Raw genomic sequence first — 57,671 nt, 5'->3', positions numbered from 1 at the left:
TCCTTCAATTTCAGAAAATTCTCAGATTGCACTGATCTTAAAAATTTTATCAGGTTTTAGCATTGCTGAGATAGCCAATGCTTTCTTTTCCAACGAACAAACCATAAATAAACGACTGGTACGTGGGAGAAAACAAATGCGTAAAGTTTCCATTGATATTAATTCAAAAAACATTGTTGAAGAACGTTTAGAAGCAGTACTCAAGACTATTTATTTGATTTTTACCGAGGGGTATTTTCCTTCTCGTAAAAACAACGTTGTTCGCTTTGACCTTTGCTTAGAGGCAATTCGTTTGGTGAAATTATTAGCGGATAGCGACAATATTTTAAACAAAACAGAATGCTACGCTCTGTTGGCTTTGATGTATTTCAATATATCCAGATTTAATTCTCGCATTTCAGATGAGGGAGAAATCATCGATTTGAAGCAACAAGACCGATCAAAGTGGGACTCCAATCTTATTCAGACAGGAACTCAATACTTAGATAGAATCACAGAAGGGAATACCATAAGTAAATACAGCATTTTAGCAACTATATCTGCAAACCATTGTATTTCTTATGCTTATGAAAAAACCAATTGGGCGCAAATACTATCTCTATATGATCAACTATTGCTATTGGAAGACTCCCCTATTGTACATCTGAACCGAATCGTAGCTTTTTCGGAGGTTGAGGGAAATGAAAAGGCCATTGACGAGTTGTTTCAATTAGCGGCTAGGTCTGACATTGCCAATTATTACCTCTATCATTTTACCCTAGCAGAATTGTATAAAAAAAGCTCTCAGTTTAAAAAAGCGGAAATGCATTATAAACAAGCTTTGAGTTTGGCCAATAATGAAAGGGACAAAGAACTTTTACAAAAAAAAATTAACGCCCTTGTCCTTATTCCTCCATCTCAATTGTCTTAGGGACAAACTTTATATTTAAAACAAAAGATTATGAGAGAATTTCTATTACTTATCAGGAGTGAGGAAGAACCAAAGGCCAGTTTATCACCAGAACAAATGCAACAGCATATCGAAAAAATTGGAGGGTATCTAAAAAGACTTACGGAAGAAGGCAGGATGAAATCCGCTCAACCATTGGAAATGGAGGGAACCATGTTGTCTTATAAAAATGGTCAAATTGTTGATGGCCCTTACAATGAGACCAAAGAAATCATTTCTGGGTATTACCATTTATTGGCAAAAGATTTGGATGAAGCAATAGCCATCGCCAAACAGGACCCTAGGTTTGAAGAAGGTATTTGGCGTATGGAAGTTAGGCCAATAAAGCATGTAGAAGGCATTAATTAAAAAGGGGGTCAAAATAAAACGGCTTGGTTACCCCAAGCCGTTTTTTATTACTAAACCAAGAAGCTAAATCTATAATTTAACTCCTACACCAAAACCAATAATCCAAGGGTTGATGTCCACATCAGCACCTACTGTTGCATCAAGTGCTGAAGTTGCATCTATGGTTGCATCTGTACTTAAGAAAAGTTTTTTAACGTCTATGTTTAAAAACCATTTATCGTTGAGCATATAATCAAATCCACCCTGAAGAGCGTATCCAATAGAAGTATCATAATCAACATCATCAGCTACAGGGCCTTCATCTACCCCGTAGAATATTGTTAAGTTTAATCCAGCTCCTAAATATGGCACGAAATCTCCTCCGGTAAAATGGTACTGCCCTGTTAACGTTGGTGGAAGTAACCAAACATGACCCAAATCTATATCGCCAGCTGCCGTTCCTACGGCTTCAACATCATGCTTTGCTGTGGCCAAAATCAACTCCAATGACCAGTTTTCATTAAAGAAATAAGAAATGTCCAATTCTGGCACAAAAGCCGTTGAAATTGATGCATCACCACCTATAGTTTCTATATCTGCACTTTCATCTGGTGTAACAACAATCCCTCTTAGCCTAAATTGCCATTTACTTCCGTTGTCATTCGTTTGTTGGTCCTGCGCTATTACCAAGTTCATAGAGCACAAAAGCGCTACCATTAAAGAAATCCCTATTTTTTTCATCGTTGAGTGTTTAAAATTTAGCCAAAACTAGTCCACCCAACTATCAAAGAATATGATCTTTATCATTGTTCAAAAAAATGCTTCTCTGGTTTTTCTTTTGAACCGTTTATGAATTGAAAAGCTTTTAAATAACAAATTATAAATAGGTAATTTGCACCATCCTAAATTATCAAATAATAATGCTGGACATTACATCGTACAAAACCCAAATCCTAATTACGGTAATCCTATTGATTATCATTTTGATCTTGAACTCTCTGAGCAAAAGAGCGATAAGGAGATTTGGTAAAATCAGCTCCATAGACATGAACAATAGGAAAATTATTTTCTATTTGAGCAATTTGTTTTTCTATGGATTGGCCATAGTGGTAATCACTATAATATGGGGGGTTAACCTACAAGAATTCTCGGTTTTTATCTCTTCTGTACTAGCAATAGTTGGTATTGGCTTTGTTGCGCAATGGTCCATACTTTCAAATTTGACGGCAAGTGTTATTTTATTTTTTAGTCATCCTTTGCGTCTTGGTGATCGTGTAAGAGTCCTGGACAAAGATTTTGACTGGACAGGAAAAGTCGAGGATATAAGTGGCTTTTACCTTTTTATGAGAACTGATGATGGAAGAAAAATCTCTATTCCTACCAATCTCGTTATTCAAAAAGGAATTGAAATTCTTCATCATGATGAAAAAACGGGTGCAATTGATGAAGAATAAACCCACCATGGAAAACCATGGCGGGTCTAAAAAACAACATACAACCTAACAACTGTCTTTGCACTTTGTTATGACATAATAAAACTTAAACCATCCCTGTCCTTAAAAAACATACCTAAGTCCTGTTCTTACTGAAAATGGAGTACCTGGAGTAAAATGAATTTCCTCCACCGGTCTTTCTTCATTAGCTAGTCTTGAGTTTGTTACAAATTGTGCTTCTTTCCACTTAGTATTGAACAGATTTTCTATTCCAAAGGTCAGTGAGACGTTATTGTTCACGGCATAATTGAAATTCATATCTGTAATAAAATACCCTTCAGCCGTAATTGAATAATCCTCATTGGCTGGGCGGTCGCCAAGGTACCTAAAGGTCAACCCGCCTGAAAAATCCTTGAGTTTTGAAAATTGTAATCCTCCGGTCAAAGTAAATCGTGGAGCCAAGGGAATATTGTCCATGCCCTCTTCTGCTTCCACACTTCTTGCGTGGCTATAGGTAGCATCAGCATACATAAAAAAGTGTTCGTTTACCTGTGAACGTATTCCCAAATCCAATCCATAACGGGCAGACGCTCCATTGGGCTCTACCACACCTTCATCCCCAACATAAACAAACTCCTCCTCCGAGTGCAAAGTCCATAATGCCGCATTAAACAACAGGCCCTCAGCTGGCTTCCAAATGGTTCCAAAGTCTGCTCCATAAGATTTTGGAAGTTTTTGATTTGCGCGCTGTAAAATGGTCCTAGTATCATTGCTATGAAACCCCACACCAGATTTTAAATAGAATTGAAATTTGCTGTCTGGAGTGTAAACCACATTAAATTTGGGAGTAAAAAGTACATCTGCAGTCTTTTCGTTAGTGGTCAAATTTTGTAGAAAATCTGAATATTCAAACGTGAATCTATCCAGTCTAAGGCCAAGATTTAACAACCAACGGTCCAAGTTGATTTTGCCAGATAAAAATGCATAGGCATTTCTTTCACTAACATTGCCCAACTGTATATTTTGAAGAGTCGTATTTCTATTAAGAGTGCTTGATAGCTCATTGTCCTTGATACGGTCATTGCGAAGACCTGCTCCCGTTGTTATAGTAAGTGGCTTATCTTCTAGGTAAAAAGTCTTGCTAAGATTTAAATTAAGCCCAGAGACAAAACGATTTTCCTCTTGTCTTATTTGGTCGCCATTAACTGGGTCATTCAAGAAAAATGTAAAATTGGAAAATAGCTGAAAGTGATTCCTGCTCGCAAATGCGTTCAACTTTAATGCAATATTATCTTTAAAGACTTTTCTAAAATCCAGATTTATGGATGAACGCGAAGTTGTACCTCCTTCGGTGTCGTCTATACTGCCAAACCTACCTATCAACCCATTGGCCACCGCTCTTTCTGGAATTTGACCTGAAGCATTCCAAGTACTTTGAAAATGGCTTGCTGCAAGTATTAACCTGCTGTTATCCGCGAATAAATGGTTGTATTTGCCAAAGAGATTAATTCTTTCAAAATCTTGCGGAGACTCAAAATAGCCTTCAGAAGCAATAACCTCTGAGGCCAGATAAGCTTTGTCCTTGTTCGTATTCAAAACATTGAACATTCCCAGGCCTCTTTTTAATCCAAAACTACCCAGTTGTATTTCTGCCAGGTTTTTATTTAAAATGTTTTTGGTTTCAAAATCTACATAACCCGCAGTATTAAAATTACCTTTTTCAGCATAATAAGGCCCTTTACCAAAATTCATGCTCTCAATGCTTTCCGGTATTAAAAAATGAAGGTCCGCATATCCTTGGCCATGTGCATGAGAGACCATATTCACAGGTATTCCGTCCACATTTATGCTGATATCCGTGCCGTGATCCAAATCAAAGCCCCTCAGGAACATTTGTTCTGCCTTCCCCCCTCCTGCATGCTGACCAATAAATAAACCCGGGACCTTTCTTAGAATTTCCTGTGATGACTTAATGGGTGCCAATGCCAAGTCCACATCCACCACCTCGTTTAACGTGTTAAGGGTTGGCCGCACAATAACTTCTTTAAGTTGATATGCATCTTCCATCATAATAATTCTGAAATCATCGTGTGAAGCTTCCTGCACTACTAGAACCTGTTCCTTTTTAAACCCTAAGGCACCTATTTCAAGAGAGTCTCCAATTTTGGTGCCTTCTAGTTTAAACTTCCCACCTTCATCTGAATAACCAAATGTTTTTCCAGTTTTGTTAATTACATACGCCTCTGAAATTGGTTTGCCCAAATTATCAACGATTTTTCCTGAAAAACTGGTCTGGCCAAACATGTGGCAAGTGCATAGAAGTAACATCTGCATTAAGAATGCTCGTTTTATTAATACTCTTATGTTTTCCATTGATCAAACAGTCTATAAACCCAGAATTTCATCCTCCTTGTTCGGTCCTAACTCATAAATAGCACCTAGAAGTTCTTGTTTTAGCTCTTCCACCTTTGTTCTGATTCCATTGGCCTTATAGATTTCAGCAGCATGTTGTAAAATGACCGGCTCAAAGGTTTTACCAATGATTTGGTTTTCAACAAGTTTCAAAGCTTTTTCCTTTTCTCCCCTTTTCAAAAAACTGTAAGCCAACAAATCGTATGATTCTGGGGTTGGTCTATTTGCTACTTCTTTTTTGGCCAACTCCAAGGCTTTATCGTTAGCTAATAACTCGTTTAAGTAAAAATCTATGTTGTAGCTATTGTACATATCAGCATATGCCTTATTCTGCACCATAGTATAATAACTATCATATGCCTTCATTTTAAGTCGTTCATCACCGATGAATTCTGCAATTTCCGCTTTCAATAAATAGTAATCAGGTGACTTATGGGTTTCTAAAACCGCATCTAAAATGCGAAGGGCCTCTTCTCCATTTCTTTCATGGGAGAATACAATCCAAGCAATCCCTTTTTTTGCGTATGCATTTTGATTGTCAATCTCTAATGCCTTTAAATAATTTTTGTATGAATCTTGTATGCGCCCAGCATGTCCATAATAATCCGCTAAATTGGTATATGACCATATCAACAATCCTCTATTTTTTGACGACTCTGCCTTCCCAACTGCATCTTCCATGAAACGGATCGTGGTTTCCAAATCCCCCATATGGTCATTCCATTTTGCCAATCTTATTAGGTATCCAAAGTCCGACATGTTCCGAATGTCATTCAGGTATTTCTCCGCTTCTTTGTAATTGCCCAACTCTAAATGAACATCAAATAGTAAGCTTTTGGATTCGTTTAGACCACTACCCAATTTGAATGCGGATTGGGCCAGTTCCAACGCTTCTTTAAACCTATGTTGCGAAATGTAGTTACGAGCCAGCGCCCTTTTATATCCTGCTTTGCCAATAGCCGCTATCTCTACAGCCTTTGTTAGTGCTTGCTCCGCTTTTTTTAGATATTGGATGTCTCCTGTACCTTGAAAAAAACGATTGTACTCGTTGGCAACATTGCCGAAACTCAATAATTGCAGGCTGTCCTGCTTGATTTTAGAGTTCCATAGGTCAAAATATTTTGAAGTCGTTTTTACTGGTTCAACCACCAAGTAACGGTCGTAATCTTTTTTGTTTGTTTTAAAGTTTGATTCTTGCTGGCAAGAGACTAAAAGTATCGTTGCCAAAAACAATAGTGCATATTTCATTTTTGTATGTTTTGTTGTAGTTGTTGTTTTAATTAAGGGAGAGGACCAGGTCCTCTCCCCTTCCCTTTCATAGCAATTACTCGGGATTTCCCAGATAAGGGAAAGTTGTAGAGATATCAGCAGTTAAACCTACCCCATCCGATGTTAATCTAGGCAGGTCTGACATTCCGTCATTATCTAGGTCTTGTCCACTAAATCGATTTCCTTCTGCCCCTCCAAAAAATAGTATTAGAGAAACATCAATAATATCGTCACTGGGGGTTCTTCCTGTTAGCGCCACCTCATCACCATCTGGAACCAAAATGCGTCCATCGTTATCAAAATCAGTACCTGGATTAAAATAAGTGGTTGGCAAATCTGGAGCTACTTCCAATACATCCGCAGCCAAAACTGTGGTGAGTGTAGTGATGTCCAGTCCAAGAATATTATTTTCATAGTTTACCGCATTTGGATCCAAGCCCAATTTATTGGCATACACATCATGGTATTGCTCCAATCTGTTTTCAAAACCAGCTTGAAAGATACCAACCATTTCTGACGGGATAGACACATTATGGGCATCCTTTACACTTGGTTGACCATCCAGGTCAAAGCTCAGGGTAGTGTTGATTCCTGGTCTACCCATAAAATCTACTTGTGCAAAGGTTCCAGAAAAATCAATCCCCATCATATCATCTCCCCCCATCATATCATCATCCATCATCATGTCATCATCCATCGCCATATCATCCGGCGCCATTACATCATCATCATTATTACAGGCCACTACCAAACTCAATATAAATAGTGATGCCGCTATATTCTTAATCTGTTTTAGTCTCATGTTTTTTTATTTAAAATTTTCGATTATTGTTTTTTGTTCGTTGTTACCCAAGTTTTGTAGACATTAAGTCCCAATGCATTTGTGGCAGTAGGGGTTCCTAGCATACTGTTGGGGATTTCGATTGCAATTGATAATGTATTGGCTCCATCAAATGCATCAGATGCTTCTTCTGGTGCAAAAAAACCACCGGGGGCAGAATCCACTGCTGGAGAGATTACCGCATTGAACTGGAAAAAGTCAAAGAAAAAAGGGTCCTGTCTTGGTCCAGCAAACAGGGAAACACCATCAGAGGTAGTTTCTACAATAGCCGCAGATCCAGATATCTCCACATTTCCAAGAGGGGCATCTGTTAATATCTGACTGCTTAATCCAGTTGTGGATGGCGCAGCTGGTCCAAAGAAATACATTCTACCATCTCTTGCTATTGTCTGAATAACTTGATCTTCCACCAAATCACCATCCAAATCAATGTTGATCTCCGTTAGAATGTCCTCGTCAAAGTTTCCGTAAGCAAGTTCCGGTAAAACATCAGATTGAAGGTCCACAATAAAAACGGTGTTATCTGAACCTTCAGTCGGTTCAAATGCAAAAAAATCAGCAACATCGGCGGTTGTGCCCCTAGAGGAAGGCGCATCTATATGATCCGCGGCCACCAATGCTATTGCTGTAAGGGCCAAAGCCCCAATGCCTGTTAAATACTTAGTTGTTTTTCTCATTTTAAATTTACTTTTTATGTTTATTACGTTCCTACCTACGGAACCTTTAAGAGGAGGGTTTGGTTTTTATGTGTTAAAAAAAACTTAATGCATTTTAGACCAAAAGAATAGTGGTTCTTGCCATTAAATCTTTTAATTTGTATTATTTTGAAGTATAAACTTTAACCTAATGAACCCCTCTTCTTCCGGATGGATTAATAAATTTGGACATCTTGTCCAAAAAGAAGAAACAACCCTTTCTGATTTTGAAAGCTTGTACCAAGAATTGAAAAAGAATGGGTTTGTCTATGGCATTCATTTGGACATACCTTCATTTATTGCTGTAGAACATAGGTTAACGGAAGATGAAATTGCCAAGATCAATTTACTCACTGCCCTTTACTTTACATTCCGATTTGAAAAAGGGGAAACCGACTTTGAGCTCTTTGTAAATACCGTTTTTGAGTATTATCAATCCTTAGAAGTGAGCAAAATTTCTTTTCTGAACAAGATATTGACCGGAAAACAAACTGAATCCCAGTTAGAAAAACTCATAGACACTAGAATCTATTTAGAGGGAAATGCATTTAATAGGGCATTTGGCAATAGTCTCACCAATTCATTGTTATATGTAGACATATTGATTTTTAGGATTTATCTACAAGGTTATGGTTCTATTATAGAACATGCACAGTTATTGGAATATGTAACTATCAACATTGCCTACCATGCGCTAAATTCTAAGGAAACAAATAAGGCCGATGATAAACTTATTCAACTTTTGGCCTCTTCCTTAACATTTGTAAACCTGGATGAAGCAAAAATTGATGGTACGTATAGAGATTTATTGAAGCAAAATTTCACAACTTGTGAAAAGGATTATTTTATGGATATGGCCTGTTTAACCATATGGGAAGATAAGTCTTTGGACTATACAGAATCCGATTATATTTTAGGTCTTGGAATAGACTTGGAAAAGTCTGAAAAAGAGGTTAGATCTGCGCTAAATTTCGTTAAGGATTTTTTTAAAAAAAATAGCAGCAAAATAAGCTATCTAAATGATAAAAATTTGGCCCTGCAATTTTATGATGGAATGTCCAAAAACGTAAGCAAATTAATTTTAAGAAATAGTAAAAGATTAAAAAAAGAGCTTACGGAAAGTAAAGAACTTGTTACCCTTTTATCCAAATCCGCAGTTAAGGAATTGAACAAAGAAGAAAAGAAAAAAGTCCAAAATCAATTGTTGGATATTTTTAAAACAATTCCTTCGTTGGCTATTTTTATGTTACCTGGAGGAGCGGTTTTATTACCTATTTTCATCAAATTAATTCCTAAATTGCTTCCCTCTGCTTTTGATGACAATAGGGTTCAAGAAAATTAGGCTTTTTCTACAATAAAGCTACTATAAGGAAAATTTATAATTGCTATTAAATAGGTGTAAAAATCTAAATATCAATTTTTTAACAAACATTACTCTAACCATAACTTAAAGTCTCTTACTCTCTCTCTACTTACAATGATTTCTTGCTCATTAAAATGATTTAACTTGATTTGAAGTCTTGAATTGGTGTAAGATATGATGTCTTTTATATGATTTATGTTCACATAAAATTTTCTGCTGACCCTAAAGAAAATTTTTGGTGACAACTCCCCCTCCAACTGTTCCAAAGTTGTATCCAACAAATAATTCCTACCATCAGATGTTGCGGCATATGTACCTTTGTTCTCACTATAAAAACACTCCACCTCATCCGCATTAATAATTTTTAGATGCTGTCCTACCTTGACCGTAAATCGTTTTTTATATTCTCGCTCAAGGGGGTTGACCAACAAGCTTTTTATATCATTAAAATCAACAGAAATTCTTTGGCTTTCAGGCTTAAAATCCTGGTACTTTTTTACGGCACTTTCAAGCTCTTCGTCGTCTATTGGTTTAAGCAAATAATCAATGCTATTTAACTTGAACGCTTGAAGTGCATATTCATCAAAAGCGGTAGTGAAAATGATGGCACTTTTTACTTCAATAATATCAAATATTTCAAAGGAAAGTCCATCTGATAATTGAATGTCCAGAAAAATTAAATCTGGGTGTGGATTTTCTTGAAACCACTCAATTGATTCTTCAACTGAATGAAGCATGGTAGAAACTTCAACATTTAATTCTGCTAGCAGACGATTTAATCTTCTAGCTGCTGGTTTTTCATCTTCAATGATGATTACGTTCATTTCTTTGATTTAAAATGATTAGAATTTAGGAATGTCGTTTTCTTCCCTTTCAATATATTTTTGAATCTGTCTTTCTTCCCACTTATTAACCAAAGGGTGGCTAAACACTTTTGCAGCATGTATAGCAAGAAATATTCCCCAGATAACAGGTGTAGATATCATATTCCATACTATCCATTTGGACAAATTAATATGTTCTGTGCTACTACCGTCAAAAAAGTCCATAAAATATGCCTTAATACCAAATAACAGAATGTTCACTATAATGTATATGGATAAATGATTGTAAAATTTCTTTAGACGTGCCACTCTTTTCTTGGCACTTTCCATACTTGTTGGTACTGTTTTCATATTATTCGTATTTCTTCGTCTCATTTTTATTTTCCTCCCACTTTTTAAGGAATGGCAACTAATGTCGAAATAAGATTAAAGGTTTTTATGCGATTGTATAACAATTTTAGGTCTTTAACCCTTTTTTTGACCATGCTCCAGTCTTGTGGCCATTTTTTATACCTTACTTATATTTATCCATTTCCTTTTTATCCTTATCAATATATTTTTGAATTTGCCTTTTTTCCCAATTCTTCCCAAAAAACGGATTGTAATCAAACACCTTGGAAGCATGAAAGAAAATACCAATTCCCCAAGCAAAGAGTGTTACAAAGTGTGGCCATTGCCAAAAATCGTCTGTTTTCAGGTAAATGTTTATGAGAATGAACGTATTCACGATAATGTAAATGGTAAAATGAATGTAGAACCCTTTTAATTCTTCAATCTGCTTTTTAGCTCTTTTAAGCTTATCTTTTTCAAAACCTTCCATGATTACTTCCATTTTTTTGAATTCTCATCCTCATCCATAAATTGCTTGATTTTTCGTTCTTCCCAACTCTTTCCAAAAAATGGATTAAGATTGAAAGTCCCTATAGCATGAAAAATGACTCCTATGCCCCATCCAAAAGCTGCCCACAGAAACCACATATAGCTAAACCCATTGGTTAGATAGTTGATTAAGGCCAATGCCGAAATTACCATTATGTATGTCCAAAGATTGGCATAGAATTTTTTAAGAACGTCTACTCTTTCTTTTGCCTTAATATATCTATTTTCTTTACTTGAATTTTCCATGTTACTGTTTTATTATATCCACACTTAAATATACTGATTCATTAGAATTCGTCACGATTCATGAACTCTCTTATTTTACGTTCTTCCCAATCTTTGCCCAATATAGGATTATAGCCATGAGCATTCGTCCAATGACATATAAGTCCTATGCCCCAACCAAAAGCTGGAAAAATGACCCATGGGAAACTTGTTGTTCTATAATTGATGAATGCCAAAATTGGAATTACTATACAGTAACTCAATAAACTGGAATAAAAGGATTTAATGTTCTCTACCTTCTCTTTTGCCCGTGTATACTTGTGTTCAGTGAAATTTTCCATAACTATATCTTGATTGATTTCTTGTTTATTAATTACATATCAAACTTCGTAAAATGGTACGATTTCAAGAAAACTAGATTCGTGAACTGTTGATTTTGTAGGATGAGTTGATTTTTTATTTACAATAGCGGACAAGTCGTTAAAATCCAACAGGGGTTAAACAAAAAAAAGCGGTCTAAGACCGCTTTTTTTTTATACTAAATTGCACGCTAGAAGTCATCTTTGTCCATGAGTTCCTGCATTTTACGTTCTTCCCAACGCTTACCCCAAAACGGATTATACCCATGTGCCTCCATGCCATGAGCTATAACTCCAAACCCCCATCCAATGGTCGGAAACAACGCCCACATGAAATCCGTGGTCTTTAAATTAATCCACCACAGAAACGGAATTACCAAACAATACGTGAACAAATTACTATAGAAATCCTTAACGGCTTTCATTTTTTCTTTGGCCTTTATATAGCGTTTCTCGGCAATATGGGTCTCCTGCGTCTCCTGTACAGACAACTGTATGGTCAGCATAGGTATGGCTACACTAAAATCCGAAGCTGTTTTGGTAATGTCCACTTCTCTATCCGTTAAAATCTCATAACGCTGTTTTATATTTTGAAGCCCAACCCCGCTACTCTTCTTGACCACCTGTTTTTCCTGAAGGTTATTGCTGACAATAAGCATTCCCCCCTCTTCGGTCACTTTTATGTGCAAAGGCTTGGACGGTGTAACTACATTGTGTTTTACTGCATTTTCAAGCAATAGTTGAAGAGACAGGGGTACTATTTTTGCCTCGGGTATACTGGATTTATCCGGAATATCAAAAACAATACTGTCCTCAAAACGCATTTTAAGCAGTCTCACGTAAGTTCTGGCAAAATTGAGTTCTTCATCAACGGTCACCAAGTCCTTATTTTTCTGTTCTAAGACATATCGATAGACTTTTGATAATGAAGTAGTGAATTTTTGTGCCTGATTTGGATCCTCTTCTATAAGACTGGTCAACACATTTAAGCTATTAAAGAGGAAGTGCGGATCCAATTGATTCTTAAGCGCATCAAAGCGAGCAGAAGCTGTACCTGCAATAATTTTTTGCTTTTTAACCTCTTTCTTTTGTAATGCACGATAAAAATAGAAGGCATGCGTAAACAGTGAAGCAATTAAGGTAATTACCAACGCAATAATGTAAGAATCCAATTCCTCTTTCTCGTTCTCAATGAATTGGATAATTGTATTCCCAGTGTAATAGAAATAGATCAAAAACCGTAAAAACCCAAAAACAACAAGTGTAAGCACAAGAGAACCAAAAGCTCCAATCCACAAACGTTTTTGTGGTTTAATTTCCCATTTGTAACGAGCATTTAAAAAGTCGTGGAAATAAGAATTGACAGCAGTCAGTCCAAATGAAAAGATAAAACTTATCACTATTTGTTGCGTGATACTTTCAAAAGAAAAATTGCCATTTCCAAAAACAAAAATGCTGAGAATGGCAATAAATATTGTGATTAACAGCGAAAGTTTTATAACCTTCAAAAAGCTACCCATATTCTATGATTTACATTGCTTCAAGACTTGCTCGGCTCTTTCTTTTCCCCATCCTGGGTAGAATGGTGTTTCAGACTTAAAGGTAGCAAAAAGTTCCAAAGCTCTTTCTACATCTTCACAGTAAGGCGATGTATCCTTACCAAAGTATCTTGCGCTTCCCATATCCCACTCAGCTTTAGAGAAAACTACTCGAGGGTTTTCCGGGGCGATGGCCAAGGCTTGTTGATATAGTTGTACGTTTTTTCCAGACAAAGTCATTCCGTAAGTTGCCCCGTCAAATGCAATCCAGGCAGTATTTATCATCGCTTCCTGTATTAATATCTCTGGGTTTTCTGGTGAGATTGCTCTCGCCAAATCTAAAAATTCTTTTGCCTTTTCCAATTGTTTGGATAATTTATCTAAATCCTTTTCTCCAAATGATACAATTGTATTTATCTGTGCCACGTAATAATGTGGCAACCAATTGTCTTGCTCTGCCATTGCAATACGCTCAAAAAGATTAGAAGCCTCAATGGGTTTCTGATTTTGCCATAGCTCAAAAGCTTTTTTCATTCCATTGGTATACTGGTCCTGTGCGTTAAGAACCCCTATAAATAATAATATTAAAATTTTTGCCAGTGTTTGCATAACCGTTCGTTTTTTGATTATTGTTTCAGCAAAATTGCACTAAGGGGAGAGGTTAAAACAGAAAGAATTACCGAACTGTAGTTTTTCCGGGATGGGGTGTATTGTCTTAACAAAAAAGCCCAGCAACCTGTTTATGGCTGCTGGGCTTACACTACGCTACTAAACAAATTAATTACTCACTGTAATCTTTATAAATGGCTTCTTCAAATGCCTCCCAATGTGCTTGGGTCATTCTACCGGGAGTAAACAAGCATATTCCCTTGGCGCCGTTGTTCATGGATGCCCTAATGGCATCTCCAATTTCTTCTGGTAAGAGGCCATGGTTTTCCGGGTCTTTTTCGCTTCCTTTCTTTTCAGGGTTGGGACAAATAAACAATCCACTGTATACGGGAACTCCGTTTTTTGCGGCTGCAACTTCTTCCTTTGTCATTTCACCTACCCATTCAGGGCCTTTAAGGTAAAAATCATTATAGTTCATGGGATAAACAGCATCCAAGTTCCACTTGCCCCAATCCTGTCTTACCAGTTTTTTTGAAATGGTAGGGCCGGGAAAAACCGCTGCGTTTATATTTTTGTTCTTTGAATGTGCCACATCAGATAAGCGATTAACCATTGTAGTAATCAAATCATATCTAAACTGCTTCCATTCTTCAACTTGAGAAGGGTCTTCCACTTCCTTAATGTCGATTCCTGATTTTGTCTTAAAATCCGAAGTGCAATCATCACAATAGCAATAATCAAATTGAGGATGCTCTCTGTCCATTACTAGCCCATATTTATCCCAAAGCCCCCTTGCCAATATAACATCAGGAAAACGTATGTAATCTAAGTGTACGCCATCAACCTCATCCAGTTCGGCAATGCTTCCGTAAAGGTTGGATAAAAAATCATATACCCCTTCCTTGCTTGGGCAGAGAAATGTGTAGTGGGGAACATAAGCTGGCTTTTCTAGAGCGGATTCTCCAAGACCGTTAACAGCATACCATTCTTCTTTTATCTTAGGGGTTTTTCCTTGCACCATTGTTGGAATCCAAGTATGAAATTCCATTCCAGCTTTTTTTATCAATTTCCCTACCCTTTTATAGGTTTCTGGGTCATGGCCCCCATTGTACATCAATCCATCTATGCCTTTTTTCTTAAGATCAGCAAATTCCGCTGCCAATTCTTTATCTGTCGCATTACCAGGACCTCCCATCCAAGCATATACGGGAATTTTATTCTTTTCAGTACATGCAGCCAATGAGAAAATGACCGCCATTAGTATTAGAATTCTATTCATTCTGACCGTTTTTGGTGTTATCAGATTTGAATTTAATTAATCTTTTTCAGCCAACATCTTATTCTTAGCTAAACGACATTTCAGCTCACATGAACGCCTAATCTACAATGTCATTGTCTTTTAAGTTCATGAAAACAAAGCTGAATTTAAATTCCAACAGCTATATGCCCATTTTTCTTTTTGATTAGATGCAACCCTTGCTTTTTTCAGATGTCATTAGGTGGAACAAATCAAAGAACGATTTGATTCCAATTCATAAATCAAAAAACAAAAACAAATGAAGAAAAAAAGGCAACGTTACAGATCCATGCAAATAGTAGCTGGTTTGTGCCTTCTGCTTGGTTCTGCTCTAACCCACGCGCAGAACAATTTTACCATTAGCGGAAATGTGACCGACAAAATGAACGGGGAAACCCTTTTTGGGACTTCCATTTTCCTTAAAGGAACAACCATTGGTGCCATTACCAATGAATACGGGTTTTATTCCATTAGTGCACCGCAAGGACCTTACACTTTGGTTTTTTCGCACATGGGCTATAAGGAGATAACCATGGAAGTGGTTTTAGATCGAAATCAAAAAATTGATGTTGAAATTGAAGAATTTTCAACGCAGCTGGATGAAGTCGAAGTTACCGCTGAAGAACCGGAACGTGCAATTCTTAGAAAACCAGAAATGAGCGTCTCTAAACTGAACATCAAAACAGTTAAGCAGATGCCTGTTGTTTTAGGAGAGGTAGATGTTATAAAATCTTTGCAGATTTTGCCAGGGGTGACCAATAATGGTGAAGGATCAAGTGGATTTCACGTAAGAGGTGGAGCAGTGGATCAAAACTTGGTCCTACTGGATGAAGCTATTATCTATAATACATCTCATATGTTAGGGTTTTTCTCTGTGTTTAATGCAGATGCCGTAAAAGATCTAAAACTCTACAAAGGAGGCATCCCTGCAAAATTTGGAGGTCGTGTTTCATCTGTATTGGATGTAAGACAAAAAGACGGAAACAGCAAAAACTTTGCATTAACAGGTGGTGTTGGTGTAATATCCAGTAGGCTTGCGGCAGAAGGGCCAATGTTCAATGATAGGGGGTCTTTTCTAGTTGCCGGCAGAGGGTCTTACGCACATTTGTTCTTAAAGCTGGCAGGTGAGAAGAATAGTGTTAGTTTTTATGATCTTAATTTAAAAACCAACTACAACCTTAACAAAAACAACAAACTATATCTTTCTGGATATTTTGGGCGTGACGTTTTCAACTTTGACGGATCCTTTAGCAGTAGTTACGGAAATGCCTCTGGTAACCTAAGATGGAATCATATTTTTAATGATAGGCTATTTTCCAATCTCTCTCTAATCTATAGTAAGTATGACTATGAATTGGGTATTGAAGACTTTGACTTTGATTGGATTTCATCCATCAAAAACTACAACGCCAAATACGATTTAAAATACTATTTCAGTGATGCATTTAAATTGGATTTTGGCATCAGCACCATAAAATATGAATTTGATCCAGGACAAATTAAACCTACAGGGCCGGATTCTGCCATCAATGAACTACAGTTAGATAAGAAAAGAGCGCTCGAAAGCGCTGCATACATCAACGCCGAGCATAAACTAACAGATAATTTAACCGCTCAATACGGCATAAGGTTCAGTCATTTTAACAGAATGGGCGGTCAGCCTTTATCTGAATATGCCAATGACCAACCTTTGGTATACAACAACACCTTACAGTTTTACCAAAGAACAGATCCTATTGGAGAGACCAATTTTAAGAAAGGTGAGAGCATTAAAACGTTTAGCAATTTTGAACCACGATTGGCTTTGGCATATCAAATCAATGACTACTCTTCGATTAAGTTGGGCTATTCAAGAGCGGCGCAATACATCCATTTGTTGTCAAATACATCATCCGTTACCCCGCTCGATGTTTGGACACCCAGTGGAAAATATATAAAACCACAGCTTTCTGATCAATATGCATTGGGTTACTTCAGGAATTTCAAGGATAAAATGTATTCACTAGAAACAGAAGTATACTATAAAACTGTGGATAATCGTATTGACTATGTTGATGGTTCCGATTTAATTGGGAACAATACCATTGAGACCGAAGTCCTAAATGGGGAATCAAGGGCATATGGTCTAGAACTGTTGCTACGTAAAAATGAAGGTCCTTTTACCGGCTGGATATCTTACACCCTATCTAAGTCTGAACAAAGAACATTTGGAGGAAATGCAGGAGGGCCAGGAATCAACAACGGAGATTGGTACAATACTCCTTTTGACAGAACTCATGATATCTCTATAACCGGGGCATATCGGTTCAATGAAAAATGGAGTTTTGGAGCAAATGCTATTTTCCAAACTGGTAGGCCAGTAACCTATCCTAACGGGCAATATCAATATGAAGGGATATCCATAGCCAGTTATTCCGATAGAAATGCAGATAGATTACCAGCTTACTATCGCTTAGATGTTTCCGCAACCTATAAACCCAATAAAAGACCAGACAAAAAATGGAAGGGTGAATGGGTATTTGGTATCTATAATGTTTTCAACAGGAAAAATGCAGCCTCGATCTCATTTGGGCAAAACTTTGAAACAGGGGCCAATGAAGCAACCCGCACCGCCATTTTCGGAATTGTTCCTTCGGTCACTTATAATTTTAAATTTTAATACGATGAAACTATATCATAAAACCTTATTTATTGCACTATTATTTATAGGCGCATCATGCACAGATGTTATAGATGTTGATGTTCCTGAAGGCCCTATTAGGCTTACCATTGAAGCATCGCTCGATTGGGAAAAAGGAACAACCGGCAACGAGCAAACCATCTTGCTAAGTACTTCCACCCCCTTTTTTGACAATCAAGGTAACACAGGGGTTACGGGAGCTACGGTACAAGTGACCAATGACAATGATGGTTCGGAGTTCGTTTTCAATGATCAGAACAATGGCAGATACACTACCTCCTTATTTGTGCCAGTTTTAGGCGACACTTATTCTCTAGAAGTGATTTATGAAGGTGAACGTTATACCGCAACGGAGACCTTGTTTCCAGTTACCGATATTTCGTCCATTACCCAATCTGTTGATCAAGGTGAAGATGACGAGGTTCTAGAGGTAAACGTTTCATTTGAAGATCCTGCCGATATCGAAAACTATTATTTCTTACGTTTCCAAAGTCGGAATGACCTGTTACCAGAGCTTTTTTACATCAAAGATGAATTCATAGATGGCAACGAGGCTACTTTTTATTACGAAAAAATAGAAGATGAAGAAGATAATATTGTAGAGTTCCAGCCAGGAGATATCGTCGACATCACTTTTTTAAGCGCATCAGAAGACTATTACAATTATTTGCAATTGTTAATAGAACAGTTTGAAGGAGCAGGAGATCCATTTAGCCCAACACCCGTGGCATTGGTTGGAAATTGTATAAATGAAGATAATCCAGATAATGTTCCATATGGATATTTTAGGGTGACAGAGATGGTTAAAAGCAGTTATACGTTTGAATAGTTTTTTGTTTTAGGTTGGTTGGTCCCAAAGTCTTTTTCAGGCTTTGGGATTCTTTATGGTTTTCAAGGTTCATACTATTAAAAAACCTCCTTAACTGTAACATATGCTATTGACCGTTGTCTTTTGGGTAGTAGACTCAACAAATATCTTTCAAATGCAACTAACCAAACCCACATTCTACATACTACAATTGTTTGTAATCATTCTGTTAACAGGATGTAATGAAACCAAAAAAGTAAAAGTTGATCAAGCTGCCACAGAAAACAAAGTTGATTTCCCCCAAGCGGGTTTTGCTGAAAGTAACATTGATTCCTTATTCATAAAAAAAATGGAAGATTCCATTAAAACTGGAGTTTATCCAAACATTCACAGTGTTCTGATCCTAAAAAATAAAAAACTGGTTTATGAAGACTACTTTAAGGGCAAAGATGAAATCTGGGGGGATGACCTAGGAGTAATTGGTCATCATAGAGATAGTCTTCATGATGTTCGAAGTATTTCAAAAAGTATAGTTGCCGCTTGTATTGGCATCGCTTTAAAACAGGGAAAAATAGATAGCCTATCGCAGAGTGTTTTTGACTTTTATCCGGAATTCAAAAAATACGATACCGGTTTACGTTCCCAAATTACCATTGAAACATTGCTGACCATGACCACTGGAATGGAATGGAATGAAAATGTACCCTACACCGACCCAACGAACAGTGAAATTCTTATGACCTCCAGTGAGGACCCTATAGAATTTGTACTTAGCAGACCAATAATAACTGCTCCTGGAGAGGTATGGGAGTATAATGGAGGTACAACACAGTTATTAGCATCTATAATTGAGAAGACAAGCGGATTGAACATTCATGAATTTGCAAAAAAGCAGTTGTTTTCTCCATTGGGCATTAAGAATTCTGAGTGGACCAATTTCCCAGATATTAATCTACCCGCAGCGGCATCTGGACTAAGACTAACATCTAGAGATTTAATGAAATTTGGGATGCTCTATGCCAACAAGGGTGAATGGCATGGAAAGCAGCTATTGTCTAAAGATTGGGTTAAGAAATCCAAACAACCCCACATTTGGTTTGGGCGAAACAATAATGTTGGGTATGGATATCAATTTTGGATTTTTAAGGCCATTACCATTAATGAAAATCAAAACCATCTAATTCCGGCTGCTGTTGGAAATGGTGGACAACGCATATACATTGACGAAAAAAACGATTTGATTGTTGTGATCACTGCTGGAAACTACAATAACTGGACACTGAAAAAGGATTCCGAGGCTCTCCTAGTGGACTTTATTTATCCTTCGATAGTTCATAAAAAGTGACGTACTACACTGCAAAGAAATAAAAGACCAATAAGCTTGTAAGAAAAACACACGAAATATGGTGTTTTTTTTAACAAATCCCATTTAACCTTCCATTTAACCGATTCATTACCAGTTTTTTACTATATTCGGAAACCGAGCCAATAAAATTTTCAAGTACCGCACGGCTCATTAAATCCCCCCTTTGCAACATAGACCCTTACTTGCATATGTATAGGTTGACACATGATGTTTGAAATTAAGCAAGTTATAAAGTATCCAATATAGATAGCTAATTCAACTTAATATCAACCTTATGAAAAAATTACTCTTTACCTGCATTGCAGCAGCACTATTTATGGCGTGTCAACCCAAAGCTCCAGAGCGCTACACGCAAAACTCACCAGAAATTGACACCGTTAAAGAATTGATTTCCAACTATGACAGTAAGTCTTTTGATACCACCATGTATGCAGACACCTCAAAGACATATTACAACACAAAAGACAACCCCATGTCCCCTAGCGAGACCATGGATTATCACAAACAAACAGATGTCAACTATTCCAGCAGAAACTTTCAAGAGGAAGATCAGGAATATGAAATGGTAGTTACTGATGATGGAGAAACCTGGGTAAACTGTTGGTTAAATTGGAAAGGAATCTTAGCAGCCAACAGCAAGGAAGTTACAATCCCCATTCATTTAACTTATCAATTTGTTGATGGAAAAATAGTTAGGGAAGTAGGGTACTGGGATCCAACAGAAATTGTTTTAGCACTTCAACAAATAGAAGCAGAGACTAAAATGGCAGAAGAGAATACAGAAGAATAACCAATACAAGTAATTTATTAATTAAAACCAACCCATTATGAAAAAAGTACTGATTGCACTATTGCTATTACCACTTTTAACTTCGGCTCAAGACAGACCTCAAGAACCTTTGTTCATGAACGTAATGATTACACCACATTCGGGACATGTTAATGATTTTGAATCTGGTCTGGCGGCACACAACAAAAAATACCACGCAGAAGGAGCCAATGCTGTTAGAGTCTATTGGATTGCAAGCGGGAAAAACTCTGGTAAATACATTTGGAGTATGGGGCCAACAGCTTGGGGTGCCATGGACGAAGCCAATAACACGGATGAGGCCCACACCAATGATTGGAATACCAATGTGGCCCCGCATGCTGAAACTACAATGGAAACCACTTATTGGAAAGGAGATTCCAAACATTCTAATTTTACACGGGATTTTGAACTAAAAAATTTGTCGGTCTTTTACTTGGACATGAAACGCTTTAAAGAACAATCATTTATGGGCATTCTGGACAAGGTTACCAAAGTATTCAAGGAAAAGGACGGTGATGAACAATGGGGCGTTTACTTTAACGAGCTGCGTAGCCCAAAATACCAAGATATGGTTTGGATCAACTTCTTCGATTCAATGTCTTGGATGGGAGAAGAGGATAAATTTCCTCAGTGGTATGAAGAAGTACATGGCGAAGGTACCTTTATGGGTTTTTTAAAGGAATTTGAAGCTGCCACCAATGGTGACTACCAAGAGCTTTGGACCTATAGAAGTGATCTTAGCGGCTTATCGGGCCAAGTTGTAATACCATCAGGAGAATAGTATTTTTATTTAAGCCAAGTAGGGGCAAAAAAATGTCCCTACTTTTTTATATTCAAAGCTAAATTTCCAAACATAAAACAAGTACGACCTAATGAATCTAAAAAAATCATTAATTGTTGCCCTTATTCTTGGGGCAATGGGCTTAGTGGGATGGGAACTATATTGGCGTTCTCAAGGGTTTTCTAAATCAATTGATGACAATGATGCTCTTTGGGCACTTGAGAGATCTAAAGTTGATGACCTATCTAAAGAGGATGTTGTTCTTATTGGCTCTTCAAGGGTCCATTTTGATATTCAACTGGACGAATGGAAAAAGATAACTGGAAAAAAGCCAATTCAATTGTCATCTGGAGGTTGCTCCCCATTACCAGTTTTCCATGATATTGTTAACACCTCTCCTTTTAACGGCACTATTCTAGTAGGCGTGACACCCGGATTGTTCTTTTCAACTACGTATCCAGAAGCTCCACCCTGGGCTTGGCCTCAGGCAAGAGTGGATCATTTTCATAACAGAACTTTTGCGCAACGCATAAATCACAAATTATCCATTCCCCTTCAAAGTTCGTTTGCTTTTATAAGTGAAGTTGAAGGAATTGATGGCATCAACCTAAAAGAATTATTGGGAAAAGTGAAAATTGGTGATCGAGTTTTTGATCCAATGCCTCCTTTTCATTCTTTTGAACATATAAGGCTTGATAGAAATGTACGGATGAAAAAACGAATGGAAACTGACACAGCTTTTGCAAATACGGTAAAAAAAGTGTGGCAATTTTTTATGTCAGGAGGAGGGCCACCACCCGATAAAGAGGGAACGATGAGTTTTTTTCTTGAGGATTTAAAAAAGTTTAAAGAAAAGGGTGGAAATGTAATTTTATTACGTTGTCCATCAACCGGTTATTTAAGGGATTTTGAAACTAACGTAACTCCCAGAAATAAGTTTTGGGATGAATTGGTTGAAAAGGCAAGTGTTAAAGCTTATCATTTTGAAGATTACCCACAGTTACAAAATTTAACTCTGCCAGAATGGTCACATCTAATAGCGGATGATGCGGATTATTTTACTAGGGAGTTCATCAAGATCATGCAATTAGATGGCATACTGCCTAACCAAAAAACTAACTAAACATGTTATTTAACTCACTAGGATTTATCGTCTTTTTGACGATGGTGTTGGCATTGTATTATGCTCCTCTATTAAACTGGAGCCAAAAGAAGCTAATGCTTTTATTAGCTAGTTATATCTTTTACGGTCTTTGGAACCCTCCTTTGATTTTGCTCCTATGGATCTCGACCATGGTCGACTGGACCGCAGGAAACAAATTAGTAAAAGAGGAAAGACAAAACATTAGAAAACTATGGTTACTACTGAGTATGGTGGTCAACCTTGGGTTTTTGGCCTTTTTTAAATACGGAGATTTTCTGCTGGAGAATTTTGTGGTTCTTTCCAATAGTATTGGTTGGGATTTTCAAGCGCAACCTATGGATATTATCCTACCAATGGGAATCTCCTTTTACACTTTTCAAACTATGTCATATACAATAGACATATACAAGCGTAGGATTGAACCTGCCAAAACCTTTCTGGACTTTGCTCTGTATGTTACTTTCTTTCCCCAACTTGTGGCAGGACCAATTGTTAGGGCAAAGGATTTGATCAGCCAATTTTATGAATCCAAAAAGGCAACTACCAAACAATTTATTTGGGGGCTTTTTCTGCTCACTATTGGTTTATTTCAAAAAGTGGTATTGGCAGACACCATGCTATCTAATACATCGGATACCGTTTTTGGTTCAAAGGAAATTCTCAACTTCTGGGATGCATGGTCTGGAACGCTTGCTTTTTCTGGGCAAATTTTCTTTGATTTTGCGGGATATTCCACCTGCGCTATTGGTATTGCATTGATGCTGGGCATTATCCTTCCAGATAACTTTATGTATCCCTATGCATCCATTGGATTTAGAGACCTATGGAAACGTTGGCATATTTCCCTTTCCTCTTGGCTAAGAGATTATCTGTACATTCCCTTGGGTGGCAATCGTTTTGGTATTACAAGGATGTATGTTGCATTAATGTTGACCATGTTACTGGGAGGGCTTTGGCATGGAGCGGCATGGACCTTTGTCGTTTGGGGAGCCCTGCACGGGACTTATCTTATTGCAGAACGACTTCTTAAAAATGTATTTACTATTAAAATCAATGCTTGGAATGGAATTCTATTGGCGCTGTTGACTTATACTTTTGTCAATTTCACTTGGGTGTTTTTTAGGGCCAGAGAATTTTCAACTGCCAAAAACATGATTGCTTCCATGTTGTTTATGAATAGCGATGGAACCAAAATACTGGGTTCTTTTGATATTTTAAAAGTATTTTCCTTGGTTACATTACTGTTCATTTGTCATTGGCTAATGCGAAATACCAATATGAAAGAGGTTGGTGAAAAAACTCCCCCTTGGTTGTTGGGAGTATGTTGGGCCGTAATGTTTTTCCTGATCTGCATTTCCCAAGGCAGCGGAGAACAATTTATCTATTTTCAGTTTTAGTAATTTATATATTACGATAAGTGGTAAACGCTGAAAATCGGGTAAACCCTACCGTAATTTTGGAGATTTATGTAAGATAACGATTTGAACTCTGTATTTTATCGAAAAAAGAGAAATTCAATGTGTGTTTTATAAACATATCATCATCTTTGATTTAAGTTGTATGTTATTTGTAATCAATTACTTACAACCGTAATTTAAAACCTCTAAAATTATGAGAACAAAATTTATCCTCAATTTACTTTTTGTATTTACCCTATTCATTATTGGCTGTACTGGAGATACAAACAATGAAAATGAAGGTTTGGGTAGACTAACCGTACAATTGACTGATGCACCTTTTCCGTCTGACTTTGTTGCAGAAGCAAATGTCACTATTTTTAAAGTCGATGCTAGAAACAAAGACAATGAGGATATGGACGAAAACTCATCAGATGATACTGATATGGATGATGAAAATGATTCTCCGTTCATCACCCTTATGGAAGAAGAAATTACAGTTAACTTGCTAGATTTAACCAATGGCAACATGGAATTACTTGCAGACCTAGAGGTTCCTGTTGGCACTTATGATTTAATAAGAGTCTATGCTAAAGGTATCAATGTAGTTCTGGATGATGGAAGAACCTTTGATTTAAAAGTGCCTAGCGGTGAACAAACCGGGATAAAAGTATTCATAAAGCCAAGTATTGCCGTGATCGGTGGTCTGTCGTCAGATCTTCTGCTGGACTTTGATGTAAGCCGTTCCTTTATCGTTAAGGGGAATACAAAAACACCAGACGGAATTAATGGTTTTAATTTCAAACCTGTAATTAAGGTTAGTAATCTTTCCACAAGTGGCACCTTGAGCGGATCCGCAACCACTTTAGAAGAAGAAATGCAAGTTGCTTTAGAAGGCGCACAGATATCTGTTATTGTGGCGGACACCTTAAACACCACTGGATTTTCTGATGCTGATGGCAACTATACCATTTTGGGGCTGGAAGCAGGAGCTTACAAAGTATTTGCAGAATTAGAAGGCTATGTAGCAAGCGATTCTGTTGAGGTTCAAATTAATACAGCAAACAAGACAATTCAAGATTTTGTCTTGGAGGTTGAAAGCGCTAATTGAATTTTGGATTAGAAACTTTACATTATATAAGAAAAGCAAGGCAAATGCCTTGCTTTTTTTTTCAAGGTTCTCTAGTCCGGTTCAAGCGTTGGGTTAGGCAAAGGACTTGTAAAAAGTCACTCGCAAAGAATCCCGTCATGGATTTAATATGTATCTTAACTCCTATTAAAACTTCATAAACCTATCATTTTGAAAACATCTTTAAAAGGTATTATCGCCCTACTGTTTTTGGGACAGATTACGTTTGGTCAAACAAAATCAAATCTTGAACTAATCGATATTTTTAACATGGAATATGTTTCCGATCCGCAAATATCTCCAGATGGAAATAAGATAGTCTATGTCCGCAACTTTAAAGATGTCATGACAGATAGAAACTTGTCTAACCTTTGGATGGTCAATTTTGATGGCTCCAACAACCGACCAATTACTACTGGTAATCAGAATGATTTTTATCCTAGGTGGTCACATGATGGGGCAAAAATCATTTTTAAATCCAATATGTCAGATAAAAAAATGAAGGTCTATCTTATGTGGATGGACACCAAAGAAATTGCACCTTTAACCAATTTACCAAAAGCTCCAGGACAGATTTCATGGTCCCATGATGACAGGTACATAGCATTCAACATGTTTGTTCCAAAAAAGGAAGAATCCATTGTAAAAATGCCTGCAAAACCTGAAGGTGCTAAATGGAACAAAGCTCCAACCTATATTGACAAACTAAATTACCGTGGAGATGGTCAAGGTTATATCAAAGGAGGGAACATGCAGCTCTTTACACTACCAATAACTGGAGGTACACCAAAACAATTGACCAATACGGCGTATGACCACGGCAAGCCAATTTGGTCAAAAGATGGTGGCAAGCTATATTTTTCGGCCAATTTTAATCCTGACGAAGCTTTTGAACCAAACAATAGTGAGGTATACGAGTTGAATTTGGCAGATCATAAGGTAACAGCACTTACCAGTAGATATGGCCCGGATCAATCACCTACCTTATCCTCCGATGGAACAAAAATTGCTTATTTGGGCCTTGATGACAAATTGCAAGGATATCAATTGAATGAGCTTTATGTTATGGATGTTTCTGGAGCCAATTCCCAGCAAATATCCAATGATTTTGATAGAAACATTGGCAACATTCAATGGGCAAAGGATGGAAAGGGACTATATTTTCAATATGATGATAAAGGTGATACCAAAATTGGCCATATTACCCTCTCCGGAGCCATATCAACCAAAGTTGAAGGTTTAGGAGGGCTTTCCTTGGGAAGACCATATAATGCAGCAACATTTACAGTTTCCAATACAGATAAATTGGCATATACCTTAGGTGGCACCCAACACCCTGCTGATTTAAGTATTTATGATAAAAAAGGGTCTAAGAGGGTCACTTTTGTAAATGACGATCTGTTCTCATTTAAAAATCTGGGGAATGTAGAGGAGCTTTGGTGGGAGTCATCATATGACCAACGAAAAATACAAGGATGGGTCGTAACACCTCCCAATTTTGACCCGTCTAAAAAATATCCCTTTATTCTAGAGATTCATGGAGGTCCTTTTGCAAGTTATGGTTCTGTGTACTCCGCAGAAATCCAAGCCTATGCGGCAGCCGGTTATGTAGTGCTATATTGTAATCCAAGGGGAAGCACAAGTTACGGGGAGGAATTTGGAAACCTAATTCACCATGACTATCCTAACCATGACTATGAAGATTTGATGTCCGGTGTAGATGCGGTAATTAAAAAGGGTTCCATAGATGAAAAAAACCTTTTTGTTACCGGTGGTAGCGGCGGCGGTGTATTAACAGCTTGGATCGTTGGTAAAACAAACCGCTTTAAAGCAGCTGTAGTTGCCAAACCGGTAATCAACTGGACAAGCTTTGTCTTATACGCGGATGGTGCTTCTTTTTTCTCTAAATATTGGTTTGGAAAAAAGCCTTGGGAAGATCCAGAGAACTATTTTAGGCGTTCTCCCTTATCATATGTTGCCAATGTAACAACGCCTACCATGCTGCTCACTGGCGAAGAAGATTATCGAACCCCGATTGCAGAGTCCGAGCAATTTTATACAGCATTGAAGTTGGAAGGTGTGGAGACTGCAATGGTTCGCATTCCTGGAGCTTCTCATGGTATTGCGAACAAGCCCAGTAATCTTATTGCTAAGATTGCCAGTATTTTAGCCTGGTTTGAGAAGTATAAGGACTGAACAAATGATTCTTTTTTTTCGTCGCGTTCGTAAAGAGTTGTTATCTGGAGGTAAAACGGCAAGCTATTTAAAATATGCCATTGGAGAAATTGTTTTAGTGGTATTGGGTATTCTAATAGCACTTCAAATCAATAATTGGAATGAAGATAAAAAAGATGCTCAGACCAATACCCTTTTGTTGCTTCAGTTAAAAGAAGAGAACAATGCCAATAAACTTGAAATGCTAGAAGATTTGGAATATCGAGATACCATTTACGACCACTTAATGGATTTTAGTAGGTTTCTGGGCTCTAAAAACATGAAAGACAGCGTAAGCTTGACCCAAAATTATCTCTCAGCAATCTTCAGGTCCACTTCCTATACCTTTTCACAAAATCATTTGGTGAATTACATTAACTCCAACAAGAAACGTAACGAGGGAATAACGGAAGAGTTGATTGTGCTCAATTCCTTTCAAAATGATTTAAAATATGTTTCGGAAAAGGGGTTGGATATTAAGTTTGACTATTTCTATGATATGCTGGCATCTGAAGTTGATTTTTCCAATTTAAAAATTCATTCATACAAAACTTTGGAATCATTGGAATTTAAAAACAAAATTATCATGATCGGTAGCATTGAAAATGCGATATCCTCCCAATTTTCAAGAACTTTGCAGCAACAGCAGCTTGTGGATTCTCTACTTTCTGTTTATTTAAAAGAATAGTTGCCCATGTACATACCACATTACTACAAGAACGAGGACCTAAAGGAAATCAAAGGATTTTTAGCCCACAATGGCTTTGGGATTCTTATAAATACAGTTGACGGAAAACCTTGGGCCACGCATATTCCGCTGGAACTGGACAAAAATCAAGACGGAAAAGATGTCCTTGAAGGACATATTGCAAAAGCCAATCCACAATGGAAATCTTTTGAAGAGGATAGTGAGGTATTATGTATTTTTAATGGCCCACATGCCTATGTATCTTCTTCTTGGTACAAGGAAGAGGAAGTGCCCACTTGGAATTATATAGCTGTTCACGTGTACGGCAAGTTAAAGGTTCTTAATGAAGAAGATACCATGGCATCTCTTCACAAATTGGTAGATAAGTATGAAAAGGACTCTAAAAACCCTATTTCGCTTCATGATATGTCTTCCAAAACCCTAAGACAGGTCAAAGGAATAGTAGGTTTTCAGATTGAAATCACAGATATTCAAGCTGCATACAAGCTTTCCCAAACCCGTGTAGAGGATCATCCAAAAATCATTTCGGAACTTGCAGAACGTCAGGAAGCCGGCAGTATATCCATTGCAAAGAAAATGGACAATTTCAAAAACTAGGAATTGTAATTATTCGTTATCCTGAAACTTGGTGTCCGCCCAGTTGGAATATCTGGGATTATCTACATGCATGATCCAAATTTCATCTGTATACTTACCTTTCATTTGTGAACGGTAAGCGGCATAGGCATCTTCGTTTTCTTGATATTTTGCCAGATACACATAATTAAGACCATTATCAGGATTTTTGAACGACTTCACATTTAAGCCCTTTGCCTTAAGTTTATCCATAAAACTTTTAAGGTAACGTTCATTTTTAAAGACGTTCGCAACAATGTAGTGACCCTTGCCCACACCGTCTAGGTTAATAAACTTTTCAATTGGCTTATAAGACCCTCCAGTAAAGGTTCCTTTGTTTTTCTCTGTTTTCTGTTCTATTTTTTTAGCACTTGAATTTTCAGCCAAACTTGTTGTTTCAAAAGTTTTGGCAATTGAATCTAAATCATCACTTTTTGCCAAATACAGCTTTTGGGCATTAGCTTCAACATCAGGCAACTTGTTATCCGTTTTGCGTTTTACCATTCGCATCACCATTTCAAAACGTTTCTCTAGATCGCGTTGTCTATTTTGTTCCAATGAATCCATTTTAAAAATCAATTCACTGATTACGGCATAATTATCGTCTTGTTGGGCCTTTAAGACTTTTACTTGTTCTTCCCAAAAAGCCAAATCCTCCTTATTTGTTGGGCGTAGGGTAGTTTCAGCATTTAGTTTGTTCTTTTTTGATTTTTTACTTTCCTTGATATCCGCAACAAAAGTTCCTTCTATTGGCTTTTGCGTAGACCCTTCCTCATTGGAAGCCAATGTATTTCTAGTGAGTGATGGAACAAAAGAGAATGCAATAGAGATTTCATGTGTAACACCAAGATCAATAAGGTTGTTATTTATATTCTTTTCAAAATTATACCCGAACGAAAGTCTCCTATTTAGGTTAAAGCCAGTTCCTGCAGAAGCGCCATAAAACTGATCGTACCCACCTTGAATCCATCCTAACTTGGGCAGGTCCAATATTAGTCCGCCTCCAAAAATAGGGTCTTCACTACCTTCAAATCGAGCTCTTGCCAGTGGCAGCAATCTTCCATCTTCAAAAACACCGGCACCGTTTTTAAACTCGTGAGCAAATTGGATATGTCCTGAAAACGTCTTTTCATTAAAGTCCGTCAAGGATTTCCCCGATTTAATGTTATAATCCACCAAGTTTTGGGCAAATACTCCAAAATCAAACTTTCCCAAAGAAAGATTAAGTCCAGGTTGGAAAGATATAATCGAGTTCTGTGTAGCATCGTTCAACAATGGGTCATCATCTACTGCAATAGCCCTATCTGGGTCAAAACTACTTACGTAATAAGGTATGTTAACTCCAAAACTAAGGTTGCTGTTTAAGCCCAATTGAATGCCATGGGAATAGTTGGCCATAACGCCCAGATTGGAAATAACACCTTCTTGCTGATTATAAAGACTTACTCCTAAACCTACACGGTCATTAATCTTGCCGCTATAGCTCAAGAAGTAATTTTGGTTGTTGTCGTTAAAGTCAGAACCTTGACTCCTATGAAAAAGATTTACATAAGACTTATCTTCTCTAACCGCAGAAAAGGTAGGGTTGATCAAAAACCTGTTGAACTTTAGCAAATTCTGAAATGGTACATCATAGCTAACATATGGATTATTCTCCTGTGCACTTAGCTCACAGAAAAACAAACAGGGTATTATCAAATAAAAAAACCGTTTAAAACGGAACAAAGAAATGCCTTTGCAAAATAGAGGTAGTTTTACGTCCATAGCTAAATGGTGTTTGTAGGTTAAATAACCTGAGGGAACCAGGTATGTATTTTTTGTCTAGTCTCATTAGCAAGATTTGGGATGCTTGTAAGAGTTTTACTATTAACTTTAATGTAATGTTACGTATTTTATCGGTAAAAAACCAATTTTATCGTTAAAAAACAGGGTTTACCAGTTAAGAAACGTTATAAATCAAAAAAAATTGGCTGCTTTTCACTAAAAAAGCAATTACCATTAATTTATTTTCCTACAAGTTTTTCATGATTTCCTGTTATTTTTGTTCCCTATTAACCATCTTTTTTGGAATATAACATGAATGGATCAGTCAAAATAGTCCCCTTTTCTGAAGCTTATAGTGGCACATTCAAAGCCCTTAATGAAGAATGGATAACCAAGTACTTTAAGATGGAGGAAATGGATCAAATTTCGCTCAATCATCCACAAGAGTACATTTTAGACAAAGGCGGGTATATTGCTGTTGCCCTACTTGATGAAGAACCTGTAGGAGTATGTGCTTTAATAAAAAGCAAACATGGAGGGTTTGATTATGAACTAGCAAAAATGGGCGTCTCTCCCAACACTCAAGGTAAAGGTATAGGGAAACTATTGGGCAAGCATATTATTGAAAAAGCAAAGTCCTTAGGGGCAAAAAGAATATATCTAGAAAGTAACAGAGTATTAAAGCCGGCTATAGGCCTGTACCGCAAATTGGGGTTTACAGAAATTGTTGGAGCCACTTCTCCTTATGAACGCAGTGACATTCAAATGGAGTTGGATCTATTGGCCTAGTCTAAAGTATATAACTGAATTAACTCCATTTTTCCCCGTAATTGTAGTTTGGCAACTTTCTTAAACCAGAAAGACTCGTTGCAATCCAATTTACTTACCAACTGTTCAGATATTAAAACCACTGTTTTGTAAGTGTTACATTCTCCCTGGATTCTCGCCGTGGTATTCAAAATATCTCCTGTATAGATGATTTCCTTTTTTACGACTCCTATTTCTCCGGTAGTCACAAGTCCCACATGAAACCCTGCTTTAAAGAGAGGTACGTCTCCATATTTTTGGGTGTAATGGTTTTTTCTTTTTTCAAAAGTCTTTGTTATTAGAGAAAAGCATTCAATACAATTATTTTTGTACAGCCCTGTTTTTTCAGGCCATGAAACCACAATTTCATCCCCAACATATTGATAGATTTCTCCTGAAGTTTCCAGAATGGCATTGGACATATCAGCATAACAATCCTTCAATAATTCAAAATATTTGGCATGGCCAATTTTTTCCGCGATGGTAGTGGAAGATTTCATATCCAAAAACATAAATATCCTAATTTCTTTTCTAGGTGTGTGGTATTTTCCAAATAGGAAGTTTAGGAAAATGTTGTCCCCCAAGTATGAAGCCAGTTCGGCAAATAACATTGCAACCGTTAAGCCAAATCCAATAAAAACAACCACGCTCCAAAAAGAGAAATTACCAATAAAGAGCCAGAAACTTTGTATTACTTCCGGACTGAGCAAAGAGGCATCAAAGCGATTGGAATTTATTGCCAATGACAATATGCTAAGGAACAAAATGATGAAGAGCAAGTAAAACAAAGTTTTCAGTACTATTTTGACCCAAAGTGGGTTTTTACCGAATTTCTTGTTCAGCCAAGATACTTCTACCCAACCGTGGATGAACCCAATAAGAAAACTTCCAAAACTAGAATATATAAGAGAGCTGTTAAAGTCGTAACGGTTCTTTGTTGACGGGTAGTAATCCAAATTACCCAAGATTCCTTGCTCTATCATACTGTATACAAAACCAAACAATAGCCAAATAACTGCAAAGAGCAATGCCTGTTTGATATATCTGATATATCTGGGATGTAGCATATTGTTTTAAATATACTCAAAATAGTATCAAAATTCGGTTTGATTTTTGATTAGAGGAGGTATAATCCTTCCTCTACATTTGGAAGTATAATTTTCCTTTTTATCGGTTCTTTTAGCCTACTAGAAGCTATTTTTGTTATTTCGAAATCTCAACCAAAAAATTACCCATGTTTAGTTTTTCCAAATCGAAATCTCCCCTTACCCATTTCATTTACTCTGTTTTAGTTTTACTGGCTGTTTCTTGCGGTTCTGAAGAAAGTGAAACTGATAATAACGAACCCAGTCTAAATTCAAGTGATATTCAAATCAGTATTCCTGAAAATGCAGTTTTGACAGACTCAAACATTACGGTTGACCTTCCTGACGATATTACGGTTAATCTGGTAAATGTCTACTTGGATGAAGACCTACTTGATACTTTTTCCTCACCACCTTACCAATTTTCTATTGATACCAATACATATGTTGAAGGAAACCATCAATTAAAAATTGAGGTGCTATTTCAAAATGAAGTTATTGGTTCAAGAGTTCTCAATGTTAAAGTTGACAACTCTGGTCCTATTCTATCTTTGGAGGGCATCCAGGAAAATCAAAAAATTTGTGGAACACGTCTAATTGTACCTGACATCACAGATGAATTTTCTAATGTATCAAAAGTGGAGGTTTTTCTTGATAATGAACCAGTGGCTACCTTTGAAAATACTTCCTCACATTCGTTCAATCTAAATGCAGAAAACTTTGCCCTTGGCAACAATGTTTTAAAATTTGTTATGGAGGATGATTTGGGAAATACCGCTGCCGATTCTCTCAATATCTTAATAGCTAGAAAGGTGTTGGATTTAAATATCCCTGACGGCTTTATACGAACAGGAACTGAGAAATTACATGCTATTTTATCAGACGCAGACGGTAACAATATAGATTATGCCATCCATAGCTCAGGTAAGGCAGAAACACTTACACTTTGCACAAGCACTGAAATGACAAATAACACAGAATATATCCTCTCTTTTGTTGACGATTTTGATAGCCAAATATTTAATTTTTATGTTTATGGAAATCTATCAAAAATGATTGTTGGCGATGAAATTAGTCTCTCTCCTAGGTCATCACCAACCTCTGCAAACTTTGTAGATTTAACATTACCCGATTATGAAGATGGATTTTACGTAAGGGCATCAACTCCTTGGAGTTCCATGATTTATTACAACGATACATTCTCAGGACATTACTCAACCAATTTCACCATTAGTGAGCTAGGTTTCGAAAAGGTTTTCATAATGTATTATAATAGAGATCTGGGTAGAAGCTACCAATGGGCATTTATTGAAGATTTAAGCTCTAGGACTTCCTTAAATGCTGAGGATTTTAATTCTTTAGATGTGATACATGATTTTTTGACTGTAAATGGCACATCACAAAGTCCTTTCCTAAGTATTTACGGGTTTGAAAGTGAGAACCACTTTAATACAATGAGTGGACATATGCTTTACTGGAATTCATCCTTAAACAGTATTAACAATAACGATTACTCCTATGCCAATATTTTTGACCATACCATATACTCTTTGAAGGTGAGCAACTATGGAATTGATGGGGCAGGCGCTCCTCCTAAATCAGTTACTGTGCCTGGACAGACCATTTCCTACCAATTTCAGAATGACAACATCTCGTTTAACGGAATTCCAAATTACCAAGTTGGTAGGGTTCGTTTGAGCAATTTTGATGATGCTCACATCAATATGGAGTTTATTTTTGATGGCCAGGCTACTGACATTGCAGTTCCAAAACTGCCTGAAGGAATATTTCCTTCCAAAGTAACCGATGTTTTTGAGAATGGTAGTTTAGAAACAGTCCAAGGGCTTGCGGAGAATTATGAAAATGTGAATAATTATGAGGAATACATCTCTAAGATTTTTGTGCCTTCTATACCTTTTTACATAGTGTCTCCAAAAAGAGAAAGAATATTCTATTCCAATGTTGGGCCCAGTCTCCTCCCCATCCATGAGTTTCCATTTTTCGAGAGGCTATAATCCAGTAATGATGGCTTGAGTTATCATTCATCTTCAATACTGGTTTTAATGTTGGATTACTAATTTAATTTTATCATGAGCTAAAGTAGTACTTGCAAAAATCATGGCGCTTTAGAATTGAGCTTTATACAAACATAACTTTCATATCTCATTAAAAATGAGTATATTATAAATCTACTAATCTAAATTCTTAAGTCATGGGAACAGTAAAGAATTTGAACAAGTGGGCCAATGCGCACACGTATTATCCTTTAGATTTGGTGCGTGTGGCCCTTGGGGTTTTTCTTTTTTTAAAAGGTGTGGAGTTCATGACCAGTCATGAGCAAATGGCCGAAATAGTAAGACCGTTCCAAGAAATGCCAGGCGGCATGATTCTCCTGCACTATATAGCTCCAGCACATTTTGTAGGAGGCTTTTTAATTGTTATTGGTTTATTGACCAGATGGGCGGTATTTGCCCAATTACCCATTTTATTTGGTGCTGTTTTAACCAATTTCCTTGGAGAAATGAACACCTCAAACTTAATTTTGGCTACAATTGCATTGTTGGTGTGCATTTTTTTCTTGATCTATGGGTCTGGAAAACACTCTGCCGATTATTACCTAAAAATGCAGAAGTAAATTTAGCTTTGGATTAAAGGTTATCTAACTGATTGCTTTTACCGTCGTTACTTATAGTCCAAAAGAAACCTACAAAAAAGAAACTGTCAGCTGCTGGTCTAATGGTCTGTCTATCAAAAATGCCATCCATGTTTGGAGTGTCTGCATATTGGTAGTTGTTAATATTGTTAAACCCTAAAACATTGTTCACAGAAAAATAAAGGATTTTTTGTTGATCTATTAGATAGGCCCAGTTAAAGCTTACATTGTTAAACGCCTTGGTTTTTTCTGCTAAAAACTCTGGTGTGTTTGGGTTGTTGTAAGGTCTACCCGAACCGTAAGAATATGAAAGTCCAACTTGTGATCTTAACTTCTCTACCCAATACTTGGTAACAATAGACAAATTATGTTCTGGTGCAAAATTGGGTGTTGCCCTTTCCTCAAAGTTTCTATAGTCCCTCTCCGTGTTCAAATAAGAATAGGAAACCCAATAATCTAAAGATTTAATGCTTTTGTTATCTCTCCAGAATACATCTAACCCAGTGGCATATCCGCTACCTGAATTATCAAAATTAGAATCGAACTGAGGTAACTCCGTGTCATACTTTATTAAGCTGGCATAGTCTTTATAATATGCTTCGGCTCTAAAGGTTTTGCCTTCACCAACATATTGGTAGTTAAAAATATAGTGTGATGTTTTTTCAGAATCTACAGATTGACCAAATTTGATGACCTCAGTCAAGGGATTTTGATAGAAGTCGCCATATGCCAGTGAAAATTGACCCTTGTCGCCAGGCTTATATGCCAAAGACACTCTGGGTGAAACTGTAAAATCTGCCAGCAATGAACTATGCTCACCTCTTACTCCCAATTTCATGGCAAACTGGTTGCTTAAATATATATCTGTTTCTGCAAACCCGGCCCATAGCTTATCGTCATAGTTGCTCTCAAAAACAAAACCATCTGGTGCGCTAAATGTCTCATCATAATTTGTAATAAAAAGCTCTGAGCCAAAATTTAGGTTAAATCTACTGCTAAAGGTCTTTTTAGCTTTAACCTTGATATGAGAAGCAGTCTCTTTTGTGTCTATGTCATCTTCCTGTAACCCAATGGTATTCGTATCCCATGAAATAGCTGCTCCTGTATTCAAGCTCCAGTCATTCTCAAAAAAATATTTATATGATGAATTAAAATATAGGTTGTTATTCTTTAATTTAAATTGAACAAAATCTTCAAAGTTGATATCCTCTTGCTCAATATCCAAATTGGCATGGTTGAAACCTGTATAGAGTTTAAACATGCTTTTGTCCCCTTTGCTTCTAAATACTGCTTCTCCTGCTAAAGATTCATATGGGCTATTCCATTTAACCCCTTGGTTGGAGGGTATTAGAGCTTCGTAAGGCGCAAGGTTTATATATGAAGTATTGATGCTCAAAGACTGATCCCCCCAAATTTTTGTATATCCTAATCCACCTCCTACTGACATAATGGAAATATCCGTTTTCTCTTGAACTGGAACGTCTGTAGTATTTAATAACAATACACTGGACAATGCTTGTCCATATTCTGCAGAGTACCCTCCTGTGCTAAATGTAATTCCTTTAAAAAGGAAAGGAGAAAACCGCCCTCTGGTTGGAATGTTGTTTGCAGTTGCATTAAAAGGTTGAAATACTCGAAGACCATCTATAAACACTTGGGTTTCTCCTGCTTCTCCACCCCTTACAAAAAGCCTTCCATCCTCATTAACAGATGTAGTGCCCGGCAATGTTTGTAAAGCTGCGACAAAATCCCCAACCGCCCCCGCAGTGGTAACAATGTCCAATGGTTTTAATACTGAGACTTTAGAATTATCTCCAGCCTCAAAAGTTCCTGCCGTAAGAGTTACTCCAGTCAAGGCATTAATGGATTCCAACAAACCTATTTGAATGTCTTTAAAATAGGTTACATCACCAATCTCATAATGTGGATCATAAGACAACATTGAAACAACAAGGGTTTGAGTTCCTGTTTCGGTGGTCTCAAAATTAAATTTACCGCTATCATCTGTCGAGGCTCCATCATAAGTACCTTCTAAATATACATTTGCACCAGCAATTGGATTGCTCTTTGAATCCAGTACAACCCCAGAAACGGTTGTTTGTGCTAGCAAAAAACTGAAGTTAAAAAAAGTGATTAAAATAAATAAATGGTTTTTCATGACTGTTCGTTATTTGATGCCACAAAAATGTCACGATGAATTTTTTCACACCAATCCGTAATACTCAACTGTGGAATTTCAATGATGAATTGCGAGGTGATTTTTGGATTACAATTCAGTCCAAAAAAATGACATTTCGGTAGATTGAAATTTTGAAACAAAACGCTTTAAAGGAAATTTGGCTTATTAACAACATCAAAAACAATCATAATGAAAACTGTAACATTAACATTAGTTTTTCTTCTTGTAAGTCTTTTAAGCAATGCACAAGAAACAACCGGGGCCAACATTGTTGTTGCCATTAACAATATTACCAGTAATGAAGGCAAAGTAATGGTTAGCCTGCACACTATTGATACATTCATGAAAGGGCCAGGTATACAAAATTTAGAAAGTTCCATTGAAAATGGAACAGTGTCCTTCACCTTTGAAAACGTACCTCAAGGCACCTATGCCATCATGGCGCTTCATGATGCAAATGAAAACCAAAGGATGGATTTTGAAGAAAATGGAATGCCCAAAGAAAGCTTCGGGTTATCAGGTAACGATATGTCTATTGGTCCTCCAACTTTTTCTACCGCAAAATTTGAAGCCAACGGAAAAGATTTAGAGTTTGAAATTAGATTCTAGCACACTTTTATTCATCAATCAAATAAAGGGCTTGCCAATGGTAAGCCTTTTTCATTTTGTCCTGTGCGCATTAAACATTACATTTAAATACTTATAAACCAACCATTTTAAACTAACAATATCAAACAATTCAACCTCATAATGCTTATTATGTGCCTGGCATTCAACACTGTTAAGGCACAGGACAAGCATCTTGATAGTTTGCTCACTGTTTGGGAAAATCATTCTGAACAGGATACCGTTAGATTGGAGGCTGCATATAATATTTTCATTTTACGTTTTCGACAAAACTTAGATTCTGCCAGAACCTTTGGAAAAAAAATGCTTGAGTTTTCCAAAGAAAAACAAAACTTGGAATGGGAAACCACTTCTACTAGATTAATTGGTAATACCTATGCAGTACAAGGAAAACTAGAGGATGCATTGGCATGGTTTAACACTTGTCTTGAATTGTCCAAAAAATTGGATTCCAAAAAGGACATAGCTACCACAGTAAGCAATATTGGCACCATTCACTACGAAATGGGCAATTATTCGCAATCTCTTTCCTTTTTGCTTGACGCGCTCAAAATTTCAGAAGAACTAGAAGATAAAAGAGGATTGGCCAGGGTAACCAACAACTTGGGCAATGTTTTTATAAGGCAGCAAGACAATGAAAAAGCCCTAGAATACTACACCTATAGTTTAAAACTTAAACAAGAGCTGAACAACCCTAGATCTTTACCTGCGGCATATAATAATATTGCCTTGGTTTATAGCAATCAAAAAAAATATGATTTAGCACTTGAAAATTTAATGAAAAGTGTTTCCACTTCGGAAAAAGTAGATGATAAAATTGGTTTAACAAGAGCATATAATAATCTTGGTGCCCTTTACGATGAAAAAGGTGATTTTGACAAAGCACTGGACTATTTAAACCGTGGGCTAAAAATAAAATTAGAAATCCAAGATGTTGAAGGCCTTGCGACTTCATATTTATACAGAGGTAAAACATACCTGCACAAAAAACAATACTCGTTAGCAAAAAAAGATTGTGAGGAAGGACTTGAAAGAGCAAAAGAAATGGGAGCCCTCCTCTTACAAAAAGAAGCCTGTGAATGCCTAAGCCAAGCCTGGGAAGGATTGGGAAATACCAACAAATCGCTAGAATTTCATAAGAGATTTACCAGTCTAAAAGACTCATTATTTAACAAAAACAAAACTGAAGAGATAACTAGAAATGAGTTGCAATATCAGTTTGAAAAACAGCAATTAGCCGACAGTATTTCCTTTCATAAAAAACAAACCGCTCAACAAGTATCTTTTGAGCGCGATTTAAATAAGCAACGCAACAAATTCTACATTTTTCTTTTTGGAGGGCTTGGTCTATTGCTTTTTGGCATTATCTATTGGCGTTCCAGACAAAAAACCAAAGAGCTTGAAAAAGAACGTGATGTTGTCCAAAAATTGAAACAAGTGGACCAGTTAAAAGATCAATTTTTAGCCAACACGTCCCATGAACTAAGAACACCTTTGGTAGGTATTATTGGCTTAACAGAATCTTTAAAGGACGGTATTGCCGGCAAACTTCCAAAGACCGCTTTGGAAAATCTAGATATGATCGCCAACAGCGGAAAACGGCTTTCACACCTGGTAAACGATATTTTAGATTTTTCAAAACTTAAAAATAAAGACCTTGTCCTTTCTCAACGCCCTGTCGACATCTATGCCCTTTCAACAATTGTATTGCAATTGTCACAACCAATGATCAAGGATAAAAAGTTAAAACTTATCAATTCAATTCCCAAGGAAGCACCTCTCTTGCATGCAGATGAAAACAGGTTACAACAGATTATGCACAACTTGATTGGAAATGCAATCAAATTCACCCACAAAGGATATGTTACCCTTCTTTCTGAAAGAAAAAAAGATATGCTTTCCATTTCCATTTCTGATACAGGTATTGGTATTCCAAAAGACAAGTTAGAGACCATTTTTAATTCTTTTGAACAAGCAGATGGTTCAACGCAAAGAGAATTTGGCGGAACTGGACTCGGTCTTTCCGTAACAAAACAACTTGTTGAACTACATGGCGGAACTATTAATGTGACATCCGAAGAAGGAAAAGGTTCCATTTTTACTTTTACTATGCCAATTAGCAAAGAAAAGCGCAGCGACATCAAAGAAAGTAAATACACCTCATCAGATTTTGTGCATACGCTCAGTTCCTCTGAAGAGGATATGCCCGTCAAACAAAAAATAAAATCGGATAATGAAGCTCTTAAAATACTTGTTGTTGATGATGAACCTGTCAACAGACGAGTATTGGAAAATCATTTAACCGTAGCTGGTTATAAGGTTACCGAGGCTAGTTCAGGTAAAGAAGCTCTAAAACTGCTAGAGGAGCAAACCTCATTTAGCTTAGTACTTCTTGATGTGATGATGCCAGGAATTTCAGGATATGAAGTATGTGAAAAAATAAGAGAACGATTTACTGCCAGTTACTTGCCAATAATCCTACTAACAGCTAAGAACACTGTTAATGAACTTGTAATAGGATTTAACTCAGGTGCTAACGACTACTTGACCAAACCGTTCTCCAAAAATGAACTTTTAAGTAGAATTAAAATACATATCAATTTAAATACTATACATAGGGCCACTTCAAAATTTGTTCCTTCTGAATTTGTAAAATCTGTTGGCAAGGAATCCATTACCGATATTAGACTAGGGGATCATATTGAGAAAAACGTCACTGTCATGTTTTCAGATATCCGTGATTATACCTCTCTTTCGGAAGGTATGACCCCTGAACAAAACTTTAAATTTGTAAATGCCTATGTTGGACGTATGGGACCCATAATAAAAGAAAATGAAGGTTTTGTAAACCAATATTTAGGTGATGGCATTATGGCCTTGTTTCCCAAACAAGCGGAGCATGCCTTAGATGCCGCTATAGAAATGCAAAAAACTCTTACCCTATATAATAAGAGACGGGTAGAAGAGAAAGGATATAAACCATTATCTGTTGGTATGGGTCTTCATACAGGTTCTTTAATTATGGGGATTATTGGAGACATCAATAGAAATGATCCCGCTGTTATTGCAGATACAGTGAACAGTGCTGCAAGGGTTGAAGGAGTCACTAAGTACTATGGAGCCAATATCATTATTAGTGAGAATTCTTTAAAATCGATGAAGGATTCATCTGGTTTTAACTTTAGGTATTTAGGAAAGGTGAAGGTAAAAGGCAAACAGAAAGCTATTGGTATTTATGAATGTATCGATGGAGATAGCGTTGAAAGCATTTCCTTAAAATTAAAAACCATATCTAATTATAACAAAGGAATAAGTCTATTTTTTGACCAACAATTTGATGAAGCCAACAAGGCATTTGAAAAAGTACTTGCCAAAAATCCTAACGATGCAGTTGCCCAATATTTCAATGAAAAGTCTAAGGAATATTCCATTGAAGGTGCTCCTACAGATTGGCAATCAGTTACTGTAATGAATCAGAAATAATTAATGTTCCAAAAGAAGAACAAAAAGACCTAATCACCCCTAGCAAACTACAACTGTAATTCGGTAAACTCTTTTCTGAACTTGGATGACTGTTTACTATATGGCAACGACATGAATTTGTACTTGCGATAACGGTTGTCCACAAAATTCTGGGCCTGCTGTACTCTGTTTTTATAAATCTCATCACCATTATTAAAAAGCATATCAAACCGTTTTTCCAATTTGAGGTAGTCTTGAATAGGAATAGTGGGTTCATCAGAATCCAATTGCATTGGGCTAAATCCTTTGGCAATTCTAATTGGGTCATTTCTATATAGCAACCATTGACCGGAAGCTACCGCTGCCTTATGATATCGTGATGGATTCTTCATGTCAATCCCATGGGCAGGGCTATGGCAATAAGCGATAATTATTGATGGCCCATCATGTTGTTCGGCCTCTACAAAGGCTTTCAAAGTCTGGTTTTGATCAGCACCAATAGCAACTGAGGCCACATAAACATCTTCGTAAGCCGCAGCTAAAAGGCCTAAGTCCTTCTTTTGTTTTTGTTTTCCTTTAGCAGCAAATTTAGCAGATGCACCAAATGGAGTAGCCTTGGACATTTGCCCTCCGGTATTTGAATAAACTTCGTTATCCAATACCAAAATGTTTACGTTTTTCCCAGAAGCCAGCACATGATCTAGTCCCCCGTAACCTATATCATATGCCCAGCCATCCCCTCCTACTATCCAAACACTCTTTTTTACCAAACAATCCAAAATATTTAGCAATCTTTTAGCCTCTGGCAGTTGAATTCTACTTAATTGAATCTTTAACTTTTTTACTCGATTTCTTTGTTGACTTATTTCCAGTTCCGTTGTTTGTTTTGCATTCAACACATCCTGTACTAAATTAAAATCAAGTTGATTTGTCAGTTTTTCAAGAAGGTTTTGAGCTTGAATTTCCTGTTGATCCAAGGACAATCTATATCCCAAACCAAATTCCGCATTATCTTCAAATAAGGAGTTGGACCAGGCTGGGCCCATACCAAATTTGTTTTTAGCCCAAGGGGTGGTTGGTAATGCCCCGCCAAAAATTGAGCTCGCTCCCGTAGCATTTGCAACCACCATTCGGTCTCCAAATAACTGAGATGCTAATTTTAAATAAGGTGCTTCACCACAACCATCTACGCCCATAGCATATTTAAATAGAGGTTCTTGTAATTGCTGTTGGTTTATTTGTGTAACATCGATCTTGGTTCTGTCAAACTCCGGAATGGTCTCGAAAAAATTCCAATTTTCTTTTTCATTTTTTATCACAGGTTTACTATTGGTCATTACAAGTGCTTTTGCAGGACATGCATCAACACAAATATTACAGGAAGTGCATTGTTCCGGATTTGCCTGTACAGTAAAGTTGAGTAGGTCAAAGCCATTCATATCTTCCAAAAATCCATCGGATTTAAACTCGGAAGGAGCTTTCAATAAAGTGTCATTATCATAAGCTTTGATGCGTATTGCCCCTTGAGGGCATGCCATACTACATGCTCCACATTGAGTACATAAATCTGGATTCCATTGAGGAATTTCAATTGCTCCATCTCTTACATTGAATCTAGATGTATCACTAGTAAAAGTGCCATCAACAGGTAATAAGCTTACAGGAAGTTCATTACCCTTCCCACTCAAAAGTTTTCCCAAAAGTGTTTCTGAAAAACACTCATTATCAATCAAGATATCCTCATTGGATTTTAGCAGTTGGGAAGTATTCACTTTTCTCAAATATCTCCTTGCAGACTCTATGTCGAAACCTTGATTAAGTTCATCGTTCAAGGCAAGGTGACATGCATGCATTACTGACACTGATTTGTCATTGATGACATTTTTTTCATTCAACATACCAAGATTCACAATATGCAGTGCTATTTCCTTTGCTTGGATAAGTTTCTGTTCATTAACAGAAAGTTCTTTCCAAAAATCATCAGATTCAAGTTCTGAATGAACCAACAATACTCCTGAAGGTTTTATATTTTGCAAAATCGTTTCCTTTCTAAGGAAATTAATTGAATCACAACCTACAAAATCCGCATCTTTAATTAAATAAGGAGCTTTTATCATTTTTTTTGAGATGCGCAAATGCGAAACACTTCTGGCGTTTGACTTTTTATAGTCGCATTCCATATATCCCTGTACATAATGGTCAGGGTTTGCGCCCAACAAATCCAATGCACGGTTAAAATGGTTTTGGGTACTATCATTTCTAGTTTCATAAAAAAGCGCTTGATAATTTTCATGCTGAACGTTCAGTTCATTATTGTACTTAAGGCTCAAGCCTGTTAGATCATCCGTAATTCCCACGGTAAAATTGTTTTTGGGATTTGCGCTTTTTAAATTCTCAACGATTGACCTCACCATAGCAGGTGTAAATTCTTTGGAAGCCAATCCGTAACGTCCACCAACCACTCGGGGAAATGTATAGAATGTATGGGTATTTATGGTCTGCATTAAAGATTGAACCACATCCAAATACAGTGGTTCTCCTGTAGACCCAGGTTCTTTGGTACGATCTAAAACCGCTATGTTTTTACAGGTTTTCGGTATGCTTTTAATAAAGTGATCAATGCTAAAGGGCCTAAACAACCGCACTTTTACCAAACCTATCTTTTCACCTCTCTTGTTTAAATAGTTTATAGTCTCTTCAATGGTCTCCGTGGCAGACGCCATTGCTATGATTACTTGTTCTGCTCTTGGGTGACCTATATAGTCAAATATTTTGTACGCTCTTCCTGTTAGCTTAGTAAATTTATTCATTTGATCTTGTACAATATCTGGACAAGCGTTGTAATAGGAATTAACGGTTTCTCTGCTTTGAAAAAATACATCGGGACCTTGAGAAGTTCCTCTTATAATTGGATTATTTGGGTTGAGGGCTCTGTTTTTATGAGCGCTAACAAAATCGTCATTAATCATCGTTCTTATGACATGATCATCAATTTCTTCAATTTTGGTTGTTTCATGGGAGGTTCTGAATCCATCAAAAAAATGGACAAAAGGTATTCTAGATGTCAATGTAGAAGCTTGTGAAATAAGAGCAAAATCCATCGCTTCCTGAACTGAACTAGAACCCAAAAAAGCATATCCCGTATTTCTAGCGGCCATAATATCACTATGGTCTCCAAAAATGGACAATGCATGTGTCGCAACTGATCTTGTTGCTACATGTATAACATTAGGTGTTAATTCACCAGCTATTTTATACATATTTGGCATCATTAGTAATAACCCTTGTGATGCTGTGAAAGTTGTAGTAAGTGCTCCTGTTTGCAATGCTCCATGCATTGCTCCAGCCACACCGGCTTCGCTTTGCATTTCAAAAGTATCAGGTACATCACCAAAAATATTTTCTTGCATGTTGGCACTCCATTCCTCAACCAATTCGGACATCTGTGAGGCAGGAGTTATAGGGTAAATAACGCAAACCTCATTGGCTTTATATGCTATATGTGCCACTGCCTGATTCCCGTTTGCAATGATGTGCTTACTAATTTTCATGGATTGATGGTGATGATTTGCAGAATTTTGGAAAAAGAAATAAAAAAGGCCGCCCCAAAGGTTTTTGGGTAACGGCCTTTTTTAAGGTTCTTACTTTACAATTTCAATAGAAACTGGAGTAGGATTGGTAATGATATCAAATACTGGAGAAAATCTCGCTAAATTTTCTAATTGCTCTGCAGTTGCATCAGACTTTACTTTAAGTTTAACGTTGATTCCATCAAACCCTTTTCTAACCTCAGGATCAAGTCCTAAAAAACCGTGTAAATCAACACCGCCATCTAAAGAAGATTCGGCTCCTTCAATTTCAATTCCGTTTGCTGCAGCATGGTATACCATTGCACCAGTTAAGCAAGATCCTAAAGCATGCAATACAACCTCAGCAGGTGTAGCAGCTTTATCTTTTCCCAATAATACGTTTGGGTGATCACATTCCATAGTGAATGTTTCTTCACGAGAAGTGTCTTCTGCCCCTACTCCGTAAAAGCTTTTAGCACTGGACACACAATGTCCACCTTCTATCCAATTGTTTTTGGTTCTAAACTCGAACTTTGCCAATTCAGGGTTTTCTTGTACCGCTCCGATAGTTTCTACTAACTGATCTACGTTTACTCCGTTTTTAATGTTTGCTGTTGTAATCATTTTTTTAAATTTTAAAGATTTATTTTTCTATTTGCCAGTAGAGATGCATTTGGCGTGCCAAAAAATATAATTGCTTTAAAATCAATTAGTTAAAATTGTTTAATGAAATTTTGAGCACTACGAAATATCGCATTTTAACGAAATTTCGTGAGTAAATTTATGATATTTCGTAAGTTAAATAGGGCGGACAATGCCCAATGCCTTGATTTTTGAAGTAAGGGTTGTAGGACGCAATTTTAATAATGCTGCTGCTCCTTTGTCACCAGAAATTTTCCAATTGGTCTGTCTAAGCGCTTTTAGAATGTTTTCCCTTTCCATTTGTACTAGCTCCTCAGCGGTTAGTACCCTATTGGATTTTTCTTGGCTTTGGGGAAGGTCTTCTTTATCCGTACTTGGAATAATATCTGCCCAGTCTATTTCCCCATTCTTTGATACAATGAGAGCTCGTTCAACCAAGTTCTGTAGTTCCCTAACATTACCAGGCCATTCATACTCTAAGAAAAGTTTTTTATGTTCTTTAGTTAAAGCAGTAACGCGTTTGTTGAGTTTTTCACTGAAGCTCTTTACCATACTTTCCGCAATCAAACACACATCATTCCCTCTATCTTTTAGAGCCGGGACATTTATTGGGAAAACATTTAACCTATAAAACAAATCTTCCCTGAACTTTCCTTCTTTAGAAAATTTCAATAAATCCCTATGTGTAGCGGCAATAATTCGCACGTCAACCTTAACTGTGCTCGAGCTACCTAACGGATCAAATTCTCCTTCTTGAATTACCCTAAGCAATTTTGGCTGCAGATCCAAGGGCAGTTCTCCTATCTCGTCCAGGAAAATGGTTCCTTTGTCCGCCATTAGAAATCGACCCTTTCTAGCGACCGTAGCCCCTGTGAAGGCCCCTTTTTCATGTCCGAAAAGTTCACTTTCTATTAGATTTGCTGGTATGGCCCCACAATTAATTCTAACTAAAGGTTTTTTAGCTCGGTTACTTGCTGTATGGATTGCTCTTGCAACCAACTCTTTCCCAGTTCCTGTTTCACCATTGATCAAGACAGTTGCATCTGTATTGGCCACCTGTTCTATAAGCTTTAACACATTAAACATACTTATATCCTCTGCCAAGATTCCATGATTGTTGGTCAATTGCTCTATTTCTTCTTCCAAATATTTTGTGTGCGTTGTAAGCTGATTAATCTTTTCCTGAGCAATTAAACGCTCCTCAATGTTTCTTAATATCAGCGTGTAAAAAGTTTCACGGTCATTGCCATACCTACTAATAGTACCTTCATTCAAGGTTTCAGTTTCATTAGAGCCAATCACTTTCACGATTTCCGGAAGGTAATTGTTAAACATCTTGGTGTTATCATCCAAACCTGATTTAACCAAAGACTCAATTAAATTGGCACTTGCATCATCAAAAAAGAAAAGTACTTTTCGTTGTAAGACATCGTCATTTTCAAGTAATTTATTGGCCGATGGGTTTGTCAAAATAATTTGGAATTTTTCATCGAACATTATTATGGCATCCATGGCTCCATTGATCAATCCGCTCATTTTCGCACTACCTGATTCTATTTCCTGTTTGGATGCGGCCAAACGTTCCTGAATGACATCCAGTTCTCTATGTCTTTTAATCAATACAGATAAAATTCCTTTTGTAAAGCCCATGTCGGTGCTTACCAACTCTACAAAATACTTGGATTCAATTATTAGAACCGACGTATCCTCCATTGCGGTAACTGAGGCAGAACGGGGTTCATCATCTATAAGAGCATATTCTCCAAAACAATCGGCAGTTGAGAATGTACTATAAGAGTGTTGTTTGTCGTGAACGTTTACTTTCCCATTCAAAATAACATACATGGCATCCCCAATGTCCCCCTTATTAATTATGCGCTCATTCTTTTCAAAGAACTTGGTTTTTATATTCTTACATAATTCTAAAAGCGAGACCCTATTCACTCCAGAAAAGAAAGAAACTCCTTTTAAAAAGTTTGCAATTTCATCCAATTCAGATTTGTTCATTCTTGATCATAATGGTTCGGAATCAAATAAATATAAAGATTTGGAATTTAACCATTAGCTGTATTGATTTTTTTCCATTTCATTTCTTATTGACGGTTGACCATCTTTCCTTGAACATTATAGATTTAATTGATGGTTTTTTATATTTTTATATCACTAATTTATAATTGATGACCATTACCCAGTTACAGTATGTTTTGGCGGTTGCCGAATACAAAAATTTTACACTTGCGGCAGAAAAAAGCTTTGTTACCCAACCTACATTGAGCATGCAAGTACAAAAACTTGAAGACGAGCTTGATATTTTAATATTTGACCGAAGTAAAAAACCTATTTCCATTACCGAAGTGGGTAAGAAAATAGTAGCTCAAGCCAAGAATATTGTAGCTGAAGCTGAACGAATTAAAGATATAGTTGATCAAGATAAAGGGTTTATTGGCGGAGATTATACCATAGGAATTATTCCTACGGTCATGCCTACTTTGCTCCCTATGTTTTTGAACACTTTTATAAAAAAATACCCAAAGGTAAATCTCATAATCAAGGAACAACCAACAGATGCTTTAATACGAAACATTTTGGACGGCCACTTGGACGCCGCAATTGCCGCGACCCCTTTGGAAATTGAATTTATTAAAGAGCGCCCACTTTACTATGAACCCTTTGTAGGGTATGTGCCCAAAAATCATCGCTTGTCTTCCAAAGAGCAGCTGACCACAGACGACTTGGATGTTAGTGATATTCTGTTGCTACAAGATGGGCATTGCTTTAGGGATGGCGTGATAAACCTTTGTAAATCTCCCAAGAACCTTCATGACGAGCAATTTAAAATTGAAAGTGGCAGTTTTGAAACCTTGGTCAGTTTATCAGATGAAGGAATGGGAATGACCTTGCTACCATACTTAAACACTCTGGATTTGGAGCAGAAAAAATTACAATTTCTAAGACCTTTTAAAAACCCTTCTCCAGCTCGGGAAATAAGTCTAATTTATCATAAGAGCGAGCTTAAAATTCAAATTACCGAAGCCTTAAAGGAAGTGATTTCTGCGATTGTAAGGGGAGCCATAGCCTTTCAAGATGTAAAAATAATTAGTCCTCTGGGAAAAAGCTAGACCTTGGTACTGTCTAAATTAATGAGAGCCGCTTAATGCGGCTCTCATTTTTTATGCTTTTATTAAAATTAATGTTGGATGTAATTCTGGTTTGTCTAAAATAAAATACTCTAACCAGATTTTGAGTTCTTCAATTTCACTTGGTAATAACCTTGAAACAGCTTTTTTTAATTCTTTTGCGAATAGTTTAGCATCAAAACTAACTTTTTGAAGTACAGTTTTGGTGTAATCTAACATTGCTCTGGGCATAGAAATTTGATTATATTGGATTAAAAGGTTGTCATCTAAATTAAGAAAAATCATGCAAAAATGCCTCAAGTTCCAGTTAAAAAATAAATAATTTCATGTTAAATTCGACAAACCGTAAATATGTATAACCCATATAATCAACGAATTAAATATTTTGCAGTCCCAGTGTTTATAGGGTTTTTCCTGCTTTTTGGATGCGCATCACCTCGTTTGTCCAAACTTGATTCCAGGCTAAATAACGGCCCTCTAAAAAATTCTTTTCATGGGCTGGTTGTGATTGATTCTAAGACAGCAGAAACAATTTACAATACAAATGGGGATAGATATTTTACCCCAGCAAGCAATGTAAAAGTGGTTACCCTATATACCAGTCTAAAACTGCTGCCAAAAAACGTTCCCGCCTTAAAATATGCAATTCAGAAAGACACCTTATATGTGGAAGGCACCGGAGATCCCACTTGGTTTCACCCCTATTTCAAGGACAGTACTGCAATTGCTTTGTTTAAAAAACATGACCACCTAGCTTTGCACCTTAAAAACTCAATAGAAGATAAATTTGGGCCTGGATGGGCCTGGGAAGATTATGACACCTATTTTTCTCCTCAAAAAAATACGCTTCCCCTTTTTGGTAATGTTTTGACCATATCAAACAACAATGGATTGGAGGTACATCCACAGTTTTTGTCGGAGATGGTTTCTGTAAAAGATGAGTCAAAAAAAAGGGAAGAGTTTACAAACCAATTCTATATAAAACCACTTGAACAAGACACTTTGCAAGTTCCTCTCATCACGAACGATTCTCTTACAAAAAAACTATTAGAGGAGATTTTGAAAAAGAATGTGACTTTAATCGACAGTTTTCCTTCAATACAAAAAGAAGTGTTTTATGGAATAGCCTCCGATTCTATTTATAGGCAGATGCTCCATGAAAGCGATAACTTTCTAGCGGAGCAACTACTAATGATTGGTTCCTCCACTCTTTCAGATACATTAAGCACGCAAAAAAGCATTTCATATATGCTGGAAAATGAATTAAGTGACTTGGAACACAAACCAAGATGGGTTGATGGTTCTGGGCTATCACGCTATAATTTGTTCACTCCGCGCTCAATGGTGCAAATACTTCAAAAAATTTATTCAGAAGTTCCTAAAGAACGCTTATTTAAACTTTTTCCCATGTGGGATTCTACCGGGACAATTAAAAAATGGGAGAAGGAAGGTGTTGAACCTTATATTTTTGCAAAATCCGGCTCATTGGGAAACAACTACAACCTAAGTGGTTATCTAAAAGCAAAGTCAGGTAAAATTTTAATTTTCAGTCTCATGAACAATCACTTTACCGTTCCCACTTCTCAAATACGTGCTGAGATTGAATCTGTTCTCAATCAAATTCGTGAGAAAAACTAAATACAAAAAAGAACCGGGAGAAGGCAGCTTCTCCCGATTCAATCAAACAAAACAACTTAAAAACAGGATTGCTAAATAGCCGCAATTCCTTGGGTATTGGTACCTGGAAGGTTTCCAGGTTCTTCGCCAACAAACTCCAAGCTCTGGCCATTTACTCTATAAATTCCTATAGTTCCATTCAAACCAAATAACTGGTACCGGAAGCCAAAATCAAAGACATGGCCAAAATCATAAATAACGGAAGTTTAGAAGTTTTCATTTTTAAATTTTAAAGGGTCAAACAATTTACTCTTGGTTACGTCTTATTGATTTGGTAGTTTACCTGAACACTATTCTGAGATAAACATGAATCTAACAGCTTGTAACCTTTTATTCATTTTGAGAAGTTTTGGCCAAACTTTCTATAATCTTAAAAGCAAAATTCTTGTGGCTTTTAACTGGTATTAAGTACGGAGGTGAACTTTTTTACTTACAACTTCCAATTTGTGTAAGTGAATTCAAAAAGAAAGAAAAATTAGTTCAACTAATTGATTTATAGATATTTGAAGTATAAAATATTTCTATCTTGATACTTCTGTTATAAAAATATGATATCATTTAGCTTATTCTTAACGAATAAACAGAGCTTTCGAGGGCTTAAAAACGCGACTTGAAAATCAATTACTTTAATAATTCTGGGGCCGTTTTCATGAAGCTTGAGTATCTGTTCATGAGCATCTTCAATTTAGGGTCTATGTATGATTTGCAAAACGGTTTTTCCGGATTTGAATAATAATAGTTATGGAACTGCTCTTCCGACAGTTTGAATGCTTTAAAATAATATGTTTTAGTAATAAGCTCTTTATTGAAGTCTTTCTGTAGCATTTTCAAAGCTTGATTGGATCCATCAAAATCTTTTTCAGAAAAAACATAAACGGCTGAACGGTATTTGTTCCTAAATGAATGCTCAGAAGTACTTTGATGGGTATGCAGGTGAATTTCGATTAATTCTTTTAAAGAAATTTCATGGGGGTTATAGGACACAACTATTGCTTCTGAAAAAGAACTTTGCTCTCCTTTTTGAGAAACAAACCCTTGTTCTACTTTTGTGACTCCACGGAGGGATAAAAAAACAGCTTCGGTACACCAATGGCATCCACCACCTAAGGCAACTTTTTTGATTTCCATATACCCTTGGTCGTTAAAAACTCAACCAAATAACCCATTTATCTGTGTATATTGAAGCAACATAATAGTCTTGGCGTCTTTAATTTCTCCTCTGGACATCATTTGTAATGCTTTCTGAAAGGTCATTTCCAACACTTCAATATTTTCGGTCTCATCTTCGGCACCGCCACCTTCGCTCACTTTCATATTTTCCTCATATTGCCCAATGAAAAAATATAGCACCTCTGTGACCGAACCTGGAGACATATATGACTCAAATATCTTTTGAACCTCTGTAATTTTATAACCGGTTTCCTCCTCTACTTCCATAATAATGGTCTGCTCCGCATTGCCTTTTTCTAAAATTCCTGCACAGGCCTCGACCATCATTCCATCTTCATTTCCATTTAGGTAGGTTGGCATTCTAAACTGCCTGGTCAAAATAACGGTACCCTTTTCTTTATTATATAAAAGAATTACCGCACCATTTCCACGGTCATATGCCTCGCGTATTTGCGTTTCCCATTCCCCATCTTCTCTCTGATATTCAAAAGTGACCTTGTTTAAGGAATACCAATTGTCTGATAATAATTCCTTTTCAATGTTCTTGACCTTTCCGTATTTCATAATCTGGATTAAACGGTTGTTGCGTTGTTCAAATATCGTCGGAAAGGAAGCATCTCCAAATAAACTACTTTAATTTTTTCCTCAAAATCATCGCGCAGCACTTCGCTCATCTCCATTTGATGTTCCACGGCAAAAGTTTTGTTGCGTAACAATTGAATATGAGGATGGTCATTGGCAAAACCTTTTGGGGCATTGGTCAATTTTTCATCTTTATAGAGTCCGCCAAACACCTTTTTAAAGGAAGGTTTTTCTATGATTTTGAGCAGTTCTTCGCCATTGTAATCAATTCCCTCCCGAATGCTTCTTAATGTTTTGGGATCTGGACGCCAAAATCCCCCAGCTAACAAACATTGCTTTACCCCTACTTCAATATAAAAATCTGCAGAATTTGGGGCCTTGTCCAACCCCGCTCCAAAGTGGTCTTTATAGATGGGTTTATGCGGATGGAACATGAGGTTATTGTTGATACGATTAATTCCCTTTTTTCCAGGGGTGGGATAATAGTCATCATGCAACTCTGCCATGGTAATATCCAGACCGTCCAACCACAGCACAAAATCCCCACGAAGGGATTTGTACCACTTACGGTTGGAATCCATCCATTCTTTAGTATTGTTTTGTTGTAATTGGGTAAGAAAGTTAAATAGGTCCTGGAAGTTCATTAAGATAAATTGAAAGGCATAAAAATAAAACTATTTCCTTTCCTATAAATCCAATGTATTCCAGAACTTGTTTTAGAAAACTAGAACCTATTATCTCCCATAACAATATCTCCTAGCCCGCCAAGAATACTACCTTCTCCTTTATCCTTTCCTCCTCTTGGGATTGAAGCCAAAACTCTGCCAGCCAATCGACTAAAGGGCAATGATTGTACATAAACCGTTCCTGGACCTTTTAGCGTGGCAAAGAACAAACCTTCTCCACCAAAAACGGTGTTTTTAATTCCACCAACAAATTCAATGTCATAGTCCACGGTATGCGAGAAACCAACAATACAACCCGTATCCACCTTTAACACCTCACCTGCCGCCAATTCTTTTCTTGCCATGGTACCGCCGGCATGTACAAAGGCCATTCCATCACCTTCCAACTTTTGCATTATAAAGCCTTCTCCACCAAAAAGTCCACGGCCCAAACGCTTTGAAAATTCAATTCCTACGGAAACCCCTTTGGCAGCGCATAAAAAAGCATCCTTTTGACATATGAACTTCCCTCCTTTTTCAGAAAGATCAATAGGGAGTATTTTACCAGGGTATGGTGAAGCAAAGCTTGCCTTCTTTTTGCCCTGCCCAATATTTAAAAAAGCGGTCATAAAAAGACTTTCTCCGGTGAGCAAACGTTTTCCTGCGGAGAACAATTTACCCAATACTCCAGAATCTTGGCCAGACCCATCGCCGAAAATGGTATCCATTTTTATATCGGTATCCATCATCATAAAGCTACCCGCCTCGGCAACTACCGCTTCCTGTGGATCAAGTTCTATCTCCACATATTGCATTTCTTCCCCATAAATTTCATAGTCTATTTCGTGTGCGTTCATTCTTTGATTTTTTTTAAGTGTTTTACTTATCTGTTGATTGAATGCAGGTTTTGTTACAGAAGTTCACAAAAAAATTTGTGCGAAAATTCTTTAATTATTATTCTTGTTCTATCTTTAGAACAAACAAAATTCTATTATCTATTCAAAGAACTAAACTATGAAACATCCTATTCTATTTCTCCTTTTATTTACACTTTCCGCAAATGCCCAATGGACAGATAATGGAACAACAATAACAACACAAGATAATGTTGGGATTGGTACAACAAATCCAGGTTATAAGTTTCATGTCAAGGCCAATTCTTTAGGAGAAGTAGTAGGGAACCAATCTGTGCTTACAACCTTTGAAGGAAGTGTGGTTGTAAACAAATCAAAATTTCAGGTTCTAAATAAGAGAAACAGTAATGGTTCTAATTGGAGTAGTACCTCGCTAAGATTACAAAGAACTGTGGATTCCACTCCTCAGGCATTTATTGATTTCGGGATTGAAAATAAAAATTCAGATTATGGATTAGCTTTTGGAACAAGAAATGGTTATGGAGGTACACAACAAACCAGAATGGTAATAGAAGAAAATGGGTATGTTGGAATAGGTACCAATACCCCTGATGCTAAATTGGCCGTCAATGGAAATATCCACACCAAAGAAGTCAAGGTAGATTTAACCGGTTGGCCAGATTTTGTTTTTCAGAATAACTACAATCTTCCAACATTGGAAGAGGTTGAAAACCACATAGCTGAAAAAGGACACCTTAAAGATATTCCAAGTGCCAAAGAGGTAGAAAAAAATGGGATTTTATTAGGGGAAATGAATGCTAAGTTCCTTCAAAAAATTGAAGAACTGACACTTTATACGATTCAACAACAAAAGGAAATTCAGAACCTTAAACAGGAAAACAAAGAACTAAAATCTTTGACCAAAAGAATGGCAAAAATTGAAAAGTTGCTAGAATCCAACAACTAACTAACTTTTAATCCTTATCATCCATTCACTATTATACTGCTACTTCGACAAGCTCAGCATAACAGCTTAGGATTTCGGTTCATTAAAATCTGTCTTAAAAATTACTGCTTTAGCCTCACCGTCCATTCAAAATTAAATGTTGATACCACTACCCCATCTTTGTTTACCCCAACAGATTTCATCCAAATGGTCTGTCCTTCTCCTGTTGCAATTGTTTTTTTGATGGCGTCCTCAATCAAATGACCATCTTTACAAGTAAATGTGATTTTACCAGTAGCCTTTTTAGAGAAATTGGCATTATTGTTCAAAACCAACATGGAGATTTTCTTTCCGCTGTCTTTTATTTGGTTGATGACCATTGCACCAGTGCTCAACTCCGCGGCCATACCTTGAACGGCCCAAAACATACTTTTAAATGGATTTTGGTTTACCCAACGGTGGGTAACGGTAGTTACTGCTTTTTTGTTATCAATATATTTTACCCGCACACCGCACCACCACGCAGAAGGAAGGGTAAAGAATGTGAAAGTGTTGAATTTACTAGCCTTTGAAGCCATAACTTATATTTATTTTGCTAAAAATAAGGAAAATAGTCGCCATTTCAATTTGTTAAATATATGTTAATTTATAGTACTTTGTTTTGCATAGTACCATCTTTTAGCCATATATTTGCATGGTAAGCTAGTAGGTAAACTAAATTTGTTTATAAACATCAATCAAAAAATCATGACTGAATCATTAACCAAACATGAAAGGAATTTATCAGCGATCATACACGCTTCCACCTTTTCAAAGTATTTTATACCCTTTGGTAATTTTATTTTACCATTGATTTTATGGACGGCCAATAAAAAAGAACACAAGTTTGTGGATTACAATGGTAAGCAAGCGCTCAACTTTCAAATAAGCATGCTATTATATTCAGTTGTGGTGGGTCTTATAAGCATTCCATTCTTTATTGGGTTTTTGCCAGACCTATTTGATGGGAGTTTTTTTGGGTTTCATCGCTTAAGTGATCTTAACAATCTTGATATTCACATTAGTAGTGATGATTTTAGGTTTGGCCGGTTTTTTTGGCCAGCAGGCATCACCGGATTATTACAAGTAGTGTTAGTGGTCATTAATATAGTTTATACGATTTTGGCAACTATCAGAACAAATGAAGGAGAGACTTTTAAATACCCCTTTACCATAAAATTCATCAAATAACGCATTAAAGGAGTTTATTCATCAATCAAAAAACGAAAAAACATCAATCAATCAAGTAATCATCAATCAAAAAACGTTCCCGACCCCTCTTCTCATCAAAGAGGGAAAGGACGGGAGCAAAAAGCGAACAGTTAATTTATTAGAACCATGACATTATGAATATAGAAAACACAAAAGCACAAATGCGCAAAGGGGTTCTGGAGTACTGCATTCTTTCTATCTTGCGAGATAAGGACAAATATGCATCAGAAATTCTAGGAGCCTTAAAAGACGCTAAGATGCTTGTGGTAGAAGGCACCATTTATCCTCTTTTAACGAGGCTAAAAAATGCAGGGTTGCTCAACTATCGTTGGGAAGAATCAACTTCTGGACCACCAAGAAAATATTACGCACTTACCGAAACGGGGCAATTGTTCCTCAAGGAACTAAACGGCACCTGGGATGAACTAAGAAATGCAGTTAATCTGGTAACCAACACAAAATAAGAATCGAAAATGAACAAGACAGTAAATATAAATCTAGCAAATACACTCTTTCATATAGATGATGAGGCGTATAACAGGCTTAGGCGATACCTTGAATCCATAAAAAGATCGTTTTCAGGAACAGCCGGCAGTGATGAGATCATTGCAGATATTGAAGCAAGGGTAGCTGAACTCTTTTTAGAAAAAATGGAGAATGACAGGCAGGTCATTACCCAGAAAGAAGTAGATGCGGTTATTAATATCATGGGGCAACCAGAAGATTACATGGTTGACGAGGATATTTTTGAGGATGAACCTAGAAAGGCTCAAACTCAAAACACGCGCAAAACAAAAAAACTGTACAGAGATATGGACCAAAAATACATTGGTGGTGTCTGTGCTGGTTTAGAATACTATTTAGGGTTTGACGCCCTTTGGATTAGAATTATCTTCATCTTATTGGCGGTATTCACAGGCTTTGGGCTGATTGCATACATCTTACTGTGGATTTTAGTGCCAGAAGCGGCCACAACCTCCCAAAAGTTGGACATGACGGGAGAGCCCATCAACATCAGCAATATAGAACGCAAAGTTAAAGAGGGGTTTGATGATGTTGCAGATAAGGTAAAAAACGTTGACTATGATAAAGTAGGCGACAAGGTCAAAAGCAGCTCCAAGACCTTTTTTGATACCATTGGGGACATTATCATGTTCCTGTTTAAAATATTTGGGAAGTTTATAGGCATTCTATTGATCGTCATAGGAGCTTCAACGCTAATTGGATTGTTTGTTGGCGCATTCACCATGGGCATTTTTGATGCAATACATCTTCCGGGTGTAGATTTCTATGAGATTGTAAATACAACTGGGGCTCCTGTTTGGGTAGTATCGATCCTATTGTTTTTTGCCGTTGGTATTCCTTTCTTCTTCCTACTCTATTTAGGACTTAAGATTTTGGTAAACAACCTAAAATCCATTGGGAATATTGCCAAGTTTTCCCTTTTAGGGCTTTGGTTGATATCCATAGGCACCTTGTTTACCTTGGGAGTTCGCCAAGCAGCAGAATTTGCAAATGTGGGCAGTGTCAATATCAAAGAACAGGTTTTGGTGGAAAACCCTTCGGATACCTTGATGATAAAAATGAAAGATTCTGAATTGGATTACGGAATGGAAGATGTTCATTTTGGGCGCATGACCTTTACCTATGATGAAAATGACAATAGAATCTTAGTATCTGACGATGTAGATATCAAAATAAGAAAGTCTGATGACTCATCCATAAAAATCAATATTAGAAAAGATTCTCATGGCAATACAACTCTTGCCGCCAGAGAAAGGGCCAAGCAAATCAATTACGGGTATGAGTTATTTGAAAATGAAATCATTTTGGACGAATTTTTGACCACTGCCACTTCTAACAAGGCCAGAAACCAAGAAGTAACAACGACCATATATGTTCCCAACGGGAAGGTTTTACAGTTTGA

General features: G+C 36.9%; 51 protein-coding genes (2 of these 51 running past the window's edge). 26 read left to right on the top strand and 25 right to left on the bottom strand.

What is annotated here, in order from left to right:
• On the top strand, positions 1 to 910 hold the 3' portion of the coding sequence (locus DKG77_RS09345; protein ID WP_109662423.1) for an RNA polymerase sigma factor. Its footprint begins 365 nt before the window's first position; only the last 910 of its 1,275 coding nucleotides appear in the window; its start codon lies beyond the left edge, outside the window; the stop codon is at positions 908 to 910.
• 30 nt (positions 911 to 940) lie between these two features.
• On the top strand, positions 941 to 1,297 hold the full coding sequence (locus DKG77_RS09340) for a YciI family protein (RefSeq protein WP_109662421.1): 357 nt from the start codon (positions 941 to 943) through the stop codon (positions 1,295 to 1,297).
• A gap of 69 nt (positions 1,298 to 1,366) precedes the next feature.
• On the opposite strand, the gene DKG77_RS09335 is transcribed toward DKG77_RS09340, so the two are convergent.
• Positions 1,367 to 2,017, bottom strand: a complete 651-nt coding sequence (locus tag DKG77_RS09335) for an OmpW/AlkL family protein (RefSeq protein WP_109662420.1) — start codon at positions 2,015 to 2,017, stop codon at positions 1,367 to 1,369.
• Between the two features lie 179 nt (positions 2,018 to 2,196).
• Between DKG77_RS09335 and DKG77_RS09330 the strand changes: the two genes are divergently transcribed.
• A complete protein-coding gene (locus DKG77_RS09330) occupies positions 2,197 to 2,730 on the top strand; it encodes a mechanosensitive ion channel domain-containing protein (RefSeq protein WP_109662418.1) in 534 nt (177 codons plus the stop codon).
• 102 nt (positions 2,731 to 2,832) lie between these two features.
• Here DKG77_RS09330 and DKG77_RS09325 read toward each other — a convergent pair whose 3' ends face one another.
• From DKG77_RS09325 to DKG77_RS09310, 4 genes are all read right to left on the bottom strand, one after another.
• Complete coding sequence (locus DKG77_RS09325) at positions 2,833 to 5,043, bottom strand: TonB-dependent receptor (RefSeq protein ID WP_165819372.1); 2,211 nt, start codon at positions 5,041 to 5,043, stop codon at positions 2,833 to 2,835.
• Between the two features lie 51 nt (positions 5,044 to 5,094).
• The gene (locus DKG77_RS09320) at positions 5,095 to 6,369 is read right to left on the bottom strand and encodes a tetratricopeptide repeat protein (protein WP_109662415.1); all 1,275 of its coding nucleotides are present in this window, start codon (positions 6,367 to 6,369) and stop codon (positions 5,095 to 5,097) included.
• Between the two features lie 76 nt (positions 6,370 to 6,445).
• Complete coding sequence (locus tag DKG77_RS09315; RefSeq protein WP_109662413.1) at positions 6,446 to 7,192, bottom strand: hypothetical protein; 747 nt, start codon at positions 7,190 to 7,192, stop codon at positions 6,446 to 6,448.
• Positions 7,193 to 7,215: 23 nt separating this feature from the next.
• A complete protein-coding gene (locus DKG77_RS09310) occupies positions 7,216 to 7,908 on the bottom strand; it encodes a DUF4331 family protein (RefSeq protein WP_109662411.1) in 693 nt (230 codons plus the stop codon).
• A 169-nt stretch (positions 7,909 to 8,077) separates the two neighbouring features.
• On the opposite strand from DKG77_RS09310, the gene DKG77_RS09305 reads away from it, so the two are divergent.
• The gene (locus DKG77_RS09305; protein WP_109662409.1) at positions 8,078 to 9,268 is read left to right on the top strand and encodes an LETM1-related biofilm-associated protein; all 1,191 of its coding nucleotides are present in this window, start codon (positions 8,078 to 8,080) and stop codon (positions 9,266 to 9,268) included.
• An 89-nt stretch (positions 9,269 to 9,357) separates the two neighbouring features.
• On the opposite strand, the gene DKG77_RS09300 is transcribed toward DKG77_RS09305, so the two are convergent.
• The 8 genes from DKG77_RS09300 to DKG77_RS09265 all read right to left on the bottom strand — a co-directional run bounded on the left by DKG77_RS09300 (position 9,358) and on the right by DKG77_RS09265 (position 15,002).
• Positions 9,358 to 10,113, bottom strand: a complete 756-nt coding sequence (locus DKG77_RS09300; protein WP_109662408.1) for a LytR/AlgR family response regulator transcription factor — start codon at positions 10,111 to 10,113, stop codon at positions 9,358 to 9,360.
• An 18-nt stretch (positions 10,114 to 10,131) separates the two neighbouring features.
• Entirely contained in the window at positions 10,132 to 10,464 is a 333-nt protein-coding gene (locus DKG77_RS09295) for a 2TM domain-containing protein (protein WP_165819371.1), read from the bottom strand.
• A gap of 163 nt (positions 10,465 to 10,627) precedes the next feature.
• Positions 10,628 to 10,945 carry a 2TM domain-containing protein gene (locus DKG77_RS09290; protein ID WP_243414899.1) on the bottom strand — a complete coding sequence of 106 codons (318 nt, stop codon included), beginning with the start codon at positions 10,943 to 10,945 and terminating at the stop codon, positions 10,628 to 10,630.
• Positions 10,936 to 11,238, bottom strand: coding sequence for a 2TM domain-containing protein (locus tag DKG77_RS09285; RefSeq protein WP_109662405.1), 303 nt, complete (start codon positions 11,236 to 11,238; stop codon positions 10,936 to 10,938). The genes DKG77_RS09290 and DKG77_RS09285 overlap by 10 nt, the downstream gene beginning before the upstream one ends.
• A 41-nt stretch (positions 11,239 to 11,279) precedes the next feature.
• Positions 11,280 to 11,558, bottom strand: a complete 279-nt coding sequence (locus DKG77_RS09280) for a 2TM domain-containing protein (RefSeq protein WP_109662403.1) — start codon at positions 11,556 to 11,558, stop codon at positions 11,280 to 11,282.
• A 209-nt stretch (positions 11,559 to 11,767) separates the two neighbouring features.
• A complete protein-coding gene (locus DKG77_RS09275) occupies positions 11,768 to 13,096 on the bottom strand; it encodes a histidine kinase (protein WP_109662401.1) in 1,329 nt (442 codons plus the stop codon).
• A 3-nt stretch (positions 13,097 to 13,099) separates the two neighbouring features.
• Positions 13,100 to 13,723: a tetratricopeptide repeat protein gene (locus DKG77_RS09270; RefSeq protein ID WP_109662400.1), complete on the bottom strand. Its 624-nt coding sequence runs from the start codon at positions 13,721 to 13,723 to the stop codon at positions 13,100 to 13,102.
• A 172-nt stretch (positions 13,724 to 13,895) separates the two neighbouring features.
• Entirely contained in the window at positions 13,896 to 15,002 is a 1,107-nt protein-coding gene (locus tag DKG77_RS09265) for a glycoside hydrolase family protein (protein ID WP_109662398.1), read from the bottom strand.
• Positions 15,003 to 15,279: 277 nt separating this feature from the next.
• Between DKG77_RS09265 and DKG77_RS09260 the strand changes: the two genes are divergently transcribed.
• The 11 genes from DKG77_RS09260 (at position 15,280) to DKG77_RS09210 (ending at position 28,656) form a co-directional block, all read left to right on the top strand.
• Positions 15,280 to 17,679 carry a TonB-dependent receptor gene (locus DKG77_RS09260; protein WP_243414898.1) on the top strand — a complete coding sequence of 800 codons (2,400 nt, stop codon included), beginning with the start codon at positions 15,280 to 15,282 and terminating at the stop codon, positions 17,677 to 17,679.
• A 4-nt stretch (positions 17,680 to 17,683) separates the two neighbouring features.
• Positions 17,684 to 18,529: a DUF4249 domain-containing protein gene (locus tag DKG77_RS09255; RefSeq protein WP_109662396.1), complete on the top strand. Its 846-nt coding sequence runs from the start codon at positions 17,684 to 17,686 to the stop codon at positions 18,527 to 18,529.
• Between the two features lie 154 nt (positions 18,530 to 18,683).
• Positions 18,684 to 19,853 carry a serine hydrolase domain-containing protein gene (locus DKG77_RS09250; RefSeq protein ID WP_165819370.1) on the top strand — a complete coding sequence of 390 codons (1,170 nt, stop codon included), beginning with the start codon at positions 18,684 to 18,686 and terminating at the stop codon, positions 19,851 to 19,853.
• A gap of 295 nt (positions 19,854 to 20,148) precedes the next feature.
• Positions 20,149 to 20,664 carry a nuclear transport factor 2 family protein gene (locus DKG77_RS09245; RefSeq protein ID WP_109662393.1) on the top strand — a complete coding sequence of 172 codons (516 nt, stop codon included), beginning with the start codon at positions 20,149 to 20,151 and terminating at the stop codon, positions 20,662 to 20,664.
• A 37-nt stretch (positions 20,665 to 20,701) separates the two neighbouring features.
• A complete protein-coding gene (locus DKG77_RS09240; RefSeq protein WP_109662391.1) occupies positions 20,702 to 21,466 on the top strand; it encodes a hypothetical protein in 765 nt (254 codons plus the stop codon).
• 91 nt (positions 21,467 to 21,557) lie between these two features.
• A complete protein-coding gene (locus tag DKG77_RS09235) occupies positions 21,558 to 22,589 on the top strand; it encodes a hypothetical protein (RefSeq protein ID WP_109662389.1) in 1,032 nt (343 codons plus the stop codon).
• 2 nt (positions 22,590 to 22,591) lie between these two features.
• Entirely contained in the window at positions 22,592 to 24,007 is a 1,416-nt protein-coding gene (locus DKG77_RS09230; RefSeq protein ID WP_109662387.1) for an MBOAT family O-acyltransferase, read from the top strand.
• 214 nt (positions 24,008 to 24,221) lie between these two features.
• A complete protein-coding gene (locus tag DKG77_RS09225; protein ID WP_109662386.1) occupies positions 24,222 to 25,118 on the top strand; it encodes a DUF4382 domain-containing protein in 897 nt (298 codons plus the stop codon).
• Between the two features lie 189 nt (positions 25,119 to 25,307).
• On the top strand, positions 25,308 to 27,332 hold the full coding sequence (locus tag DKG77_RS09220) for a S9 family peptidase (RefSeq protein ID WP_243414897.1): 2,025 nt from the start codon (positions 25,308 to 25,310) through the stop codon (positions 27,330 to 27,332).
• A gap of 4 nt (positions 27,333 to 27,336) precedes the next feature.
• Positions 27,337 to 28,038 carry a DUF6090 family protein gene (locus DKG77_RS09215; protein ID WP_109662384.1) on the top strand — a complete coding sequence of 234 codons (702 nt, stop codon included), beginning with the start codon at positions 27,337 to 27,339 and terminating at the stop codon, positions 28,036 to 28,038.
• A 6-nt stretch (positions 28,039 to 28,044) separates the two neighbouring features.
• Entirely contained in the window at positions 28,045 to 28,656 is a 612-nt protein-coding gene (locus DKG77_RS09210) for an FMN-binding negative transcriptional regulator (RefSeq protein WP_109662382.1), read from the top strand.
• Positions 28,657 to 28,665: 9 nt separating this feature from the next.
• Here DKG77_RS09210 and DKG77_RS09205 read toward each other — a convergent pair whose 3' ends face one another.
• On the bottom strand, positions 28,666 to 30,438 hold the full coding sequence (locus DKG77_RS09205; RefSeq protein WP_109662380.1) for a PorP/SprF family type IX secretion system membrane protein: 1,773 nt from the start codon (positions 30,436 to 30,438) through the stop codon (positions 28,666 to 28,668).
• 312 nt (positions 30,439 to 30,750) lie between these two features.
• Between DKG77_RS09205 and DKG77_RS09200 the strand changes: the two genes are divergently transcribed.
• Positions 30,751 to 31,227: a GNAT family N-acetyltransferase gene (locus tag DKG77_RS09200; protein ID WP_109662379.1), complete on the top strand. Its 477-nt coding sequence runs from the start codon at positions 30,751 to 30,753 to the stop codon at positions 31,225 to 31,227.
• Here DKG77_RS09200 and DKG77_RS09195 read toward each other — a convergent pair.
• Positions 31,224 to 32,312, bottom strand: coding sequence for an adenylate/guanylate cyclase domain-containing protein (locus tag DKG77_RS09195; protein ID WP_109662377.1), 1,089 nt, complete (start codon positions 32,310 to 32,312; stop codon positions 31,224 to 31,226). The genes DKG77_RS09200 and DKG77_RS09195 overlap by 4 nt on opposite strands.
• 167 nt (positions 32,313 to 32,479) lie before the next feature.
• Between DKG77_RS09195 and DKG77_RS09190 the strand changes: the two genes are divergently transcribed.
• Complete coding sequence (locus tag DKG77_RS09190) at positions 32,480 to 34,345, top strand: Ig-like domain-containing protein (RefSeq protein WP_109662376.1); 1,866 nt, start codon at positions 32,480 to 32,482, stop codon at positions 34,343 to 34,345.
• A gap of 197 nt (positions 34,346 to 34,542) precedes the next feature.
• Positions 34,543 to 34,965 (top strand): DoxX family protein, encoded by a 423-nt coding sequence (locus DKG77_RS09185; protein ID WP_109662374.1) that lies wholly within the window; start codon positions 34,543 to 34,545, stop codon positions 34,963 to 34,965.
• A 13-nt stretch (positions 34,966 to 34,978) separates the two neighbouring features.
• Here the strand turns inward: DKG77_RS09185 and DKG77_RS09180 are convergent, their stop codons facing one another.
• Complete coding sequence (locus DKG77_RS09180; RefSeq protein ID WP_109662372.1) at positions 34,979 to 37,141, bottom strand: TonB-dependent receptor; 2,163 nt, start codon at positions 37,139 to 37,141, stop codon at positions 34,979 to 34,981.
• Between the two features lie 210 nt (positions 37,142 to 37,351).
• On the opposite strand from DKG77_RS09180, the gene DKG77_RS09175 reads away from it, so the two are divergent.
• Together DKG77_RS09175 and DKG77_RS09170 are read left to right on the top strand one after the other, a co-directional pair.
• A complete protein-coding gene (locus DKG77_RS09175) occupies positions 37,352 to 37,771 on the top strand; it encodes a DUF2141 domain-containing protein (RefSeq protein ID WP_109662371.1) in 420 nt (139 codons plus the stop codon).
• Between the two features lie 141 nt (positions 37,772 to 37,912).
• Positions 37,913 to 41,272 carry a tetratricopeptide repeat protein gene (locus tag DKG77_RS09170; protein ID WP_109662369.1) on the top strand — a complete coding sequence of 1,120 codons (3,360 nt, stop codon included), beginning with the start codon at positions 37,913 to 37,915 and terminating at the stop codon, positions 41,270 to 41,272.
• Positions 41,273 to 41,319: 47 nt separating this feature from the next.
• On the opposite strand, the gene DKG77_RS09165 is transcribed toward DKG77_RS09170, so the two are convergent.
• The 3 genes from DKG77_RS09165 to DKG77_RS09155 all read right to left on the bottom strand — a co-directional run bounded on the left by DKG77_RS09165 (position 41,320) and on the right by DKG77_RS09155 (position 47,469).
• Complete coding sequence (locus DKG77_RS09165; protein ID WP_109662368.1) at positions 41,320 to 44,802, bottom strand: 4Fe-4S binding protein; 3,483 nt, start codon at positions 44,800 to 44,802, stop codon at positions 41,320 to 41,322.
• A 90-nt stretch (positions 44,803 to 44,892) separates the two neighbouring features.
• Complete coding sequence (locus tag DKG77_RS09160; RefSeq protein ID WP_109662366.1) at positions 44,893 to 45,444, bottom strand: OsmC family protein; 552 nt, start codon at positions 45,442 to 45,444, stop codon at positions 44,893 to 44,895.
• A gap of 174 nt (positions 45,445 to 45,618) precedes the next feature.
• A complete protein-coding gene (locus DKG77_RS09155; protein WP_109662364.1) occupies positions 45,619 to 47,469 on the bottom strand; it encodes a sigma 54-interacting transcriptional regulator in 1,851 nt (616 codons plus the stop codon).
• 170 nt (positions 47,470 to 47,639) lie between these two features.
• Here DKG77_RS09155 and DKG77_RS09150 point away from each other — a divergent pair, with 170 nt between their 5' ends.
• Entirely contained in the window at positions 47,640 to 48,581 is a 942-nt protein-coding gene (locus DKG77_RS09150) for a LysR substrate-binding domain-containing protein (RefSeq protein ID WP_109662362.1), read from the top strand.
• A gap of 51 nt (positions 48,582 to 48,632) precedes the next feature.
• Here DKG77_RS09150 and DKG77_RS09145 read toward each other — a convergent pair whose 3' ends face one another.
• Complete coding sequence (locus DKG77_RS09145) at positions 48,633 to 48,830, bottom strand: hypothetical protein (protein ID WP_109663709.1); 198 nt, start codon at positions 48,828 to 48,830, stop codon at positions 48,633 to 48,635.
• A 120-nt stretch (positions 48,831 to 48,950) separates the two neighbouring features.
• On the opposite strand from DKG77_RS09145, the gene DKG77_RS09140 reads away from it, so the two are divergent.
• Entirely contained in the window at positions 48,951 to 50,237 is a 1,287-nt protein-coding gene (locus DKG77_RS09140; protein WP_109662360.1) for a D-alanyl-D-alanine carboxypeptidase, read from the top strand.
• A gap of 660 nt (positions 50,238 to 50,897) precedes the next feature.
• Here DKG77_RS09140 and DKG77_RS09135 read toward each other — a convergent pair.
• The 4 genes from DKG77_RS09135 to DKG77_RS09120 form a co-directional block, all read right to left on the bottom strand.
• A complete protein-coding gene (locus tag DKG77_RS09135) occupies positions 50,898 to 51,404 on the bottom strand; it encodes a peptide-methionine (S)-S-oxide reductase (RefSeq protein ID WP_109662359.1) in 507 nt (168 codons plus the stop codon).
• Between the two features lie 21 nt (positions 51,405 to 51,425).
• Entirely contained in the window at positions 51,426 to 52,010 is a 585-nt protein-coding gene (locus tag DKG77_RS09130) for an NUDIX domain-containing protein (RefSeq protein ID WP_109662357.1), read from the bottom strand.
• Positions 52,011 to 52,018: 8 nt separating this feature from the next.
• Positions 52,019 to 52,672: a DUF2461 domain-containing protein gene (locus DKG77_RS09125; protein ID WP_109662355.1), complete on the bottom strand. Its 654-nt coding sequence runs from the start codon at positions 52,670 to 52,672 to the stop codon at positions 52,019 to 52,021.
• An 80-nt stretch (positions 52,673 to 52,752) separates the two neighbouring features.
• A complete protein-coding gene (locus DKG77_RS09120; RefSeq protein WP_109662353.1) occupies positions 52,753 to 53,550 on the bottom strand; it encodes a TIGR00266 family protein in 798 nt (265 codons plus the stop codon).
• Between the two features lie 157 nt (positions 53,551 to 53,707).
• Between DKG77_RS09120 and DKG77_RS09115 the strand changes: the two genes are divergently transcribed.
• The gene (locus DKG77_RS09115; protein ID WP_109662352.1) at positions 53,708 to 54,514 is read left to right on the top strand and encodes a tail fiber protein; all 807 of its coding nucleotides are present in this window, start codon (positions 53,708 to 53,710) and stop codon (positions 54,512 to 54,514) included.
• 101 nt (positions 54,515 to 54,615) lie between these two features.
• Here DKG77_RS09115 and DKG77_RS09110 read toward each other — a convergent pair whose 3' ends face one another.
• Positions 54,616 to 55,071: a DUF4442 domain-containing protein gene (locus DKG77_RS09110; RefSeq protein ID WP_109662350.1), complete on the bottom strand. Its 456-nt coding sequence runs from the start codon at positions 55,069 to 55,071 to the stop codon at positions 54,616 to 54,618.
• A gap of 169 nt (positions 55,072 to 55,240) precedes the next feature.
• Between DKG77_RS09110 and DKG77_RS09105 the strand changes: the two genes are divergently transcribed.
• The 3 genes from DKG77_RS09105 to DKG77_RS09095 all read left to right on the top strand — a co-directional run.
• On the top strand, positions 55,241 to 55,723 hold the full coding sequence (locus tag DKG77_RS09105) for a DUF4870 domain-containing protein (RefSeq protein ID WP_109663707.1): 483 nt from the start codon (positions 55,241 to 55,243) through the stop codon (positions 55,721 to 55,723).
• 155 nt (positions 55,724 to 55,878) lie between these two features.
• On the top strand, positions 55,879 to 56,208 hold the full coding sequence (locus tag DKG77_RS09100; protein ID WP_109662348.1) for a PadR family transcriptional regulator: 330 nt from the start codon (positions 55,879 to 55,881) through the stop codon (positions 56,206 to 56,208).
• A gap of 9 nt (positions 56,209 to 56,217) precedes the next feature.
• Positions 56,218 to 57,671, top strand: partial view of a PspC domain-containing protein gene (locus DKG77_RS09095; protein ID WP_109662347.1) — the 5' portion only. The gene runs 289 nt beyond the window's last position; the window shows 1,454 of its 1,743 coding nt (coding positions 1-1,454); it begins with the start codon at positions 56,218 to 56,220; its stop codon lies off the right edge, out of view.

The sequence above is a fragment of the Flagellimonas aquimarina genome, from assembly GCF_003149745.1.
In the GTDB taxonomy this organism is placed as follows: domain Bacteria; phylum Bacteroidota; class Bacteroidia; order Flavobacteriales; family Flavobacteriaceae; genus Flagellimonas; species Flagellimonas aquimarina.
The sequence above is the reverse complement of the archived record's forward strand: the minus strand, read 5'-3'. Positions and strand labels throughout refer to the sequence as shown.

Excerpts from the sequence above, each read along its gene's own strand:
- DKG77_RS09340 (WP_109662421.1), top strand. The coding sequence starts at position 941 with ATGAGAGAATTTCTATTACTTATCAGGAGTGAGGAAGAACCAAAGGCC.
- DKG77_RS09335 (WP_109662420.1), bottom strand. The coding sequence starts at position 2,017 with ATGAAAAAAATAGGGATTTCTTTAATGGTAGCGCTTTTGTGCTCTATG.
- DKG77_RS09330 (WP_109662418.1), top strand. The coding sequence starts at position 2,197 with ATGCTGGACATTACATCGTACAAAACCCAAATCCTAATTACGGTAATC.
- DKG77_RS09325 (WP_165819372.1), bottom strand. The coding sequence starts at position 5,043 with ATGCAGATGTTACTTCTATGCACTTGCCACATGTTTGGCCAGACCAGT.
- DKG77_RS09320 (WP_109662415.1), bottom strand. The coding sequence starts at position 6,369 with ATGAAATATGCACTATTGTTTTTGGCAACGATACTTTTAGTCTCTTGC.
- DKG77_RS09315 (WP_109662413.1), bottom strand. The coding sequence starts at position 7,192 with ATGAGACTAAAACAGATTAAGAATATAGCGGCATCACTATTTATATTG.
- DKG77_RS09310 (WP_109662411.1), bottom strand. The coding sequence starts at position 7,908 with ATGAGAAAAACAACTAAGTATTTAACAGGCATTGGGGCTTTGGCCCTT.
- DKG77_RS09305 (WP_109662409.1), top strand. The coding sequence starts at position 8,078 with ATGAACCCCTCTTCTTCCGGATGGATTAATAAATTTGGACATCTTGTC.
- DKG77_RS09300 (WP_109662408.1), bottom strand. The coding sequence starts at position 10,113 with ATGAACGTAATCATCATTGAAGATGAAAAACCAGCAGCTAGAAGATTA.
- DKG77_RS09295 (WP_165819371.1), bottom strand. The coding sequence starts at position 10,464 with ATGAAAACAGTACCAACAAGTATGGAAAGTGCCAAGAAAAGAGTGGCA.
- DKG77_RS09290 (WP_243414899.1), bottom strand. The coding sequence starts at position 10,945 with ATGGAAGTAATCATGGAAGGTTTTGAAAAAGATAAGCTTAAAAGAGCT.
- DKG77_RS09285 (WP_109662405.1), bottom strand. The coding sequence starts at position 11,238 with ATGGAAAATTCAAGTAAAGAAAATAGATATATTAAGGCAAAAGAAAGA.
- DKG77_RS09280 (WP_109662403.1), bottom strand. The coding sequence starts at position 11,558 with ATGGAAAATTTCACTGAACACAAGTATACACGGGCAAAAGAGAAGGTA.
- DKG77_RS09275 (WP_109662401.1), bottom strand. The coding sequence starts at position 13,096 with ATGGGTAGCTTTTTGAAGGTTATAAAACTTTCGCTGTTAATCACAATA.
- DKG77_RS09270 (WP_109662400.1), bottom strand. The coding sequence starts at position 13,723 with ATGCAAACACTGGCAAAAATTTTAATATTATTATTTATAGGGGTTCTT.
- DKG77_RS09265 (WP_109662398.1), bottom strand. The coding sequence starts at position 15,002 with ATGAATAGAATTCTAATACTAATGGCGGTCATTTTCTCATTGGCTGCA.
- DKG77_RS09260 (WP_243414898.1), top strand. The coding sequence starts at position 15,280 with ATGAAGAAAAAAAGGCAACGTTACAGATCCATGCAAATAGTAGCTGGT.
- DKG77_RS09255 (WP_109662396.1), top strand. The coding sequence starts at position 17,684 with ATGAAACTATATCATAAAACCTTATTTATTGCACTATTATTTATAGGC.
- DKG77_RS09250 (WP_165819370.1), top strand. The coding sequence starts at position 18,684 with ATGCAACTAACCAAACCCACATTCTACATACTACAATTGTTTGTAATC.
- DKG77_RS09245 (WP_109662393.1), top strand. The coding sequence starts at position 20,149 with ATGAAAAAATTACTCTTTACCTGCATTGCAGCAGCACTATTTATGGCG.
- DKG77_RS09240 (WP_109662391.1), top strand. The coding sequence starts at position 20,702 with ATGAAAAAAGTACTGATTGCACTATTGCTATTACCACTTTTAACTTCG.
- DKG77_RS09235 (WP_109662389.1), top strand. The coding sequence starts at position 21,558 with ATGAATCTAAAAAAATCATTAATTGTTGCCCTTATTCTTGGGGCAATG.
- DKG77_RS09230 (WP_109662387.1), top strand. The coding sequence starts at position 22,592 with ATGTTATTTAACTCACTAGGATTTATCGTCTTTTTGACGATGGTGTTG.
- DKG77_RS09225 (WP_109662386.1), top strand. The coding sequence starts at position 24,222 with ATGAGAACAAAATTTATCCTCAATTTACTTTTTGTATTTACCCTATTC.
- DKG77_RS09215 (WP_109662384.1), top strand. The coding sequence starts at position 27,337 with ATGATTCTTTTTTTTCGTCGCGTTCGTAAAGAGTTGTTATCTGGAGGT.
- DKG77_RS09210 (WP_109662382.1), top strand. The coding sequence starts at position 28,045 with ATGTACATACCACATTACTACAAGAACGAGGACCTAAAGGAAATCAAA.
- DKG77_RS09205 (WP_109662380.1), bottom strand. The coding sequence starts at position 30,438 with ATGGACGTAAAACTACCTCTATTTTGCAAAGGCATTTCTTTGTTCCGT.
- DKG77_RS09200 (WP_109662379.1), top strand. The coding sequence starts at position 30,751 with ATGAATGGATCAGTCAAAATAGTCCCCTTTTCTGAAGCTTATAGTGGC.
- DKG77_RS09195 (WP_109662377.1), bottom strand. The coding sequence starts at position 32,312 with ATGCTACATCCCAGATATATCAGATATATCAAACAGGCATTGCTCTTT.
- DKG77_RS09190 (WP_109662376.1), top strand. The coding sequence starts at position 32,480 with ATGTTTAGTTTTTCCAAATCGAAATCTCCCCTTACCCATTTCATTTAC.
- DKG77_RS09185 (WP_109662374.1), top strand. The coding sequence starts at position 34,543 with ATGGGAACAGTAAAGAATTTGAACAAGTGGGCCAATGCGCACACGTAT.
- DKG77_RS09180 (WP_109662372.1), bottom strand. The coding sequence starts at position 37,141 with ATGAAAAACCATTTATTTATTTTAATCACTTTTTTTAACTTCAGTTTT.
- DKG77_RS09175 (WP_109662371.1), top strand. The coding sequence starts at position 37,352 with ATGAAAACTGTAACATTAACATTAGTTTTTCTTCTTGTAAGTCTTTTA.
- DKG77_RS09170 (WP_109662369.1), top strand. The coding sequence starts at position 37,913 with ATGCTTATTATGTGCCTGGCATTCAACACTGTTAAGGCACAGGACAAG.
- DKG77_RS09165 (WP_109662368.1), bottom strand. The coding sequence starts at position 44,802 with ATGAAAATTAGTAAGCACATCATTGCAAACGGGAATCAGGCAGTGGCA.
- DKG77_RS09160 (WP_109662366.1), bottom strand. The coding sequence starts at position 45,444 with ATGATTACAACAGCAAACATTAAAAACGGAGTAAACGTAGATCAGTTA.
- DKG77_RS09155 (WP_109662364.1), bottom strand. The coding sequence starts at position 47,469 with ATGAACAAATCTGAATTGGATGAAATTGCAAACTTTTTAAAAGGAGTT.
- DKG77_RS09150 (WP_109662362.1), top strand. The coding sequence starts at position 47,640 with ATGACCATTACCCAGTTACAGTATGTTTTGGCGGTTGCCGAATACAAA.
- DKG77_RS09145 (WP_109663709.1), bottom strand. The coding sequence starts at position 48,830 with ATGCCCAGAGCAATGTTAGATTACACCAAAACTGTACTTCAAAAAGTT.
- DKG77_RS09140 (WP_109662360.1), top strand. The coding sequence starts at position 48,951 with ATGTATAACCCATATAATCAACGAATTAAATATTTTGCAGTCCCAGTG.
- DKG77_RS09135 (WP_109662359.1), bottom strand. The coding sequence starts at position 51,404 with ATGGAAATCAAAAAAGTTGCCTTAGGTGGTGGATGCCATTGGTGTACC.
- DKG77_RS09130 (WP_109662357.1), bottom strand. The coding sequence starts at position 52,010 with ATGAAATACGGAAAGGTCAAGAACATTGAAAAGGAATTATTATCAGAC.
- DKG77_RS09125 (WP_109662355.1), bottom strand. The coding sequence starts at position 52,672 with ATGAACTTCCAGGACCTATTTAACTTTCTTACCCAATTACAACAAAAC.
- DKG77_RS09120 (WP_109662353.1), bottom strand. The coding sequence starts at position 53,550 with ATGAACGCACACGAAATAGACTATGAAATTTATGGGGAAGAAATGCAA.
- DKG77_RS09115 (WP_109662352.1), top strand. The coding sequence starts at position 53,708 with ATGAAACATCCTATTCTATTTCTCCTTTTATTTACACTTTCCGCAAAT.
- DKG77_RS09110 (WP_109662350.1), bottom strand. The coding sequence starts at position 55,071 with ATGGCTTCAAAGGCTAGTAAATTCAACACTTTCACATTCTTTACCCTT.
- DKG77_RS09105 (WP_109663707.1), top strand. The coding sequence starts at position 55,241 with ATGACTGAATCATTAACCAAACATGAAAGGAATTTATCAGCGATCATA.
- DKG77_RS09100 (WP_109662348.1), top strand. The coding sequence starts at position 55,879 with ATGAATATAGAAAACACAAAAGCACAAATGCGCAAAGGGGTTCTGGAG.